Genomic DNA, 57,671 nt, shown 5'->3' on the forward strand with positions numbered 1-57,671 from the left:
CCAGAAAAACGCGTGGGTTTTGCCTGTGGCACCTTAACCGCCGGTTTAACCGCCGGGATTTTGCTCGGTTCGCTGGTGGCAACCATCATCAATACTTCGCTCTCTCCGACGGCAATTGCCGCGCATGGCTGGCGTATCCCGTTCTTTCTCGGTGGCGTGTTTGGTTTGCTGGCGATGTATTTGCGCCGCTGGCTGCATGAAACGCCAGTGTTTCAGCAAATGCAGCAGCGCAAGGCGCTGGCGGATAAGCTGCCATTGCAAACTATTCTGGCCCAACACAAACGCGGCATCGTGATTTCCATGCTGCTGACCTGGTTGCTCTCCGCCTGCATCGTAGTAGTGATTCTGATGGCTCCGACGCTGATGCAAAAACAACACGCGATTCCGGCGGCGCTGAGCTTACAGGCCAATAGCCTGGCTACGGTGATGTTGCTGTTTGGCTGCGTGATTGCGGGTTGGCTGGTGGACCGTATCGGAGCGGCGCGCACCTTGATGATCGGTTCGTTGCTGTTGGCGATCGGTAGCTGGAACTTCTTCCATCAATTAGGAAGTGCGCCGGAGATGTTGTTTGTCTGGTATGGTCTGGCGGGGTTGAGCGTTGGCGTGGTGGGGGTTGTACCGTTTGTGATGGTTCGGTCCTTCCCGGCAGCGGTGCGCTTCACCGGTATCTCCTTCTCCTATAACGTCGCCTACGCCATTTTTGGCGGCCTGACGCCGATTAGCGTGACCTTGATTATGCGTCTGACACCGATGGCACCGGCATGGTACGTGTTGGCGTTGGCGGTAATTGGATTTGCAGTAGGGGTGTGGCTGTTACGTGATAACCGGCAGGAAAGCGTGCAGTTTGAGACATCCATTCATTCTTCATAAATGATTACGCGGAGCCTCCAGGCTCCGCGTTGCGATTCAGCGTGGTTGACCAATCGGCAGCACGGTGCGGCCCCATTGTTCATTCAGCACTTCACCCATCGCCAGATAGATGGCGCTACCACCACAGATCAGACCAACCCAACCGGCAATGCGCACCAGCAGCGCGTTATCCAGCAGATGCCCAATCGCCAACAAGGCAAACAGCAACGTCAGGCTGGCAAACACAAATTGCAGCATAGTCGGGCCGGTGAGGGTGCCAAAGAATAAAAACAGCGTGAACACGCCCCATAGGCCAAGGTAAGCCCCGAGGAAATGACTGTCAGCGGCTTCCGACAGCCCCATTTTCGGCAGCAGCAGAATTGCGACCAGCGTCAGCCAGAAGCTGCCGTAAGAGGCAAATGCCGTCAGGCCGAAGGTGTTACCTTTCTTAAATTCCAGCAGGCCGGCAAAAATTTGCGCGAGGCCGCCATAAAAAATGCCCATCGCCAGGATGATGGTATCCATCGCGAAGAGTCCGGTGTTGTGCAGATTGAGCAGAATGGTGGTCATACCAAAGCCCATTAAGCCCAGTGGCGCAGGGTTCGCCAGAGTGATGTTACGCATAGTTCCTCAAAGGTAATTATTAATATCTGAATGTTGTCTTATCCCGTTAGTCAGACGGGGCGCAGCATAATAATCAGCCAGCTACCCGGCATCTTTGATCTGAGTGGGGAGAGATAATTAAAATTTTTTTAGTTTTAACCCTTGATGCGCTTCGAAGCGGCCCCATCTAGTTGTCATCGAGAGTTGTGGTGCAGGAAAAAAAGCCTGCTCAGGCAGTTGAAAGCGGCGAAACATGCCCGCATCTCTGCTTCACAACCCAATTTGGCAAAGAATTTAAGTGGGAGACGTTTAGATGGGTAAGATTATTGGTATTGACCTGGGTACAACCAACTCTTGTGTTGCGATTATGGACGGCACCAAAGCACGCGTGCTGGAAAATGCCGAAGGTGATCGTACCACGCCTTCAATTATTGCTTATACACAGGATGGCGAAACTCTGGTCGGTCAACCGGCTAAACGTCAGGCGGTGACTAACCCGCAGAACACCCTGTTCGCGATTAAGCGCCTGATCGGCCGTCGTTTCCAGGACGAAGAAGTGCAGCGTGATATCAAAATCATGCCGTACAAAATCGCCGCAGCAGACAACGGTGATGCCTGGCTGGAAGTGAAAGGCCAGAAAATGGCTCCGCCGCAGATCTCTGCTGAAGTGCTGAAAAAAATGAAGAAAACCGCGGAAGATTTCCTCGGTGAGCCAGTGACTGAAGCGGTTATCACCGTACCGGCGTACTTCAACGATGCACAGCGTCAGGCAACCAAAGATGCCGGCCGTATCGCGGGTCTGGAAGTGAAACGTATTATTAACGAACCGACTGCGGCGGCGCTGGCTTACGGCCTCGACAAAGGTCAGGGCAACCGCACCATCGCGGTATACGACCTGGGCGGCGGTACCTTCGATATCTCTATCATCGAAATCGATGAAGTTGATGGCGAGAAAACCTTTGAAGTTCTGGCAACCAATGGTGATACCCACCTGGGTGGTGAAGACTTCGACAGCCGTCTGATCAACTACCTCGTTGCGGAGTTCAAGAAAGATCAGGGCATCGATCTGCACAACGATCCGCTGGCGATGCAGCGTCTGAAAGAAGCGGCTGAGAAAGCGAAAATCGAGCTGTCTTCTGCTCAGCAGACTGACGTTAACCTGCCGTACATCACTGCTGATGCGACCGGTCCTAAGCACCTGAACATCAAAGTGACCCGTGCGAAGCTGGAATCGCTGGTCGAAGATCTGGTTGCGCGTTCTATCGAGCCGCTGAAAGTCGCTCTGCAAGATGCTGGCCTGTCGGTTTCTGACATCAACGACGTGATCCTCGTCGGTGGTCAGACCCGTATGCCGCTGGTTCAGGCTAAAGTGACAGAATTCTTTGGCAAAGAGCCGCGTAAAGACGTGAACCCGGATGAAGCCGTTGCCGTAGGTGCTGCGGTACAGGGTGGCGTGCTGGGTGGTGACGTGAAAGACGTCCTGCTGCTCGACGTAACCCCGCTGTCACTGGGTATCGAAACTATGGGTAGCGTGATGACTTCGCTGATCAGCAAGAACACCACCATCCCGACCAAACACAGCCAGGTGTTCTCAACTGCTGAAGATAACCAGTCTGCCGTGACCATTCATGTGTTGCAGGGTGAGCGTAAACGTGCCAGCGATAACAAATCACTGGGCCAGTTTAACCTCGACGGTATCCAGCCTGCACCGCGCGGTATGCCGCAGATTGAAGTGACTTTCGACATCGATGCGGACGGTATCCTGCACGTATCAGCGAAAGACAAAAACAGCGGTAAAGAGCAGAAGATCACCATCAAAGCGTCTTCTGGTCTGAACGAAGAAGAGATCGCGAAAATGGTACGTGACGCTGAAGCGAACGCCGAAGCCGACCGTAAATTTGAAGAGCTGGTGCAGACGCGTAACCAGGGCGACCAGATTGCGCACAGCACCCGTAAACAGCTGGATGAAGCGGGTGACAAACTGTCTGCCGATGACAAAGCCCCGATTGAATCTGCGCTGAACGATCTGAACACTGCGCTGAAAGGCGAAGACAAAGCTGACATCGAAGCGAAGATGCAGGCTCTGATGCAGGTTTCCAGCAAGCTGATGGAAATGGCACAGCAGCAGGCTCAGGCTGGCGCAGCAGACGCTGGCGACGCTTCCGCGAAGAAAGATGACGACGTTGTCGACGCTGAATTCGAAGAAGTTAAAGATAAAAAATAATTGCCCCTGACCGGGCGCGACGGCTGGCCTGACAGCCGTTGAAACCAGCACGGGCGTAGGAGATCTCTCCACGCCCGTGCGATCATGTTAAGGGCAGAAGATGGCGAAGAGTGATTTTTACGAGATCTTAGGCGTCTCTAAATCGGCAGATGAGCGCGAAATCAAAAAGGCGTATAAGCGCCTGGCGATGAAATATCACCCGGACCGTAACCCGGGCGATAAAGAAGCCGAAGCGAAATTCAAAGAGGTTAAAGAAGCCTACGAAATTCTGACCGACGCGCAGAAGCGTGCGGCCTACGATCAGTACGGTCATGCGGCCTTCGAACAGGGCGGCATGGGTGGCGGTGGATTTGGCGGCGGCGGCTTCGGTGGCGGTGCTGACTTCAGCGATATCTTTGGCGACGTATTTGGCGATATCTTTGGTGGTGGTCGCCGTCAGCGCGCTGCCCGTGGCGCCGATTTACGCTACAACATGGACCTGACGCTGGAAGAAGCGGTACGCGGCGTGACCAAAGAGATCCGCATTCCAACCCTGGAAGAGTGTGATGTTTGCCACGGCAGCGGGGCGAAAGCCGGGACTCAACCGCAAACCTGTCCAACCTGTCATGGTGCAGGCCAGGTGCAGATGCGTCAGGGCTTCTTTACCGTACAGCAGGCGTGTCCGACCTGTCATGGCCGTGGCTCGGTGATCAAAGATCCGTGCAACGCCTGTCATGGCCACGGTCGTGTTGAACGCTCGAAAACCTTGTCAGTGAAAATCCCGGCAGGTGTTGATACCGGCGATCGTATCCGTCTGAGCGGCGAAGGGGAAGCGGGCGAGCATGGCGCACCGGCGGGCGATCTGTACGTTCAGGTGTCAGTGAAAAAACACCCGATCTTCGAGCGTGAAGATAACAACCTGTACTGTGAAGTACCGATCAACTTTGCGATGGCTGCACTGGGTGGCGAGATTGAAGTGCCGACTCTGGATGGTCGTGTGAAGCTGAAAGTACCGTCAGAAACGCAAACCGGCAAGCTGTTCCGCATGCGTGGTAAAGGCGTGAAATCAGTGCGTGGTGGTGCCGTGGGCGATCTGCTGTGCCGCGTGGTGGTGGAAACCCCGGTTAGCCTGAACGACAAACAGAAAGCGCTGTTGCGTGAACTGGAAGAGAGTTTTGGCGGCCCGACCGGTGAGAAAAACAGCCCGCGTTCGAAGAGTTTCTTCGATGGCGTGAAGAAGTTTTTTGATGATTTAACCCGCTAAGTCTGCGCGACTTACCTGAAAGCCAGCGCTGCGTCGCTGGCTTTTTTATTTCCTGATCGCCACGATCATTCGGTTTTTTCGAACCCGACCTAATAAATAATCTGTTTTTTTCGATCTAATATTGTCGCTAAGCTAACCGCCTTTTCATTATTCGCTCTGCGACAAGGAACCTGGACGTGAATATCCGATTGAAAAAACTCCTGAATAGTGACGCCACCAGCGGGGTGGTGCTCATCATCGCCGCAGCCATTGCCATGTTGCTGGCCAACAGCGCCAGCACCCAGCAGGGCTATCTTGACCTGCTTGAAATCCCGGTGGAGTTTCGTTTTGGCTCACTGGATATCAGTAAAAACCTGTTGCTGTGGATCAACGATGCGCTGATGGCGGTGTTCTTCCTGATGGTCGGTCTGGAAGTGAAGCGCGAAATGGTCATGGGGGCACTGGCACGCCGCGACCAGGCGATTTTCCCGTTGATTGCTGCCGTTGGCGGCATGCTGGTACCGGGACTGCTGTTCCTGTTGTTTAACGCCGGGGATGCGGCCACGCGCAGCGGTTGGGCGATCCCGACGGCGACCGATATCGCTTTTGCCCTGGGTATTCTGGCGCTGCTGGGTAGCCGTGTGCCGCCAGCGTTGAAGATCTTCCTCATGGCGCTGGCGATCATTGACGATCTGGGCGCTATCGTGATTATTGCGCTGTTCTACACCAGCGATCTGTCGATGGTATCGTTGGGGGTAGCGGCTGGCGCGATTGCGGTGCTCGGCATCATGAATTTGCTGAACGTACGTAATACCGGCCTCTATCTGCTGGTTGGGCTGGTGTTGTGGACGGCGGTATTGAAATCCGGTGTGCATGCCACGCTGGCGGGCGTGGTGGTGGGCTTCCTGATCCCACTGGAGAAGAAAAATGGTCACTCCCCGGCAATCCACCTGGAACACGCGCTGCATCCGTGGGTACGCTGGCTGATTCTGCCGTTGTTTGCCTTTGCTAACGCAGGGGTATCGCTGGCCGGGGTGACACCAGGCAGCCTGTTCTCGTTGCTGCCGCTTGGCATCATGCTCGGCCTGTTTGTCGGTAAACCGCTCGGCATTACCTTATTCTGCTGGCTCAGCGTTAAAACCGGGTTGGCAAAATTGCCGGATAACACCTCGCTACGTGATATCGCGGCTGTCGGCGTGTTGTGTGGCATTGGCTTTACCATGTCGATCTTTATCGCCTCGCTGGCATACGGTGAAGCCGCGCCTGAGCTGATTACGCTGGCGAAGTTGGGCATTTTACTGGGTTCGATAATCTCGGCGGTGGTCGGTTACTTGCTGCTGTGGCGGCGTCTGCCGCGTCAGGCGGCGTAACCCAATACAAGGCGGTAGCCAGATGTCACATATCAACTACAACCATCTGTATTACTTCTGGCATGTGTGCCGTGAGGGATCGATTGTCGGAGCGGCAGAGGCACTGTTCCTCACGCCACAAACCATCACCGGGCAGATCAAGGCGCTGGAGGAGCGTCTGCAAGGCAAATTGTTTCGTCGGCAGGGCCGCGGTCTGGTGCCGACGGAGCTGGGGCAACTGGTGTTCCGCTATGCCGACCGAATGTTTATGCTCAGCCAGGAGATGCTCGATATCGTCAACTATCGCAAAGAGTCAAACCTGCTGTTTGATGTGGGTATTGCGGATGCGCTCTCCAAGCAACTGGTGAGTCAGGTGCTGGAGGCGGCAGTGGTCGCGGATGAGAAGATTCATCTGCGCTGCTTTGAATCGACACATGAGATGCTGCTGGAGCAATTAAGCCAGCATAAGCTGGATATGATTGTCTCGGACTGCCCGATTGATTCAACGCAGCAGGAGGGGTTGTTTTCGGTGAAGCTGGGGGAATGCCCGGTGAGCTTCTGGTGTTATGCCCCGTGGCCGGAACAGACTTTTCCCGCCAGCCTTGAACAGCGGCGTTTGCTGATCCCCGGTCGTCGTTCGATGTTGGGACGTAAGCTACTCAACTGGATTCACAGCCAGGGATTACAGGTCGAAATTCTGGGTGAATTTGATGATGCGGCGCTGATGAAAGCGTTTGGTGCGCAGCACAACGCGATTTTCGTGGCCCCCACGTTGTATGGTGAAGCGGTCTACCGCGATGAGGCTATTCAGGAAATTGGTCGTCTGGATGTGGTGATGGAGGAGTATCATGTGATTTTTGCCGAGCGCATGATCCAGCATCCGGCGGTACAACGCATCTGCCATCGCGACTTCAGCGCGTTGTTTAGCGGCAAATCGCAGGCATAAAAAAACCGGCTTAACGCCGGTTCTTTCACAAAGCGATTAACAGACAGGCGATTAAGCCAGTTTGTTGATCTGTGCAGTCAGGTTTGCTTTATGACGTGCAGCTTTGTTTTTGTGGATCAGACCTTTAGCAGCCTGACGGTCCACGATCGGTTGCATTTCGTTGAATGCGTTCTGCGCAGCAGCTTTGTCGCCTGTTGCGATAGCCGCGTATACTTTCTTGATGAAAGTACGCATCATAGAACGGTTGCTCGCGTTATGCTTGCGACGTTTCTCAGATGTTACGGCGCGTTTCTTAGCTGATTTGATATTAGCCAAGGTCCAACTCCCAAATGTGTTCTATATGGACAAATCAAAGGCCGAGGACTATGCCTTTTGTGCCTTCTTTTGTCAATGGATTTGTGCAAATAAGCGCCGTTTTACAAACGACACCCGGTTACGTAATTGATGGCGCAAGATTCTACCAGCAACACCGCGCTGAATACAGTATTTCACAACAAAATTCTTCAGATCGCCGCTAAGCTACTGCCTGCACGCGGAATAAGCGGCAACAGAAGCAGGAAAGGCACGCAGACGGGTTAACCTGAACGCTATTCGAGGGTATAATCCGCCGATTTCCACCGGTTTGAGTCAGCCATGAAGTTTATCCGCGGTATTTACAATCTCACTCAGCAGCATCGCGGCTGCGTCCTGACCATTGGTAATTTTGACGGTTTTCATCGTGGCCATCAGGCATTGATGGCGGAGCTGGTCGAAGAGGGACGTAAGCGTCAGCTGCCGGTGATCGTGATGCTGTTCGAACCGCAGCCGCTGGAGCTGTTTGCGGGCGATAAAGCCCCGGCTCGTCTGATGCGTCTGCGTGAAAAGCTGAGGTATCTTAAGCAGGCCGGCGTCGATGCGGTGTTATGTGTTCGTTTCGATCGTCGTTTTGCTGCCCATTCAGCACAGGTTTTCATCTCTGAACTGCTGGTGGAGAAACTGAACGTTAAATTTCTCGCTGTTGGTGATGATTTCCGCTTTGGTGCTGGTCGCCAGGGGGATTTCCTGTTATTACAGAAAGCCGGTGTGGAATATGACTTTGATGTCATCAGCACCCAGACATTTTGTGATGGCGGCAAACGCATCAGCAGTACTGCGGTGCGTCAGGCGCTGGCGCAGGATGATTTTGTCCAGGCGCAGGCGTTGTTAGGCCATCCCTTCAGCATTTCAGGCCGCGTGGTGCATGGTGATGCCCTGGGCCGTACCATTGGTTTTCCCACCGCCAATCTCCCTTTACGCCGCACAGTAACGCCGGTGAAAGGCGTATTTGCGGTTGAAGTACTGGGCCTGGGTGAACACCCGATCCCCGGCGTTGCCAACATTGGTACGCGTCCGACGGTAAAAGGTCTGCGTCAGCAGCTTGAAGTTCACCTGCTTGACACACATATGAATCTCTATGGACGCCACATTGATGTGGTACTGAAACAGAAGATTCGCGACGAACAGCGTTTCGCCTCGCTGGACGCGTTGAAAGAACAAATAGCGAAAGATGTGGTGACGGCCCGACAATTTTTTGGGCTAAAAACACCGGTTTAATGACCGAAATACGGAACCGAGAATCTGATGAGTGACTATAAATCTACCCTGAATTTGCCGGAAACGGGGTTCCCGATGCGTGGCGATCTGGCCAAACGCGAACCGGGAATGCTGCAACGTTGGTATGATGACAACCTGTACGGCATCATCCGCGAAGCCAAAAAAGGGAAAAAAACCTTTATTCTGCACGATGGCCCTCCCTACGCGAACGGCAGCATTCATATTGGTCACTCCGTTAACAAGATTCTGAAAGACATTATCGTTAAGTCGAAAGGCATGGCGGGCTTTGATTCGCCTTACGTTCCGGGCTGGGACTGCCACGGTCTGCCGATTGAACACAAAGTTGAGCAGATGATTGGTAAGCCGGGCGAGAAAGTCAGCGCGGCTGAATTCCGCGAAGCTTGCCGCAAGTACGCGGCGGAGCAGGTGGAAGGGCAGAAAAAAGACTTTATCCGTCTTGGCGTGCTGGGCGACTGGGATCGTCCCTACCTGACCATGAATTTCCAGACCGAAGCCAACATCATCCGTGCGCTGGGTAAAATCATCGGCAACGGCCACCTGCACAAGGGCGCGAAGCCGGTGCACTGGTGTCTGGACTGCCGCTCAGCACTGGCGGAAGCGGAAGTCGAATATTACGACAAAACCTCCCCCTCCATCGATGTGATGTTTAACGCGTTAGATGCCGATGCGGTGCGCGCCAAATTTGGCGTATCTGCTTCTGAAGGCCCGGTTTCTCTGGTGATCTGGACCACTACCCCGTGGACCATGCCCGCTAACCGTGCCATCTCGTTGCACCCGGAATTCGACTACCAACTGTTGCAGATCGAAGGCCGCAGCCTGATCCTCGCCAAAGATCTGGTGGAAAGCGTGATGAAACGCGCGGGTATCAGCGACTGGCGTGTGCTGGGCGAATGCAAAGGCGCGGCGCTTGAGCTGCAACTATTCCAGCATCCGTTCCTGGAGCAGATCCAGTCGAAAGTGGTGCTGGGCGAGCACGTCACCCTTGAAGCGGGTACGGGTGCAGTGCATACCGCGCCTGGCCACGGTCCGGACGACTACGTTATCGGTCAGAAATACGGTATCGAAACGGCTAACCCGGTTGGCCCGGATGGCACCTACCTGCCAGGTACCTATCCGACGCTGGATGGCGTTAACGTGTTTAAAGCCAACGATATGATCGTTGAGCTGCTGAAAGAGAAAGGCGCGCTGCTGCATGTGGAAAAACTGCTGCACAGCTACCCGCACTGCTGGCGTCATAAAACGCCGATCATCTTCCGTGCCACCCCACAGTGGTTTATCAGCATGGATCAGAAAGGTCTGCGTGCGCAGTCGCTGAAAGAGATCAAAGGCGTGCAGTGGATCCCGGATTGGGGCCAGGCGCGTATCGAAGCGATGGTCGCCAACCGCCCGGACTGGTGTATCTCCCGTCAGCGCACCTGGGGTGTGCCGATGGCGCTGTTCGTGCACAACGAAACCGAGCAGCTGCACCCGGATACGCTGGAGCTGATGGAAAAAGTGGCGCAGCGTGTCGAGCAGGACGGAATTCAGGCGTGGTGGGATCTGGACCCGCGCGATCTGATGGGCGATGACGCCGACAACTACACCAAAGTGCCGGATACGCTGGATGTCTGGTTCGATTCAGGGTCAACCAGCTATGCCGTCGTTGATGCGCGCCCGGAATTTGAAGGCCATAGCCCGGATATGTATCTGGAAGGCTCGGATCAGCATCGCGGCTGGTTTATGTCTTCACTGATGATCTCCACGGCGATGAAGGGCAAAGCACCGTACCGCCAGGTACTGACGCACGGTTTCACCGTGGATGGTCAGGGCCGCAAGATGTCGAAATCTATCGGCAACACCGTGGCACCGCAGGACGTGATGGATAAGCTGGGTGCTGACATTCTGCGTCTGTGGGTGGCATCAACCGACTACTCTGGCGAAATGGCGGTGTCCGATGAAATTCTGAAGCGTTCCGCAGATGCCTATCGTCGTATCCGTAACACTGCGCGCTTCCTGCTGGCGAACCTGAACGGCTTTAATCCGGCGACCGATAAAGTCAGCCCGGAAGAGATGGTAGTGTTGGATCGTTGGGCCGTTGGCCGTGCGCTGGACGCGCAGAAAGATATCGTCGCGTCATACGCCAATTACGATTTCCATGAAGTGATCCAGCGTCTGATGCAGTTCTGCTCAATTGAGATGGGGTCGTTCTATCTCGACATCATCAAAGACCGTCAGTACACCGCTAAAGGCGACAGCCTGGCGCGTCGCAGCTGCCAGACGGCACTGTGGCATATCGTGGAAGCGCTGGTGCGCTGGATGGCACCGATCATGTCTTTCACCGCTGACGAAATTTGGGGCTACCTGCCGGGCGATCGTGCGCAATACGTCTTCACCGAAGAGTGGTACGACGGTCTGTTTGGTCTGGCTGATGATGAAACCCTCAACGATGCCTACTGGGCTGAGCTGCTGAAAGTGCGCGGCGAAGTCAACAAGGTGATTGAGCAGGCGCGTAGCGACAAACGTATCGGTGGTGCGCTGGAAGCAACGGTGACGTTATACGCAGATGCAGAGCTGGCGGCGAAATTGCAGGCGCTGGGTAACGAACTGCGCTTTGTCCTGCTGACTTCCGGCGCGACCGTGGCAGATTACGCCACCGCGAGTGATGAAGCGCAGCAGAGCGAATTGCTGAAAGGTCTGAAAATCGCGCTGCATAAAGCAGAAGGCGAGAAATGTCCGCGCTGCTGGCATTACACTACCGACGTCGGTCAGAACCCGGAACATGCGGCGGTCTGCGGACGTTGTTATACCAACGTAGCCGGTAACGGCGAAGAGCGTAAGTTTGCCTGATGAGTAAAGCGATTTTCTCAACCGGATTGCGCTGGCTGTGGCTGGTGCTGGTGGTGATTGTGGTCGATTTCGCCAGTAAGCAGTGGGTCATGAACAACATGATGCTGCACGAAACGCGACCGCTGATGCCGTTCCTGAATCTGTTCTACGCGCACAACTATGGCGCGGCGTTCAGTTTCCTGGCGGATAAAGGCGGTTGGCAGCGCTGGTTCTTTGCCGGTATCGCCATCGCGATTGTGGTGTCGTTGCTGGTGATGATGTATCGCAACCCGGCTCGTAACAAATTAACCAACATTGCCTATGCGCTGATTATCGGCGGGGCATTAGGTAACCTGTTTGATCGCGCATATCACGGTTTTGTGGTCGATTTTATCGACTTCTATATCGGTGACTGGCATTTCGCGACCTTTAATATCGCTGACTGCGGCATCTGTATCGGTGCCGCGTTGGTGGTGCTGGAGGGCTTCTTAAGCCCAAAAGGCAAACAGGTTAAAGATTAAGGGTAAATGATGACAGACTCTGTACAGCGCGATAGCGCGTTGCTGGTGCATTTTACGCTGAAGCTGGAAGATGGTTCGACAGCGGAATCGACGCGCGCCAATGGCAAACCCGCGCTGTTTCGTCTCGGTGATGGCAGCCTGTCGGCGGCGCTGGAGCAGGAGTTGCTGGGACGTAAAGTGGGCGACAAGCACAGCTTTACCCTGGCACCGGAAGATGCCTTTGGTGGCATCAGTCCGGACCTGATCCAATACTTTTCGCGTCGTGATTTTATCGATGCAGGCGAGCCGGAAGTCGGTGCCATCATGCTGTTCAGCGGCATGGGCGGCAGCGAAATGCCGGGGGTGATCCGTGAAGTCTCCGGTGATTCCATCACCGTAGACTTCAATCACCCGCTGGCGGGTCAGCGCATTCAGTTTGAGATTGAAGTGCTGGAGATTGATCCGGTCCTGGAGGCAAGCGATGCAAATCCTGTTAGCTAACCCGCGTGGTTTCTGTGCGGGCGTGGATCGCGCCATTAGCATCGTTGAGCGCGCGCTGGAGATGTACGGCGCGCCAATCTATGTACGTCATGAAGTGGTACATAACCGCTATGTGGTAAGCAGCCTGCGCGAACGCGGTGCCATCTTTATCGAAGAGATCAGCGAAGTGCCGGATGACGCTATCCTGATCTTCTCCGCGCATGGGGTATCTCAGGCGGTACGTGCTGAGGCGAAGGCGCGTAATCTGACCATGCTGTTTGATGCCACCTGTCCGTTGGTGACCAAAGTGCATATGGAAGTGGCGCGCGCCAGCCGTAAAGGCGTCGAAGCCATTCTGATTGGACATGCAGGCCATCCGGAAGTGGAAGGCACGATGGGGCAATACAGCAACCCCAACGGCGGCATGTATCTGGTGGAATCGCCGGAAGACGTGTTCAAATTGCAGGTCAAAGATGAAAGCAACCTGTGCTTTATGACCCAGACGACGTTGTCCGTTGATGATACGTCGGACGTGATTGACGCGCTGCGTCAGCGCTTCCCGGCGATCATCGGGCCACGCAAAGATGATATCTGCTATGCCACCACTAACCGCCAGGAAGCGGTGCGTGTGCTGGCGCGTGATGCAGAAGTGGTGCTGGTGGTCGGTTCGAAAAACTCCTCCAACTCCAATCGTCTGGCGGAACTGGCACAGCGCGCCGGTAAGCTGGCGAAGCTGATCGACTCTGCCGATGATATTCAGGAAGAGTGGGTAAAGGGCGTGACCACCATAGGTGTGACCGCTGGGGCTTCCGCGCCGGATGTTCTGGTGCAGCAGGTGATTCAGCGCCTGCGCGATCTGGGTGGTGAAGCAGCGATTGAGCTGATTGGCCGCGAAGAAAACATCGTGTTTGAAGTACCGAAAGAATTGCGTGTAGAAGTGCGCAACGTGCAGTAACCCCTTCCCCGTAGCGGCGGCGATTTATCGCGCTTTTTTCGACCAGGCAAAAAGACGCGCGATAAATCGGGCCGCTACACCAACCCGCGCAAGCCGATTTCCACCTGGTGAGATTGCTTTTACTGATAATCTGACGCGGCTGGCATAAAATTCTTATTATCCCTTTTTTATTGTGGCGTGACTGTTATCTGACCGTTAACCTGTTTGCGCTTTGCATGCATAGATTTGTATCAGGAATGAATAAATATGAGTGAAATCCGCATTGCTATTGTTGGTGCGCCGGGTCGCATGGGACGCAATTTGATTCAGGCCGCGCAGCAGGCGGAAGGCGTCGTGCTAGGTGCTGCGCTGGCGCGTGCCGGTTCGTCATTGATCGGTAGTGACGCCGGTGAGTTGGCAGGTATTGGCAAGACCGGGGTGATCATCACTGCGGATTTGCAGCAGGTGGTCAACGACTTCGACGTGTTGATCGACTTCACTCGCCCGGAAGGTACGCTGGAATACCTGGCTTTTTGCCGCCAGCACCAAAAAGCGATGGTGATTGGTACCACCGGTTTTGATGAGGCAGGTAAAGCGGCGATTCGTGCCGCGGCAGAAGAGATTGGCATCGTGTTTGCGGCCAACTTCAGCGTTGGTGTGAACCTGGTGCTGGAACTGCTGAAACAAGCCGCAAAAGTGATGGGCGATTATGCCGATATTGAAATCGTAGAAGCGCATCACCGTCATAAAGTTGATGCACCATCAGGCACAGCGCTGGCGATGGGTGAAGCCATTGCTGAAGCAATGGACTGGAAACTGGACGAGCACGCCGTCTACGCGCGTGAAGGCCATACCGGTGAGCGTAAAGCGCAAACCATCGGTTTCGCTACCGTTCGCGCCGGTGATATCGTCGGTGAACATACCGCGATGTTTGCAGATATCGGGGAGCGCGTTGAGATTACCCACAAGGCTTCCAGCCGCATGACCTTTGCAAATGGAGCCGTAAAAGCCGCTTATTGGCTTAAAGACAAGAAATCTGGCCTTTATGACATGCGTGATGTGCTGGATTTATCGATGTTGTGAGTGTTGTGAACCATCGTGATGTGGTTATTTCAATCGGTAAGACATTGATTGAATAGGGCAATAATATTATTGCCCTTTATTTTGTCTGTAAAAAATGGTTTTCGTTATTTTTTAATGCTAAGTCTCCTGTTTTTCGTTGTTTATGATCGTTTTTCATCCTTAAAAACGTCATTTTTGACCATTTGGTCAAAATTATCATCCCGGTAGCACGACTTTCAGATTATTTCCGCCTCGCAACCGTTTATTTTTCCAGGTTGTCTCGCTCTTTTGTCGGTTTCTGTTGCTTTTAACATTCAGTTGCCCGAAAAAAACAAAAAAATAACGTCTCAGGGTAGACAAGGTGCGGGTCGATCATTAGAATGCGCGCAATTTGCCAAAAATCGACCGGTCAGGCGGTTTTTGCATTGATTCAGGACAGTATTTTGAATTAATATGCAAATATTGTGACTGTTTATTCCCTGGAGGATGTTTTGATTAAGTCAGCGCTCTTGGTTCTGGAAGACGGAACCCAATTCCACGGTCGGGCCATCGGGGCAACGGGATCGGCAGTGGGGGAGGTCGTTTTCAATACGTCAATGACCGGTTATCAAGAAATCCTCACTGATCCCTCCTATTCCCGCCAGATCGTCACCCTCACTTATCCCCATATCGGCAATGTTGGCGCTAATGCCGCCGACGCAGAGTCCAGCCAAATTCATGCTCAGGGCCTTGTTATCCGCGACCTGCCGCTGATTACCAGCAACTTCCGTAGTGAAGAGAGCTTGTCAGCCTATTTGCAGCGCAACAACATCGTCGCCATTGCCGATATCGATACCCGTAAGCTGACGCGTCTGCTGCGTGAAAAAGGGGCACAGAACGGCTGTATCATCGCCGGTGACAATCCAGACGCCGCTCTGGCGTTGCAGAAGGCACAAGCCTTCCCGGGCCTGAAAGGCATGGACCTGGCAAAAGAAGTGACGACGGCGGAAACCTATCCGTGGCAGCAAGGTAGCTGGACGCTGAAAGACGATCTGCCGGAGCAGAAGTCAGCGGCAGAGCTGCCATTCCATGTAGTTGCCTACGATTTTGGTGCCAAGCGCAATATCCTGCGCATGCTGGTAGACCGTGGCTGTCGCCTGACGGTGGTGCCGGCGCAGACGTCTGCTGAAGACGTTCTGAAGCTGAACCCGGATGGTATTTTCCTCTCCAACGGCCCTGGCGACCCGGAGCCGTGCGATTATGCCATCAGCGCGATTCAGTCTTTCCTTAATACCGATATCCCGGTATTCGGTATCTGCCTGGGTCATCAGCTGCTGGCGCTGGCAAGCGGTGCGAAAACCATCAAAATGAAGCTGGGCCATCATGGCGGCAACCATCCGGTAAAAGATCTCGACAACAACACCGTGATGATCACCGCACAGAACCACGGTTTCGCCGTTGATGACAGCAACTTACCGGCAAATTTACGCGTGACCCATGTTTCGCTGTTCGACCAGACCGTGCAGGGCATTCACCGTACCGATAAACCGGCTTTCAGCTTCCAGGGACATCCGGAAGCCAGCCCAGGCCCGCACGATGCGGCGCCGCTGTTCGATCACTTTATCGAACTGATTGAAGCCTACCGTTCTAACGCGAAGTAATCAGGAGCTAACGATGCCAAAACGTACAGACATAAAATCCATCCTGATCCTTGGCGCAGGTCCGATCGTTATCGGCCAGGCATGTGAATTTGACTACTCGGGTGCGCAGGCGTGTAAAGCGCTGCGTGAAGAGGGCTACCGCGTCATTCTGGTGAACTCGAACCCGGCCACCATCATGACTGACCCGGAGATGGCTGATGCAACCTACATCGAGCCAATCCACTGGGAAGTGGTGCGTAAAATCATTGAAAAAGAGCGCCCGGATGCCGTGCTGCCTACTATGGGCGGCCAGACGGCGCTGAACTGCGCACTGGAGCTGGAGCGTCAGGGCGTGCTGGAAGAATTCGGCGTGACCATGATTGGTGCGACTGCCGACGCGATCGATAAAGCTGAAGACCGTCGCCGTTTTGACGTGGCGATGAAAAGCATCGGTCTGGACACCGCACGTTCCGGTATCGCGCATACCATGGAAGAGGCGCTGGCGGTGGCTGAAGATGTTGGCTTCCCGTGCATCATCCGTCCTTCCTTTACCATGGGCGGCACCGGTGGCGGCATCGCCTATAACCGCGAAGAGTTTGAAGAGATTTGTGAACGCGGTCTGGACCTGTCGCCGACCAATGAGCTGCTGATTGACGAGTCGCTGATTGGCTGGAAAGAGTACGAGATGGAAGTGGTGCGTGATAAAAACGACAACTGCATCATCGTCTGCTCGATCGAAAACTTCGATGCGATGGGTATCCACACCGGTGACTCCATCACCGTGGCCCCGGCGCAAACCCTGACCGATAAAGAGTATCAAATCATGCGTAACGCCTCACTGGCGGTACTGCGTGAAATCGGGGTTGAGACGGGCGGTTCCAACGTGCAGTTCTCGGTGAATCCGAAAGATGGTCGTCTGATCGTTATCGAGATGAACCCGCGTGTATCACGTTCTTCAGCGTTGGCCTCTAAAGCCACCGGTTTCCCGATTGCTAAAGTGGCGGCGAAACTGGCGGTGGGCTTCACCCTCGACGAACTGATGAACGATATCACGGGTGGTCGTACCCCGGCATCGTTCGAGCCGTCTATCGACTACGTTGTGACCAAGATTCCACGTTTCAACTTCGAGAAATTCGCCGGTGCTAACGATCGCCTGACCACGCAGATGAAATCTGTCGGCGAAGTGATGGCGATTGGCCGTACTTTCCAGGAATCGATGCAGAAAGCGCTGCGCGGCCTGGAAGTGGGTGCCAATGGTTTTGACCCGAAAGTGAATCTGGACGACGCCGAAGCGCTGACCCGCATTCGCCGCGAACTGAAAGATGCTGGCTCTGACCGTATCTGGTACATCGCCGATGCTTTCCGTGCTGGCATGTCAGTTGATGGCGTGTTCAATCTGACCAACATCGACCGCTGGTTCCTGGTACAGATTGAAGAACTGGTGCGCCTGGAAGAACAAGTGGCGCGTGAAGGCGTGAAGGCGCTGGACTTTGCCTTCCTGCGTAACCTGAAGCGTAAAGGTTTTGCGGATGCGCGTCTGGCAACGCTGGCTGGCGTGGCTGAAGGTGAAATCCGCAAACTGCGTCAGCAGTTCAACCTGCATCCGGTCTACAAACGCGTTGATACCTGTGCGGCAGAGTTCGCGACCGACACCGCGTATATGTACTCAACCTATGAAGAAGAGTGCGAGGCTAATCCAAACCAGGACCGCGATAAGATCATGGTACTGGGTGGCGGTCCAAACCGTATCGGACAGGGTATCGAGTTTGACTACTGCTGCGTTCACGCCGCATTGGCGCTGCGCGAAGATGGTTTCGAGACCATCATGGTTAACTGTAACCCGGAAACCGTCTCTACCGACTACGACACCTCCGACCGTCTTTACTTCGAGCCAGTTACGCTGGAAGACGTGCTGGAAATCGTGCGTATTGAACAGCCAAAAGGCGTCATCGTGCAGTACGGCGGCCAGACTCCGCTGAAACTGGCGCGCGCGTTGGAAGCCGCCGGTGTACCGGTTATCGGTACCAGCCCGGATGCGATTGACCGTGCCGAAGACCGTGAGCGTTTCCAGCAGGCGGTTGAACGTCTGAACCTGAAACAACCGGCTAACGCCACCGTGACCACGCTGGAGCAGGCGGTGGAGAAAGCGGTAGGTATCGGTTATCCGCTGGTGGTGCGCCCGTCTTACGTATTGGGTGGTCGTGCGATGGAAATCGTTTACGACGAAATCGACCTGAAGCGCTACTTCCAGACGGCGGTATCCGTTTCCAACGATGCGCCTGTGTTGCTGGACCGTTTCCTGGATGACGCGGTTGAAGTGGACGTGGATGCGATTTGCGACGGCGAGCGCGTGCTGATTGGCGGCATCATGGAACATATCGAGCAGGCGGGTGTTCACTCCGGCGACTCGGCGTGTTCTCTGCCAGCCTACACCCTGAATGCAGAGATTCAGGATGTGATGCGTCAGCAGGTAGAAAAACTGGCATTCGAACTGAATGTCCGTGGTCTGATGAACGTGCAGTTCGCGGTGAAAGACAATGAAGTCTACCTGATTGAAGTGAACCCGCGTGCGGCACGTACCGTGCCATTCGTCTCCAAGGCGACCGGTGTACCGTTGGCGAAAGTGGCGGCGCGCGTGATGGCAGGCAAAACGCTGGCTGAGCAGGGCGTCACGAAAGAGGTGATTCCGCCGTACTACTCGGTGAAAGAAGTGGTGCTGCCGTTCAACAAGTTCCAGGGTGTTGACCCGATTCTCGGACCAGAAATGCGCTCTACCGGTGAGGTGATGGGCGTGGGTCGTACCTTCGCGGAAGCCTTCGCGAAAGCGATGTTGGGTGCGCAGAGCAACATGAAGAAATCAGGTCGTGCGTTGTTGTCAGTACGTGAAGGCGATAAGAAACGTATCGTTGACCTGGCGGCGAAGTTGCAGAAGTTTGGCTTTGAGCTGGATGCTACCCACGGCACCGCCGTGGTGTTGGGTGAAGCCGGTATCAATCCGCGTCTGGTGAACAAAGTGCATGAAGGTCGCCCGCACATTCAGGACCGCCTGAAGAACGGCGAATACACCTACATCGTCAACACCACCGCAGGACGTCAGGCGATTGAGGACTCCAAGCTGATTCGCCGCAGTGCGCTGCAATATAAAGTGCATTACGACACCACGCTGAACGGTGGTTTCGCTACGGCGATGGCACTGAATGCGGACCCAACCGAAAAAGTGATTTCTGTGCAGGAAATGCATCAGCAAATTACCGGTTAAATCTTCTGATTAAATAATAAACAACGGCTCCTCAGGGGGCCGTTTTTTTATTTATCTGTCTGGTTAATAAGTTAACTTATATGAAACATATTGATTTGACTTAGTTTTTAGCGCTTAGTGCGGATTTAATTTTTCACATCATTATTAGCACAATTTTATAAATATAAAGCGATGCTGCTCCCCTTAGTATGTTAATCGCTCATTTTTTCGAGCATAACTGGGATATTTATAAAAAATGAAAATGCGTGCTTTCACTCTCACCGCCATTGCTGCGCTGGTCGCAGCGGCACCCCTTGCCAGCCAGGCTGAAGTTACTCTTCTTAAAGCAGACCCACAGGCTAACGATCCGCTGAGCCGTCTCGACTTTAAAGTTGGCGGTAGTATCCGCCCGCAGTTCATGCATCAGAACGGCGTGAACGACAAGTCTTATAAGCGTAATGGCTATGACGGCGGTTCACGTTTCCGCTTCACCGCCAATTATTACCTGTTTGATGACGTAAGCTGGGTAGGTTACTACGAGCTGGGCGTTAACTTCCCGGCGTGGTGGGGTTGGGATAACCACTATGCCGATGGCGCGAACAACACCACGCGTCGTCAACTGTACACCGGCTTCAAAAGTGCGACCCTCGGTGAACTCTACTTCGGTCAGCAAAACAGCGTTTACTATGATGTGGTCGGTGCGAAGACCGATATCTGGGACTACGACATGCTGGCCCAGGCACCGGGTAACGGTATCAACGGCGACTACGATGGTTCCTACCGTTCACGTAAGCAGCTGAAATACAAAAACACCTTCGGTGACGTTGATGTCTATGCATCTTACCTGTTTGAAGATAACGACTATCTGCCAGGTAAAGGGATGCGTTACAAACGTAAAGGCGGCGGCTCTCTGGGTGTGAACTATCACATCACCAAAGATCTGGCGTGGGGTACCGCGTGGAACTACACCCGTGCTGATATCCACCAGCCGTCAACTGGCGATAGCAAAACCTATGACCAGAATATCTACGGTACAGCGCTGAGCTGGACGCCGGGTCACTGGACGCTCTCTGCCGGTGGCGGTTACTACCAGAATTTCCTGTCTACCAAAACATCTCAGGTACACAACTACTTTGCTGATGATGCCTGGGGCCTGGAATACTTTGCTGGCTACAAATTCCCGATTGGTCAATATGCGGTTAAATCCATCCAGCCGTACTTTATGGGTGACCGTCTGGAATACCTGAATGGTCGTAACTACAAACGTATCGACAACGGCCTGGGCGTGAGCTTCCAGCTCGACTACGGTTTCCGTGTTGATTACGAATACGTGATTACCTCCAGCACCGACAAATCACTGGGTAACGTTAACCTGGTGCGTCTGCGCTACGATTTCTAATCGCTATCCACGGCTCCTGCGGGAGCCGTTTTCATTTGTGTCAGTCAGTGCGCATTTCTTTACACGGCTGTACAGGCGACATCCCCTTTTCACGCTGCCTTGTGCCGTTTCCACGCGAAAATATGGCGCCTCTCTCGGATATTGCTGAGAAAGGCGGTGTAAAACTCTGTCCAATAACAAAAATGTGGTGGCAAAGGAGCTTTACGTAAATAGCGAGTCCCTCCTATCGACGAAAGTTTCGCCTTTACGTATGATGGCGCCAATTTTTTTCCTGTAGGTCATTAAACATGATTAGTCTGATCGCAGCTCTGGCAGCGGATCGCATCATCGGTATGGAAAACGCCATGCCCTGGAACCTGCCTGCCGACCTGGCATGGTTCAAACGTAATACCCTGAACAAGCCCGTGATTATGGGGCGTCTGACCTTTGAATCGATTGGCCGTCCGTTACCGGGCCGTCTGAATATTGTGGTCAGCAGCAAACCGGGTGACCATGACGGCGTGACCTGGGTGACATCGCTGGAAGATGCGGTGAATGCAGCGGGTGATGCGGAAGAAGTGATGGTGATTGGTGGTGGTCGTATTTACGAACAGATGCTGCCGCGTGCCGATCGTCTCTATCTGACCCATATCGATGCGGAAGTTGAGGGTGACACCCAATTCCCGGACTACGAGCCCGATGAGTGGCAATCCACCTTCAGTGAATTCCACGACGCCGATGCGCAGAATTCGCACAGCTACTGTTTCGAAATCCTCGAACGCCGCCGTTAATTAACGGATATATTGTACACCTCCTTCTCCCGCTTGCGGGAGAAGGTCGGGATGAGGGGGCTGGTCGCACGGGACTTTCCGTCGCTACGCGCCCTATCATTCCTGATGGCTGAGCGGTGGATGTGGGTGGGGTGCGCTCTGCGCCATCGCCTGCTCACGGTTGGAGTGCTGGACATAATATTGTTGTGTTTCCCAATGCAGCATCGTTAGTGTGCCACCCCAGCAGCAACCCGTATCCAGCCCGATGATGCCCTCCGGTGTTCCTTTCCCTTCCAGTGATGCCCAATGCCCGAAGATTAACGTGTAATCATGCGCTACCGGACTCGGGATCATAAACCAGGGTTTCAGCGGTGGTGGAGCGGATTCCGGGGTTTCTTTACAGATCATATCCAACTGACCATTCGGGAAACAGAACCGCATCCGCGTTAGCGCGTTAGTACTGAAGCGCAAACGCGCCAGACCGCTGAGTTCCGGCGTCCAGTTATTCGGCATATCGCCATACATCGCGTCGAGAAAGAGCGGATAGCTGTCACTGGACAGCACGGCTTCGACTTCACGCGCACAAAGTTTTGCCGTGTCGAGATCCCATTGCGGTGTGATGCCAGCATGAGCCATGACCAGTTTTTTTTCTTCATCCACCTGTAATAACGGCTGACGACGCAGCCAGTTAATCAGTTCATCCGCATCGGCAGCTTCCAGTAGCGGCGTCAGGCGATCTTTGGGTTTGTTGCGGCTGATACCGGCATATACCGCCAGCAAATGAAGATCGTGATTGCCCAACACCAATCGTACGCAGTCTCCCAGTGACTTCACGTAGCGCAACACGTCAAGCGAGCCGGGACCACGGGCCACCAGGTCGCCGGTCAGCCACAGGACATCCTGCTGCGGATCGAAGTTAACCTGTGCCAGGAGGGCACGCAGTTCATCATAACAGCCGTGAACATCGCCAATCAGATATGTACTCATTACATCAGTCCGGTTAAAACGCATCGCCCGGACAGGCCGGGCGAGGAAGGATTAGTGGATGTGGGTTTGCACCGCGAGTCGGAACACAGGAATGTCGACAAAAAACTCTTCTCCCTCTTCGTCGATCATCACGTAGTGGCCCTGCATGGTGCCCATCGGCGTTTCGAGGATCGCGCCGCTGGTGTATTGGAATTCGCTGCCGGGTGCGATATGGGGTTGTTCACCGACCACACCTTCGCCCTGAACTTCGGTTTCGCGACCGTTACCGTTGGTGATCAACCAGTAACGACCGCGCAGCTGGACGCTGCTGCGCCCCAAATTGCGGATGGTGATGGTGTAGGCAAACACGTAGCGCTCCTCGTCGGGCGACGATTGCGACTCCACATACAGGCTTTGTACCTGGATACAGACGCGGGCCATTTCACTCATGCACTCAGTTCTCCGGATTCTCTGCCTGATGGTTGCCAAGCCAGTTGGCCAGCTGACAATACTGAGCTACCGTGACGTTCTCTGCACGCAGGGTGGCATCAATATTCAGTTCATCCAGCGCGCCGGCAGCAAACAGATGACCGAGGCTATTACGCAGCGTTTTACGGCGCTGGCCGAACGCCTCGGTTGTGATGCGGCTTAACAGACGCACATCGCTGACCGGATGTTGCGGCTGGGCATAAGGCACCAGGCGTACCACCGCGGAGTCCACTTTAGGCGGTGGCGTGAATGATTGTGGCGGCACTTCCAGCACCGGAATCACCTGACAATAATATTGCGCCATCACGCTGAGTCGACCGTAGGCTTTACTGCCCGGTCCGGCCACCAAACGGTTGACCACCTCTTTTTGCAGCATGAAGTGCATGTCTTTAATCGAACCAGTATAGCTGAAAAGGTGGAACATCAGCGGGGTGGAGATATTGTACGGCAAGTTACCAAACACACGCAGCGGCTGGCCTTTCTCACGCGCCAATGCGGAGAAATCAAAGGTCATTGCATCCTGCTGGAAGATGGTCAGCTTGGGGCCAAGAAACGGGTGAGTTTGTAAACGCGCGGCAAGGTCGCGGTCCAGTTCTACCACGGTCAGCGCATCCAGACGCTCGCCCACTGGCTCCGTCAATGCGCCGAGGCCGGGACCGATCTCCACCACGGCTTCACCCTTCTGCGGATGAATAGCGGAGACGATGCTGTCGATAATATACTGATCGTTCAGGAAGTTCTGCCCGAAACGTTTACGGGCGTAATGCCCCTGATGGACGCGATTATTCATTACTGCTCTTGATCATAGTGATGGCGAGGTTAAGCGCCGTAATAAAGCTGCCCGGCTCCGCCTGACCCAGACCGGCCAGTTCCAGCGCGGTGCCGTGGTCAACCGAGGTACGGATAAAGGGCAGGCCCAGCGTGATATTCACCGCCCGGCCAAACCCCTGAAATTTTAGTACAGGTAAGCCCTGGTCGTGATACATCGCCAGCACCGCATCTGCATGTTGCAGGTATTTGGGCTGGAACAGGGTATCAGCGGGCAGGGGACCGGTCAGCTGAATGCCCTGCTGACGCAATTCGTCCAGGGCCGGAATGATAGTATCGATCTCTTCACGGCCCATATGGCCGCTTTCGCCAGCGTGCGGATTCAGGCCGCAGACGAAAATATGAGGGTTCGGCAGGCCGAACTTTTGCTGCATATCACGATGCAAAATGGTGATCACTTCATGCAGGCTGTCACGGGTGATTGCCGCCGACACATCTTTAAGTGGCAGATGGGTCGTAGCCAATGCTACCCGTAGCTCTTCGGTAGCCAGCATCATGACCACGCGGTCGCCGCCAGCGCGATCGGCGAAAAACTCAGTATGCCCGGTAAAGGGGATGCCGGCATCATTGATCACGCCTTTGTGAACCGGGCCGGTAATCAGCGCGGCAAATTCACCGTTAAGGCAGCCATCACAGGCGCGCGCCAGCGTTTCCAGCACGTAGTGGCTGTTAGCCACCGCCAGTTCACCCGGTATGACCGCTTGCGCAGTATCAATCTGGAGCAACGTCAGCGAGCCAGCCTGTTGCGGTTGCGCCGCAACACCGGGCTGGTAATCACGCAGCGTCAGCGGTAAACCAAGCTGAGCTGCGCGATGACGCAGCAGTTCACCATCAGCGCACACCACCAGCTCAACCGGCCAGTCACGCTGGGCCAGTTGAACGGTTAAGTCAGGACCAATCCCGGCGGGTTCGCCGGGAGTGATAACTACACGATAATTACTGACCATTGTTGTCCAGAATTTTCACGTAAGCACTGGCGCGTTGTTCCTGCATCCAGGTCTGTGCTTCTTCCGCGAATTTACGGTTAAACAGCAAGCGATAGGCACGTTCTTTCTGCGCCGCATCCGTCTTATCAACCTGACGGGTATCCAGCAACTGAATCAGATGCCAGCCGAAAGAGGAGTGAACCGGCTGGCTGGTCTGGCCTTTCTGCAAGCGCATCAGCGCATCACGGAAGGCAGGATCGAACACCTCCGGCGAGGTCCAACCCAGATCGCCGCCCTGATTCGCAGACCCCGGATCGTCTGAATACTGTTTAGCGGCGGCGGCAAAGGTAATTTTCCCGCTGCGAATATCCGCAGCAATCTCTTCCAGCTTAGCGCGTGCCTGATCGTCAGTGAGGATCGGCGACGGTTTCAGCAGGATATGACGTGCGTGCACTTCGGTGACGGAGATATTTTTGCTCTCACCACGCAGATCGTTCACTTTCAGGATATGGAAGCCCACGCCTGAACGGATCGGACCGACGACATCGCCTTTCTGCGCGGTGGCCAGCGCCTGGGAGAACAGGGTCGGCAGTTCTTCAATTTTGCTCCAACCCATGTTGCCGCCTTTCAGCGCCTGCGGATCAGCAGAATAGGTCACAGCCAGCTTGCCAAAATCGGCCCCTTTTTTCAGTTCACCCACTAACTGACGGGCCAGCGCTTCCTGATCGTCAACTTGCTGCTGGGTCGGGTTTTCCGGCAGTGGCAGCAGGATCTGACTGACGTTCAGCTCAGTACCCTGGGTGTTCTGTGAACCAATCTGCTTCGCCAGGGTATCCACTTCCTGCGGCAGAATGGTCACGCGGCGGCGCACTTCATTGTTACGCACTTCAGAGATCATCATCTCTTTGCGGATCTGCGCACGGTATTCGTTGTAGTTAATACCGTCGTAGGCAATGCGGCTGCGCAGTTGATCAAGGGTCATATGGTTCTGACCGGCGATATTCTGGATAGCTTCATCCAGCTGTTGATCGCTTATCTGCAAACCTGCTTTTTCACCCATCTGTAAAACAATGCTATCCATGATCTGGCGCTCAAGGATCTGATGACGCAGGGTATTGTCATCAGGCAGTTGCTGATGGGCCTGCTGTGCCTGTGCTTTCACCGTGCGCAGCATGCTATCAACGTCACTTTCCAGCACCACGCCGTTATTCACGACGGCGGCAACTTTATCTACCATTTGCGGGGCTGCGAACGCAGTGTTAGCGGCAATCGCCACACCAAGAATCAGCATTCTCCAGTTCTTCATACTTTATCCATTGTTGTTTCCGCACTGCGGGATAGCCTGTCAAACATCACAACATCAGAAAGCCTGCTGGTAAGGGATGATGCCCTGACGCAGCATGTCATGGGTGCCTAAGCCATAGTTGGAGCTCAGGCCACGCAGCTCAATGTTGAATGAGATTTGGTTGTCATACTTACTATTGTTGTTTTCCCAACCGTTGATTTTGCGCTCGTAACCGACACGGATTGCATAGCAGCAGGAGCTGTATTGCAGACCCACCAACTGGTCAGCCGGTTTGCTGTTGCGGGTGTCGTAGTAATACGCACCGACCAGCGACCAGGCGTCAGCAATCGGCCAACTGGCGGTTGCTCCGACCTGAGAGATCCCGTTTTTGTAGATCGGGTTAGTCAGCAGGCTGGAGTCATTCAGTGCTTGCGCGACGTATTCCGGGCTGCTGTAGCGATAACTCAGCTGCACCATACGATCGGCATCCTGACGATACTCGAGTACCGCATTGCCCTGAGCGATGTTATCGAGACGGGTATCATATTGCAGCCCGCCACGCACGGCCCAGCGATCGCTCACTTTCCAGTAAGTGTCACCGGCCCAGATCAGGCTACCGGTCTCATCTTCATCGTCGATCTGCTCAACGCCAGTCCGCGATGGGGTAAACGAGTAGATTTGACCAACAGAAACGTTAAAACGTTCAACCAGATCGTTATCATAAATTCGCGTGGTAACACCGGTTGCGACCTGATTGGCTGAGGCGATGCGATCGAGGCCGCTGTAAGTGCGGTCACGGAACAAGCCGGTATAGTCGGTTTGCAGTAATGTTGAATCGTACGGATAGATAGCGCTCTGGTCGCGGTACGGGATGTAGAGATACTGGACACGCGGTTCCAGCGTCTGGGTATAGCCCTCAGCCCAATCCATATCGCGGTCAAATACCAGACGACCATCGACCTTAAACTGCGGCAGCGTACGGTTAACGGAGTCTTTCAGCAGGCCGCTGGAGGTCCGGGTGTAGCTTGAGCTGTTGTAATAATCGAGGCTATCCTGCTGATAATGGGTAGCAAGGAACTTGGCTTCGGTATCCAGGCTGGCCCAGCCGTTTGACAGCGGCAGATCCAGCGTCGGTTCAATATGCAGACGCGTTGCTTCCGGCATTCGGCTATTTACGTTGGTAAACTTCACCGCCTGCGCGAAAATACGGCCATCAAACGGCCCGATATCGTTCTGATAGTAATTCAGATCGAGCTGCGGCATCGCGCGATAGACGTTGCTGTTGCTGGTGGTGCCAAATACCTGGAAATCTTTGGTTGAGAGTGTGGCATCCCAGTTGGTATCGGCATAGCCAACGCTGAATTTCTGCGTGGCGTAACCATCAGTCGAACTGTAATACTTTGACGTTAAGTCGTTGAAGTAATAGGGATCGCTGACTTTGGTATAGTCGGCATTGAAACGCCAGTGCTGATCGTACACCCCAGCGTGGCGCCAGTAGAACAACCAGCGATCGGAGCTGGCATCCTGCGCAATACCACGCACCGCTTTGTCTTTATCGTACTGATTATCGGATGGCAGATAATCCAGCTCCATCAAACCCGCACCAAACTGGGTCAGATAACGGAATTCATTCTGCAATTGCAGGCCACGATTGCTCATATAGTGCGGCGTAATGGTGGCATCGGCCTGCGGTGCGATGTTCCAGTAGTACGGCAGCATGAACTCGAAACCATTCGTGCTGCTGTATTTTGCATTCGGGATCAGGAAGCCAGAGCGGCGACGATCGCCAATCGGCAGTTGCAGGTAGGGGCTATAGAAAACCGGCACATTGCCAAGTTTAAAGCGCGCATTCCAGATCTCCGCCACTTCCTCCTGGCGGTCCTGAATGATTTCTGTACCCACCACACTCCAGCTGTTGCTACCGGGCAAACAGGAGGTAAAGCTGCCGTTTTCGAGGATGGTATAACGATTGTTGCCACGCAGTTTCATCTGATCGGCATCACCACGTCCCTGACGGCCTACCATCAGATAGTTACCGTTCCAGACGTTGGTATCTTTGGTATTCAGATTCGACCAGGCTTTCGGACCTTTCAGGATGACCTGATTGTCGTCATAGTGCACATTACCCAGCGCATCGACGGTACGAACCGGCGCGGTTTGCCCTTCCTGCTGACGCTGATGCAACTGCACTTCATCGGCAGTCAGGCGGCTGTTTCCCTGTTGCACATCGACGTTACCGGTGAATACCGCGTCGTTGGGATAGGTGCCTTTGGACGAGTCAGAATGAATCGTCACGGGCAGCGAATTCGTGTCGCCATTAACCAGCGGACGGTTAAAGCTCGGCACGCCCAGCATACACTGCGACATTAAGTCGTCGGCGAGGGAATGCTGACTGTATATCGCTGCACCAATCATGGTAGCCAGCAGGGTAGGTATACGTTTTTTCATACGCGGTTTCGATAATTCCATGAAAACTGGCATCATGCCGACAATCCGGTCAGAGACTAACTTACTGCCCGGCGATGCGCCAGTGTTAATCCTTTTCTGTCCGCGTTGCCGTTAGGCGCTGAGATAAATGACAGGTATGATAATGCAATTTTCAGCCGCAAGCATGGCGAATTGAGGAGTTTATGCGCTACTGGGGAAAAGTAATTGGTCTGGCTCTGGGCTTACTTTCCGGACTGGGCTTTTGGGGCATTGTACTGGGTCTGATCATTGGTCACATGTTTGATAAGGTGCGCAGCGTTCAGGGACAAGGCTATTTCGCTAACAACCAAACCCGCCAGACACTGTTTTTTAGTACCACTTTTCAGGTAATGGGCCATTTGACCAAGTCAAAAGGACGCGTGACCGAGGCGGATATCCAGATTGCATCTTTACTGATGGATCGTATGCAGCTGCATGGCGATGCGCGCACTGCGGCACAGCGAGCCTTCCGTGAAGGTAAGCAGGGCGACTATCCGTTACGCAATAAACTGCGTGAGCTGCGCAGCGCCTGCTTTGGTCGCTTTGATCTGATTCGGATGTTTCTGGAAATTCAGATCCAGGCCGCCTTCGCTGATGGTTCACTGCATCCCAACGAACGTCAGGTGTTGTATGTGATCGCCGAGGAGCTGGGCATCTCAAAAATGCAGTTTGACCAGTTCCTGCGCATGATGGAAGGCGGCCAGCAATTTGGTGGTGGCGGTTCATCGTATGGTGGCGGCGCGTATCAGCAGGCTAAACGTGGCCCGACGCTGGAAGATGCCTGTAGCGTGCTGGGGGTGAAAAGCAGCGATGACAGCACCACGATCAAGCGCGCCTACCGTAAGCTGATGGCGGAACATCATCCTGACAAGCTGGTGGCGAAAGGGCTACCGCCACAAATGATGGAGATGGCGAAGCAGAAAGCGCAGGAAATTCAGGCGGCTTACGATCTGATTCGTAAGGAAAAAGGATTTAAATAAATCCTTGCTCCGGCGTAGCGGCGCGATTTATCGCGCGGCCGTTTCCCAATGGCGGCACAAACCCACGCGATAAATCGCGCCGCTAAGGTTGTCAGAAATCTGCTGGCTGGCGAAACGTCATACTGTTGCCAAACGCCGGGTGGGTTATGGTCAGCGATTCCGCATGTAACAACAGGCGCGATGCCATCGCCAGCGCTTCTGGCGAAGCGTAAAAGCGATCACCAAGAATCGGATGCCCCAGCGCCAACAAATGCACACGTAACTGATGCGAACGTCCGGTAATTGGCTTCAGCTGCACCCTGGCGCTGTTGTCGTCATCATATGCCAGCACCTGATACTCGGTTTGCGCCGGTTTGCCGGTTTCAAAACACACCTTCTGCTTTGGCCGGTTTGGCCAGTCGCAAATCAGCGGCAAATCAATTAAGCCTTTTTCTTCAGCCGGATGGCCCCAGACGCGCGCCACGTATTGTTTGGCAGGCTCGCGTTCACGGAATTGCCGCTTCAGCTCACGCTCGGCCGCTTTATTCAACGCCACCACAATAACGCCGCTGGTGGCCATATCCAGACGATGCACTGATTCAGCCTGCGGGTAATCACGCTGGATCCGTGTCATCACACTGTCTTTGTGCTCATCGAGGCGACCCGGCACCGACAGCAAACCGCTCGGCTTATTGACCACCATGATGTGATCGTCCTGATAAAGGATATGCAGCCAGGGTTCAAGCGGCGGGTTATAAGGTTCCATCAGCCATTCCGTAAGGGGGCCTTGCGGCCCCGGTCAATTATTGATGCGTCACCACGATCAGGCGCAGCGCATCCAGACGCCAGCCCGCGTCACCGAGGCTTGCCAGCACCTGGTTACGGTTGCTTTCCAGCGCCTCAACCTCGTCATCACGGATGTTGGGGTTGACGGCGCGCAGTGCCTCAAGACGGGATAGCTCAGCGCTCAGCTTCTCATCGGCTTCGGCTTTTGCCGCCGCGATAATCGCTTGCGCTTCCGGCACCACTGCGCTCTCCGCCAGCGTCAGAATCTGATGCACATCCTGTTGAACGGCATTCACCAGCTTGCTGCCGGTATGGCGATTCACGGCGTTTAACTGACGGTTAAAGCTCTCAAATTCCACTTTTCCGGCCAGATTGTTGCCGGTGCGATCCATCAGCAAACGCACCGGTGTCGGCGGCAGGAAGCGGGTCAGTTGCAGATGCTTCGGTGCCTGGGCTTCCACCACATAGATCATCTCTACCAGCAGCGTGCCAACCGGTAACGCTTTGTTTTTCAACAGCGACAGCGCACAGCTGCCGGTATCGCCGGAGAGGATCAGGTCCAGACCGTTGCGGATCAGCGGGTGTTCCCAGGTAATGAACTGGGTATCTTCGCGTGACAGTGCCTGGTTGCGGTTAAAGGTCACGGTGCAGCCATCCTCCGGCAGACCGGGGAAATCCGGCACCAGCATATGATCGGACGGCGTCAGCACGATCAGGTTATCGCTACGATCCTCCTGGTTGATACCCACGATATCAAACAGGTTGAGGGCGAAATTCACCAGGCCGGTGTCGTTATCCTGCTCGGCAATCGCTTCTGCCAACGCCTGGGCTGCTTCACCGCCATTTGAGTTCTGCTCCAGCAGACGGTCGCGGCCCTGTTCCAGTTGGGCTTTCAACTGGTCATGCTGCTTGCGGCACTCAACGATGAACTCATCCAGCCCCTGCGGATTTTCCGGCGCGGCAAGGTATTCAATCAACTGGCTGTAGACGCTGTCGTAAATGGTGCGGCCAGTTGGACAGGTGTGCTCAAACGCGTCCAGACCCTCGTGATACCAGCGCAACAGCACCGCCTGCGCGGTTTTTTCCAGCCACGGCACCAGGATCTGAATATCGTGCATCTGGCCGATACGATCGAGACGACCAATTCGTTGCTCCAGCAGGTCCGGGTTGAACGGCAAATCAAACATCACCAGGCGGCTGGCGAACTGGAAGTTGCGGCCTTCAGAACCGATTTCCGAACACAGCAGCACCTGCGCGCCATCTTCTTCGGAGGCGAACCAGGCCGCAGCGCGGTCACGTTCGATGATTGACAGACCTTCGTGGAACACGGCGGCGCGGATACCTTCGCGCTCACGCAGCACCTGTTCCAGTTGCAGGGCGGTGGCGGCTTTGGCACAAATCACCAGCACTTTCTCTTTACGGTTGCTGGTGAGGTAGCCCATCAGCCACTCAACGCGCGGATCGAAGTTCCACCAGGTGCCGCTGTCACCTTCAAACTCCTGATAAATCTGCTCCGGGTACAGCATGTCACGGGCGCGTTCTTCCGCGCTTTTACGTGCGCCCATAATGCCGGAGACTTTAATTGCCGTTTGGTACTGCGCCGGCAGCGGCAGGCGGATCTGATGCAGTTCGCGTTTCGGGAAACCTTTCACGCCGTTACGGGTGTTGCGGAACAGCACGCGGCTGGTGCCGTGACGGTCCATCAACATAGAAATCAGTTCTTTGCGTGCATCTTCTTTGCCTTCGCGATCGCTGTTTGCCACCTGCAACAGCGGTTCGATGTCCTGCTCACCGACCAGATCGTTGATCAGGTTCATTTCATCTTTGGAGATCGCTTTGTCGGCCAGCAGGGTGCTTACCGCATCGGCTACCGGGCGATAGTGCTGCTGTTCAGCTACAAACTGGCTGAAATCGTGGAAGCGATTAGGATCGAGCAGGCGCAGACGGGCGAAATGGCTCTCCAAACCGAGCTGTTCCGGTGTCGCGGTCAGCAGCAGTACGCCAGGCGTCTGTTCCGCCAACTGCTCAATGACCTGATATTCACGGCTCGGTGCGTCTTCACTCCATGCCAGATGGTGTGCTTCATCAACCACCAGCAGATCCCACGCAGCATCGGCCAGCAGTTCCAGACGCTGCTTATTACGGCGGACAAAATCGAGCGAGCAGATGATCAGCTGCTCGGTATCAAATGGGTTATCGCTGTCGTGCTGCGCTTCGGTGTAGCGGTCATCATCAAACAGCGCAAAGCGCAGATTGAAGCGGCGCAGCATCTCCACCAGCCACTGATGTTGCAGGGTTTCCGGTACCACAATCAGCACGCGCTCCGCACGTCCAGCCAGCAACTGTTGCTGGATGATCATCCCGGCTTCGATGGTTTTACCCAGACCCACTTCGTCAGCCAGCAACACTCGCGGTGCATGGCGACGGCCAACATCGTGCGCAATGTGCAGCTGATGTGGGATCAGGTTGGTGCGCATACCACGTAAACCGCTGGTCGGCAGGTTGTACTGCTCGCTCTGATATTTACGGGCGCGGAAGCGCAACGCAAACCTGTCCATGCGATCCAACTGTCCGGCGAACAGGCGATCCTGGGGTTTGCTGAACACCAGTTTGCTGTCGAGCATCACTTCGCGCATCAGCACGTTGGATTCTTCGGTGTCGAGACGTGTGCCGATGTAGGTAATTAACTCATTTTCGTTACGGACGTCATCGACGCGCATCTGCCAGCCTTCATGGCTGGTGACGGTATCACCCGGATTGAAGATCACGCGGGTAACAGGAGAATCATTACGGGCATAGAGGCGGTTTTCGCCGGTTGCCGGGAACATCAGTGTGACCATGCGCGTATCCAGCGCAACTACCGTGCCCAGTCCCAGTTCACTTTCCGTATCACTAATCCAGCGTTGACCCAGTGTAAAAACCATATAATTCCTGTTCGATTCTCTGTCATGTCATGAAGATGTGCACCTGCTCTCAGGCAAAACCGTACCGCCAAACGAAAGGGTTTGGGCAGCGTGTGGATGCGGTGAGATTCAGGAAGGGCGCTATGGTACTGGATGGCAGGGCATTCGTCACCTGTCAAAAAAGCCCCAACTGCCCGGTAATCAGTGTAGCAAAATCATCGCCGACGAAGGGTAAAATGCCTTCCGCCACGGGCTGCAACTGCTTCGTCACATAGTGATCATAGTCGAGCGGCGTATGGCGCGCTTCCAGAGGCTCCGGGCCTGCGGTGGCGATGACATAGCGAATGGTGCCGCCGTTCTGATACTGCAACGGCCGCCTCAGTTTGCGGTTGACCTCATCCGCCAGGCGCGCGGCGCGAACATGCGGTGGCACGTTGCGCTCATAATCTTTGAGCGGGCGGCGCAGGCGCTTTTTATAGACCAGCTGATCATCAAGTTCGCCTGCCAGCAATTGCGCCACGGTATCCCGGATATAATCCTGCCAGGGTTCACCGCGAAAGATGCGACCATACAAGGTTTGCTGGAACTGTTGCGCCAGGGGGGTCCAGTCGGTGCGTACCGATTCAAGCCCTTTGAACACCAGCCGTTCACTGTCGTCGGTGCGAATCAGACCAGCATAGCGCTTTTTACTGCCCTGTTCCGCACCGCGAATGGTAGGCATTAAGAAACGACTGAAATGGTTTTCGTACTCCAGCTCCAGCGCACTGCTCAGGCCATAGGTTTGCTGCAAATGTTCCTGCCACCAGCCATTGACGTGTTCGGCCAACTGACGACCAATTACCGCCGCTTGTTCTTCGCTGTGCGCCCCCTTCAACCAGACAAACGTTGAATCGGTGTCGCCGTAAATCACGTCATAGCCTTTGGCTTCAATCAGTTCACGCGTTTGCTGCATGATAGCGTGCCCGCGTAGGGTGATGGAGGACGCGAGGCGGGGATCGAAAAAGCGACAGGCGCTGGTGCCGAGCACGCCGTAAAAAGCGTTCATGATAATTTTCAGTGCCTGCGACAGTGGTTTGTTGTGGTCGAGTTTTGCCCGCTCACGTCCCTGCCAGATCTGCTCAACGATCGCGGGCAGGCAGTGGGTGGCACGGGAAAAGCGTGCACCGCGAAAACCGGGTACTGAATCGGCATCAGCAGGATGTGCCAGCCCTTCCACCAGTCCCACCGGATCAATCAGGAAAGTACGGATAATCGATGGATAGAGGCTTTTGTAATCCAGCACCAACACCGAATCGTACAGGCCGGGACGCGAATCCATCACGTAACCACCGGGGCTGGCTTCCGGCGTCACTTCGCCGAGATTAGGCGCAACAAACCCGGCGCGATGCATACGTGGAATGTAGAGATGACCAAATGCCGCCACTGAACCGCCGTGGCGATCGACCGCCAGCCCATTCACCGTAGCGCGTTCCAGCAGGAACGGCATGATGGCGGTATGATGGAAAATGCGCGTCACCAGTTCGCAATCTTTCAGGTTATAGCGCGCCAGCGCCGGTTTATCGCTGGCGAAGCGCCAGTTGATCTCTTCCATGCGTTGCCACGGATTATCAATGGCTTTGCCTTCACCCAGTAACGCCTGCGAAACGGCTTCCAGACTGAAGGAGGGGAAATCCCAGAAGGCGGATTTTAACGCCTCGATGCCGTCAATAATCAGGCGCCCGGTGGCCTGCGCAAAAAAGACGCCGGGTTTAAAACCATGCTCGCGCCACTCCAGCGGCTGTTGCTGGCGTCCCAGACGCAGCGGAATGCCATAACGATCGGCGTGTTTTTGCAACACGCGCAGGTCGAATTGCACCAGGTTCCAGCCGATAATGACATCAGGTTCATGGCGGGCGAACCAGGCATTAAGTTGCTCCAGCAGTTGCGGGCGGCTATCAACGTAAATCAGTTCGAAATCAAGCGCGCTGGCATCGCCGTTGGGCGGGCCGAGCATATACACCTGACGCTGGCCACAACCTTCCAGCCCGATGCAGTAGAGTTCGCCATGTTCGGTGGTTTCGATGTCCAGCGACACCCATTTTAGTTCTGGGCGATAGTCGGTATGGGGTTTAAGGCGCGCATTAACTACGCTGTCACCGCGCGTGTCGCCACTGAACCACACCGGCGCGGTGATAAAGCGTTCCATCAGATAGCGCTCCGGCGGGCGGATATCCGCTTCATACACCGGGATGCCATTGTCCCGCAGGCGTTTTTCCAGATTTTGCAGTTGGCGATAGCTGCGACAATAAAGGCCGAACACCGGACGACGACGGAAATCTCTTAATTTCAGGGACTGAATGCGCGTGTGGCGCTCGTCGCGGATTAGCGTTTCGACCTGCGATTGAAATTCGGTGGGAATAAACGCCACCGACTCCTGAGCGGGCAACACTAAGCGCTGCGCGCCGCGGTCGGTAGCCAGCCACAGCACCACTTCGCTGCCAGTGGGGGTGTCTCGCCAGTGTCGGGTAAGCAGAAAACCTGCGCGTGGATCGGTCACGGGAACTCCGGGTGTGATAACCCGTTTAGTGTATCATGGATGTTTATACAGTGTCTTTGGTTTGCTTAAATTGTCAGCGCTTTGTCAACATTGGTGTACAAATCTTGCCTTGACGCTGCGCGGCTGGCTCTGGACAATCCAGCCTTCATATTCCGCAGAGGATATTTATGGAAGCCTGGGTACAACATCTTTTTACGCAATCTCTGGAATGGGCATTGTTTGCTGTCGCGCTGGTGACGTTTCTTGAGTCGCTGGCCTTCGTAGGATTGCTGCTGCCGGGCACGGTGTTGATGGCAAGTCTGGGCGCGCTGGTCGGCAGCGGCCAGATTGGTCTCTATCCGGCCTGGGCTGCCGGGCTGGTCGGTTGCCTGATTGGCGACTGGGTTTCCTATGGCATTGGCTGGAGATTCCAGGGGCCACTGCATCGCTGGAAATATTTACAGAAGTATCGTGGTTTGCTGGATAAGACCGAGCATGCGCTGCATCAGCACAGCATGTTTACCATTCTGGTTGGGCGCTTTGTCGGCCCGACGCGTCCCTTGATTCCGCTGGCGGCTGGGATGCTGGAGTTACCGGTGCGCAAATTCCTGCCACCGAACATTATTGGCTGCATCCTCTGGCCACCGCTGTATCTGATGCCCGGTATCCTCGCCGGGGTGGCGATTGATGTGCCGCAGGCCGCACAAGGCAGCCACTTTACCTGGCTGCTGGCGCTGGTGGCGTTGCTGGTATGGCTGGGGTTCTGGCTGTGCTGGCGTTGGTGGCGCAGTGGCAAAAATATCGACTGGGCAACGGCGTATCTACCGGCGGCGCGTTTACGCTGGCTGGCACCGTTGGCCGCAGTGGTCGGCGTGGCAGCGTTTATTGCTATCCAGTTCCACCCAATGATGCCGGTGTTCCGTCATCTGCTGTGGAAGGTGTTCTTCGCTTAACGTTGTGCCACGCCGAGAATGGCGGCGGCGGGGGTTCTGCCATTGAGCAGGTCTTCCGTGCTGCCATCCCAGTAAATCCGCCCATCAACCACCACCAGACTGCGCGACGCGATTTGCCGCGCATCTTCCAGACTATGCGACACCATCAGCAGCGTGATGTTACGCGCGACGCAGACGCTATGCACCAGTTGCAGCATCTCCTGACGCAACGCCGGATCGAGTGCAGAAAAAGGTTCATCCAACAATAGAATCGGCTGATTGCGCAGCAGACAGCGCGCCAGCGCTACGCGTTGGCGTTGGCCGCCGGAGAGCTGTCCCGGCAGGCGCTGTAGCATCTCCTGAAGCCCGGTCTGCCCGGCGATCTCAAGCACCTGCTGTTTCTGGTCAGCGGTGAGTTTTAAGCCCGGATGTAGCCCCAGTCCCAGATTCTGCTGCACCGTCAGGTGCGGAAACAGGTTGTTCTCCTGGAATAACATCGACACCGGGCGCGCGGCGGGGACGCTGGCGGTATGCTCTTCGCCGTTCAACCATAAACTGCCGCTGCTGACCGGCAAAAAGCCGCCAATCAGGCTAAGCAGGGTACTTTTCCCGGCTCCGCTCGGACCCAGGATCGCCAGCCGTTCGCCGGCTTGCGCACTAAACTGGAAGCGCATCGGCAGATGCTGGTACAGGTAGGTGAGGTTATTCAGTGTCAGCATGACGACCTGGCAATTTTTCCATCAGGGTAAACAGGAGCAGGCACAGCAGCAGCAACAGCAACGCGGTGACCGCGCCGTCCTCGCCGCGATAGGCGCCAATTTGCTGGAACAGATAGAATGGCAACGTGCGGAAATCCGCGCTGCCAAACAATGCCACCACGCCAAAATCGCCAATCGACAACACGCAGGCAAAGGCCAGCGCCTGGGCAATCGGACGTTTCAGTGCGCGCAGTTCAAGCAGGCGCAGGCGGTTCAACCCCTGCATACCCAGCGAGGCGCATAACTGATTGTAACGCGCGCTGAGATCGCGCATCGGGTTCTCCAGCACTTTCATGGCATAGGGGATGGCGATCAGTGCGTTCGTGAAGATCACCAGCCCGTCGGCGGATTGCGGCAGGCCAACGGTGGCGTTGAACAGCAGGAAAAAACCGCTCGCCAATACGATGCCTGGCATTGCCAGAATCAACATGCCACTCAGTTCCATTGCTTGCGCCGGGATAGTGTGATGACGCAGGCGCAGTTCACGGCTGCTCCATAACAGCATCAGGGTAAGAATGACACACAACACGCCTGCTCCGATGGCAATGCGTAATGAGGTAAAGGTGGCCTGCCACAAGGCCGGTTGTTGAATCGCCCCGGCGACGCCGCCACGCAGGCCATCAGTCACTACCGCCAGCAAAGGCGGGAGCAACAACAACAAGGCTAAACCGATCAATAAGCCATCGCTGAGGCGCGCGCGCCAGCTATCCTGGGGATCGCGCCAGCCGCGTATCTGCTGACTTCCGCTCGGAATAGCTTGGCTGAAGCGCTGGCTCAGCAACACCAGCAGCAGGCAGCAGCCCAGTTGCAGCAGCGCCAGCAGGGCCGCGCGACCGGGATCGTAGTCAAAACTCAGCGCCTGAAAAATTGCCAGCTCCAGCGTGGTGGCCTGCGGGCCACCGCCCAGTGCCAGCACGGTGGCAAAACTGGCAAAGCACAGCATAAAAATCAGCGCGGCGGTGGGCAAAATCTGCCGCCGCAGCCACGGCCATTCGAGTAAGCGGAACAGGTTCCAACTGCGCAGGCCGAGCTGCGCCGCCAGCTGACGTTGCTCGCCCGGGATGCTTTCCAGCGACTGCAACAGCATGCGCGTGGCCAGCGGCAGATTGAAGAACACATGTGCCAGCAGAATGCCCTGCAACCCATAGGGTGAGAAGTGATAATCGATACCTACCAGGCTGCACAGCTGGGCCAGCCAGCCGCTGCGACCATAGACGCTCAGCAGGCCGAATATTGCCACCAGCACCGGTAGCACCAGCGTCATGGCGCACAGGCGTAACAGCAGGTTACGTCCGGGAAAACGTCGACGGTACAGGGCGCGCGCCAGCGGGATCGCGGGGATGACTGAGAACAGCGCCGACAGTAACGCCTGCCAGAAGGAGAAAGCCAGTACGTGATGCAGATAGTCATCGGTGAGCAGGCCACGCCAGTCACCGATGGGGGCTGACATCAACAGCGCACCAAACGCCAGCAGCGCCACCGCGCATAACAAGAGCGCGGTGAAACTGCCGGGCAGCAGCCAGCCGGGAATTAACGGCTGACGGCGCGTTGCCATGCACTTATCCAGTCGGCGCGATGGTCGGCAACCTCAGTCGGGCTATATTGCAGCGCCGTTTGCGGTACGTTTAGCGTCTGATAACCGGCAGGCAACTCGCTTTTAATCACCGGATACATCCAGTTGCCGGTCGGGATGGTCTGCTGGAAGGCCGGGGATACCATAAACTGCATAAATTGCTGCGCCAGTTTTGGTTGTTTGCTGCTGGCGAGCTGTGCCGCCACTTCAACCTGCATGTAATGGCCTTCGCTGAACGGCGCTGCCGCGTAGTTTTCTTTCTTCTCTTCAATGATGTGATAAGCCGGGGAGGTGGTGTAACTCAGCACCAGATCGCCTTCACCTTTCAGGAACAGGCCATAAGCTTCACTCCAGCCTTTGGTGACGGTGACGGTTTTTTGCGCCAGTTTTTGCCAGGCTTCCGGCGCTTTGTCGCCATACACCTTTTGCATCCACAGCAGCAGGCCAAGTCCGGGGGTGCTGGTACGTGGATCTTCATAGATCACGCGCCATTTTTCAGGGCTTTCTACCAACTCTTTCAGACTTTTGGGCGGGTTCTTCAGTTTGTTTTTGTCATAGACAAAGGCGAAGTAGCCATAGTCGAACGGGATAAAGGTGTCGTTGTGCCAGCCATCTGGCAGTTGGAGTGCGCCGGTATCCACCTGGCTTTTGGCAAACAGGCCGGTTTTTTCTGCCGCCTGCACCAGATTGTTATCGAGGCCCAGCACGATATCCGCTTTGCTGTTTTTGCCTTCCATACGGACACGATTGAGCAGCGACACGCCATCTTCGAGCGCGACATATTTCAGCTCACAGCCGCACTGGGCTTCAAAGGCTTTTTTTACTGCCGGACCGGGTCCCCAATCGGCAGAGAATGAATCGTAGGTGTAGACGGTCAGTACCGGTTTGGCAGCCAGCGCTGGGGCAGAAATCAGCAGCAGCACGGGCAGAACTTTTTTAAACACTTTGCGCTCCTTGAGGAGAAGATAAGGTTGAGTCGCAAAGGATCTGAGCAGTGAGGCATCTCAAATCCCTACGCCGGTATTAACCGGATCAGGTTCGACGGGTCTCTCTCAGCCCCTGTAATGCAGGGCACCCCGTTGAGAACGGCTCATTCTAGTCATTTCCGGCTCAGGGCGAAAGGTTCACAGCTCCGGCGGGGCAAACCAGGCGGATTTAAAGTCAAACCAGCCAAGGGTATTCATGCGCACACCACGCATACTGCGCTGGCCTTCCAGCAGCAACCAGTGATGAAACAGCGGATGCAGGTAGTCACTGTCCACCAGTTGCTTGCTCCATTCCGCCAGCGGTAGCGTTTTTTCGCGCCAGCGTTCAGCCGCGCTTTGCCAGTCTATTGGGATGCATTGCTGCATCAGCGGCAGCTCATACAATTGAGCGAACAGCGAGTAATCCAGCGGCAGGGTGAAGTTGACACTGCCAAGCCAGATATCGCTTTCGCCTTCACCGTTAAACCATGCTTCGTAACTCAGTTCACGGGTGATTAACTCTACGCCCTGCTGCGCCAGCAGTGGGCGCAGCGCATTGGCGATCCCTTCATGCTCAACATGATGGCTGTACCAGCTGATGGTCAGTTGGGTGAGATGCTGTGGTTTGCTGACTGGGGTTAAGTCGCGGCGGTGGTGCCAGCGAGGAATCAAGCCATAGGCCGGGAACCAGTAGCGTTGATACCCTACCCCGGCGTTGTTCAGCAGGGCGATAGGGTTAAACAGATAGCTGACCCAGCGGCGGAAATGGGCATCGCGTCCCTGCTCTGAACGTTGGTCATACAGCAGAAAATAGCAACCCTCTTCCAGGCGGCTCTCCTCCGATTTTTCATCGGCGGTTTCGCCCTGCAACTTCACTCCGGCATACACCAGTTCGTCGCTGATTTCCGGTAATACCCAGATTGAGACATCATCAATCAACGCGCGGTAGCCGAAGTAGTCATCAAAAGCGGCAATTTTAAGTTGGCTTTGCTGGTTGCGCACCACGCTGTAGGGGCCGGTGCCAATCGGCTGACGGGCGAAATCGCGAACCGTTTGCCACTCGCGCGGCAAGATCATCGCGCTGACGCTGCCAAGCAACCACGGTAGCCAGTTATCGGGTTGAGTCAGTTGAATATCCAGCGTCCAGGGGGCAGGGGAGTGAAGTTTGGCAATATGGGAGAACAGCGGTTGGGTACGCAGACGATCCAACGAGCTGATGACATCCTCCATCTCCAGTTCACGACCGTGGTGAAAACGAATCGCGGGTCGCAGGAAAAAGCGCCAGTGCAGCAGCGATGTTTGTTGCCAGTGATGGGCAATATCGGGTTCAATTTCCCCCTTTTCCTCATTTATCCGTGTCAGACCACTGAAGATTTGCCGCGCTAAATGGGTTTCGGAGCGACGCAACGGGGAACCGGGTAGCAGGTTGGGAAGCGGGCGATAATAGAGGACGCGCAGAATATGCTTACCCTGGCGGAAGCTGCGGCCGAGGTGAGAAGCAATCATTTGGCGTACCTGATTTTTGTCGCCTACCAATTGCACCAGTTGTTCGATGCGATCCTGCTCCAGCAAATCTTCGGCGCGCTGCTGCTGCAATGCCAGCCCGGTATAACAAAAACTCAGCGTTGAACGTTTACCCCGTCCGGCTTCGGCCTGCCAGATTAACCAACCCGCATCCTGCATGGCATTCAACAGGTTGCGCATATGACGTCGCGAGCAGTGCAGCAATTCCGCCAGTTCGCTCAGGGTGGTTTCCTGATCCTGGCCCTGGCAGCTTTGCCACAGGCGGATAAATTGCTGTTGTAGACGTGAAGAGGACATAAAAGGGGAACTCCGCCGCGTAATCGCTCAGTTTTTCTTGCCCTATATTAGAGGCATAGTAGACCCCAATGGAAGAGCGGGAGGCATTCAGTCATGAATGGCGCTCTGCCAGCGGTTCTGCCGACGTAGAACCTTTTCTGAGTAGGGTGCAATTTCACCGCCAGCAGTGTGTTCTCTGCTGGCTTTTTTCGTCTTGCTGTGGAATCTTCTACCCTCATTTTTTTCCCCGATTGAATCCGCAAAGGGATTTCTGCATGAAATCGCTGTTAACGCGTAAGCCGTTCCTCAACCCGGTTTATCTGGCTTTTATGGCCGTCTCCTTTATGGTTGGCGTGGCCGGTGCTTTGCAGGCACCGACGCTGAGCCTGTTCCTGACGCGTGAAGTGCAGGTCAGGCCGTTCTGGGTTGGGTTGTTCTTTACCGTCAACGCGATTGCCGGGATTGTCATCAGCCTGCTGGTGGCGAAACGTTCCGACAACCATGGCGATCGCCGCCACCTGATTATGTTTTGTTGCCTGATGGCGGTGTGTAATTCGCTGTTGTTTGCCTTTACCCGTCATTATCTGACGTTGATTACGTTGGGCGTGCTGCTGTCGGCATTGGCCAGCGTGGCAGTGCCGCAAATTTTTGCGTTGGCGCGTGAGTATGCTGACCGTTCCGCCCGCGAAGTGGTGATGTTCAGTTCGGTCATGCGTGCGCAGTTGTCGCTGGCGTGGGTGATCGGCCCGCCGTTATCGTTCGCGCTGGCATTGAACTATGGCTTTGTGACGCTGTTTTGCGTGGCGGCGGTGATCTTTTTGTTAAGCCTGCTGCTGATCTGGCGCACCCTGCCGTCGGTGCCGCGTGTGATCGTGTCTCCCGAGCAGGTGTTGACACAACTGAGTCCGTGGAAAGACAGCCAGGTGCGTCTGCTGTTTATCGCCTCGGTGATAATGTGGACCTGCAACGTGATGTATATCATTGATATGCCGCTCTATATCAGCTCCACGCTCGGTTTGCCGGAAAAGCTGGCTGGCCTGTTGATGGGAACGGCGGCCGGGCTGGAGATCCCGATTATGTTGCTGGCCGGGCATTATGCACGTCGCTTCGGTAAACGTCGGCTGGTGCAGGTGGCGCTGGTGGCCGCAATGGTGTTTTATCTCGGGCTGGGTCTGTTCCAGTCACGTACCGCGCTGATGGTGTTGCAGCTGTTCAATGCTGCGTTTATCGGGATTGTTGCCGGAATCGGTATGTTGTGGTTCCAGGATCTGATGCCGGGACGTGCTGGCGCGGCTACCACCATGTTTACCACCTCGATCTCTACCGGAATGATTGTGGCGGGTTTGATTCAGGGGGCGCTGAGTGAACAGTTCGGCCATGAGTCGGTGTACTGGCTGGCGCTAGGGTTAGCAGTGCTGGCGTTGGGGCTGGCTTCGCGGGTGCGGGATGTGTAACTGCGCGCAATAAATCGCGCCGCTACGGCTGTAGCGGCACGATTAATCGCGCTATTTTAACGTAAAAACGCGGGCTGATTCGTCTCGTAGTCGGCGATGGACGCTTCGTGTTGCAGCGTCAGGCCAATGCTGTCGAGTCCGTTAATCATGCAGTGGCGACGGAAGCTGTCGATTTCGAAGTTATAGGTTTTGTCGCCAGCAGTCACGGTCTGGGCTTCCAGATCCACGATAAAGCTGATGCCTGGATGGCTTGCGACCAGCTTAAACATCTCATCAACTTCTTCATCGCTTAACTTCACCGGCAGCAACTGGTTGTTGAAGCTGTTACCGTAGAAGATATCCGCAAAGCTGGGTGCAATCACCACCTGGAAACCGAAATCGGTCAGTGCCCAGGGTGCGTGCTCACGCGAGGAGCCACAGCCAAAGTTTTCACGCGCCAGCAAAATGCTGGTGCCTTTGTATTCCGGCTTGTTCAGCACGAAGCTGGCGGTCGGTACGGTGCCTGCATCATCATCAAAACGCCAGTCGTGGAACAGGTGTGCACCAAAGCCGGTGCGAGTTACCTTTTGCAGGAACTGCTTAGGAATGATGGCATCGGTATCAACATTCGCGGCATCCAGCGGGGCTACGATTCCGCTGTGCTGAGTAAATTTCTTCGCCATGGCTTAAGCTCCCTGAGTCAGTTCACGAATATCGGCAAAACGGCCCGTCACCGCCGCCGCAGCGGCCATCGCCGGGCTGACCAGGTGGGTACGTCCACCACGGCCCTGACGACCTTCAAAGTTACGGTTACTGGTGGAAGCACAGCGCTCACCCGGATTCAGACGGTCATTGTTCATCGCCAGGCACATGGAACAACCTGGCAGACGCCATTCAAAACCGGCTTCGAGGAAAATCTTGTCCAGACCTTCCGCTTCCGCTTGCGCTTTTACCGGACCAGAACCCGGTACCACCATCGCAACCACACCAGGCGCTACATGGCGGCCTTTGGCGATCGCGGCAGCAGCACGCAGGTCTTCGATACGTGAGTTGGTGCAGGAACCGATAAACACTTTATCGATCGCCACGTCGGTCAGTTTGATACCCGGTTGCAGATCCATGTAGGCCAGCGCTTTTTCGGCAGAGGCGCGTTCAACCGGATCGGCGAACGAGGCCGGGTTCGGGATTGCCTGGTCAACTGCCATCACCTGGCCCGGGTTGGTGCCCCAGGTCACCTGCGGGGCGATATCGGCGGCGTTCAGCGTCACCACGGTATCGAATTTCGCATCGCTGTCGGATTTCAGGGTGCGCCAGTAGGCAACAGCCTGTTCCCACTGCTCGCCCTTCGGTGCGAATTGTTTGTCTTTCAGGTAATTAAAGGTGGTGTCATCCGGCGCGACCAGGCCCGCTTTGGCACCCATTTCAATTGCCATGTTGCACAGCGTCATACGGCCTTCCATGGTCAGCGCTTCAATCGCCGGGCCACAGAACTCCACCACATGACCGGTGCCGCCGGCGCTGCCGGTTTTACCGATGATCGCCAACACGATATCTTTCGCGGTGATGCCCGGTGCGGCTTCACCCAGCACTTCAATCTTCATGGTTTTGGCACGGCCCTGTTTCAGGGTCTGGGTGGCAAACACATGCTCCACTTCAGAGGTGCCGATACCGAACGCCAGTGAACCAAAAGCACCGTGAGTCGCGGTGTGGGAATCACCACAGACGATGGTCATACCCGGCAGGGTCATACCCTGTTCCGGACCGATGACGTGGACGATGCCCTGGAATGGGTGGTTCAGGTCATACAACTGGATACCGAATTCAGCGCAGTTCTTGATCAGTTCCTGCATCTGAATACGTGCCATCTCGCCCGACGCATTGATGTCTTTGGTCTGGGTGGAGACGTTATGGTCCATAGTAGCGAAGGTCTTCGACGGCTGACGGACTTTGCGACCGTGAGCGCGCAGGCCATCAAAGGCCTGCGGTGACGTGACTTCATGGATCAAATGACGATCGATGTACAGTAACGGGGTTTCGTTCGGTGCTTCGTGGACGACATGTGCATCAAATAACTTCTGGTATAAGCTTTTCATTTTTTTATTTTTCCTCGGTGATGAAGCGGGCAATGATGCTGCCCATTTCATCGGTGCTCACGGACTGACCGTCACCGGCCAAATCACGGGTGCGATGACCCGCTTCCAGCGCACGGTTGATCGCGCGCTCAATGCTGTCGGCAGCCTCAGTGGCGTTCAGGCTATAGCGCAGCAGCAGGGACAACGAGAGGATCTGAGCTACCGGGTTGGCAATATTCTGACCCGCGATATCCGGGGCTGAACCACCCGCTGGCTCGTACAGGCCGAAACCTTCTTCGTTCAGGCTGGCTGACGGCAGCATGCCCATTGAACCGGTAATCATCGCGCATTCATCAGAGAGAATGTCGCCAAACAGGTTTGAACACAGCAGCACGTCGAACTGTGATGGGTCTTTAATCAGCTGCATGGTGGCGTTGTCGATGTACATATGGCTCAGTTGCACATCCGGGTAATCTTTCGCCACTTCGTTGACGATCTCACGCCACATCACGGAGGTCTGCAACACGTTGGCTTTATCGATTGAGGTCACTTTGTTGCGGCGTTTGCGCGCAGATTCAAACGCAATGCGGGCAATACGTTCGATCTCAAAACGGTGATACACCTCGGTGTCGAATGCGCGTTCGTGTGGGCCGCTGCCTTCACGGCCTTTCGGCTGACCAAAGTAGATACCGCCAGTCAGCTCACGTACGCACAGGATATCGAAGCCACGCGCGGCGATGTCGCTGCGCAACGGGCAGAAGGCTTCCAGACCTTTATACAGCGCTGCCGGACGCAGGTTGCTGAACAGTTTAAAGTGTTTACGCAGTGGCAGCAGTGCGCCACGCTCCGGTTGCTGTGCGGGCGGCAGGTGTTCCCACTTCGGACCACCCACGGAACCAAACAGAATGGCATCGGCCTGCTCGGCACCGGCAACAGAGGCAGGTGGCAGCGGTTCGCCGTGACGATCGATGGCGATACCGCCAACATCATATTCGCTGGTGGTGATACGCATGTCGAAACGCGCACGAATCGCGTCCAGAACTTTCATGGCCTGCGCCATCACTTCCGGGCCGATTCCGTCGCCCGGCATTACCGCGATATGAAAAGACTTAGTCATAGTTACACCGTTTCCTTTTGCTCTTTAAATTTGCGCTGCAATTCTTTTTCCACCTGTTTGGCACGCCAGATATTGTTCAGGGCGTTGACCATCGCTTTGGCGGAGGATTCGACGATATCGGTCGCCAGGCCCACGCCGTGGAATTTGCGACCGTTGTAGTTGACCACGATATCAACCTGACCCAGGGCGTTCTCGCCGTGGCCTTTGGCGGTCAGTTTGTAGTTCACCAGCTCCGCTTCAAAGCCGGTGATACGGTTAATCGCCTGATAGACGGCGTCGACCGGACCGTTACCGGTGGCGGCGTCAGATTTGATCTCTTCACCACAGCCCAGCTGAACAGATGCAGTGGCGGTCACGCTGGAGCCGGTCTGCACGTTGAATTCTTTCAGCTGGAAATGTTCCGGTTCTTCATTCTGTTTGTTGATGAAGGCCAGCGCTTCCAGATCGTAATCGAACACCTGACCTTTCTTATCCGCCAGCTTCAGGAAGGCGTCGTACAGGGTATCCAGGTTGTAGTCGGTCTCTTTGTAGCCCATCTCTTCCATACGGTGTTTCACCGCGGCACGGCCTGAACGTGAGGTCAGGTTGAGCTGGATTTTATGCAGACCGATCGATTCCGGCGTCAGGATTTCGTAGTTTTCGCGGTTTTTCAGCACGCCATCCTGGTGGATGCCGGACGAGTGGGCGAAGGCATTCGAACCGACCACCGCTTTGTTGGCCGGGATCGGCATGTTGCAGATCTGGCTGACGGTCTGGCTGGTGCGGTAGATTTCCTGATGTTTGATATTGGTGTGCACGTTCATGATCTGCTGGCGGGTTTTGATCGCCATGATCACCTCTTCCAGTGCACAGTTACCGGCACGTTCGCCCAGGCCGTTCAGCGTTCCCTCAACCTGACGTGCACCGGCCATCACCGCTGCAATTGCGTTGCCGGTGGCCATGCCCAGGTCATCGTGGGTATGCACAGACAGAATCGCTTTATCAATATTCGGCACGCGATTGATCAGCTGGCTGATGATGTTGGCGTATTCGTGCGGCAGGGTGTAACCCACGGTGTCCGGGATGTTAATGGTGGTGGCGCCAGCATTAATCGCGGCTTCCACCATGCGGCACAGGTCATCAATCGGTGTACGGCCACCGTCTTCGCAGGAGAATTCCACGTCGTTGGTGTAGTTACGCGCACGCTTAATCATATGCACCGCACGCTCAATCACCTCAGGCAGCGTACTGCGCAACTTAGTGGCGATATGCATCGGCGAGGTGGCGATAAAGGTATGGATACGGAACGCTTCTGCAACGCGCAGAGATTCGTAAGCGGCGTCGATATCTTTCTCAACGCAACGTGCCAGGCCACAGACGCGGCTGTTCTTGATGGTGCGTGCAATGGTCTGAACGGATTCAAAGTCGCCCGGAGAAGAGACTGGGAAACCGACTTCCATTACGTCTACGCCCATACGTTCCAGCGCCAGGGCAATCTGCAATTTTTCTTTAACACTCAGGCTGGCCTGTAACGCCTGCTCGCCATCGCGCAGAGTGGTATCGAAAATAATAACTTGCTGGCTCATCGTAATCTTCCTTATGCATTAACTTCGCCGGTGCTACGAGCATAAAAAAACCCGCGCATTGGCGCGGGTTTTCTTAAACTTTCTGCAGGTTCGAATCAGTTGTTGATTCCGCCCACGAGTCTACCGCGCAATGGGGATGCGATTAGTAGTAGACCAAGTAGACGGAAAGAACGGGACATGGATCAAACCTCGTAAATTGAGTGCTGCACATATTGATACTGAGAAAGGCCGCTGATGTCAACCATAAGTGAAAGGTTATTTCTCAAGGTGCTCAAGGTGGATCTGCTGGGATTATTCGCTTGTTCAGAGGAAAAACAAATATTAACGCGTCGCTGGCGATTTTGATCACTTGCAAAAATGTTTTAAAAATGAGTATTTATTTTAAGTTGTTGATTTTGATTTATTTTATCGGGTTTGTTTGCCTGGTGGCAAAACAATGGCGCAGCGGTTGTTTAGACGAATCTCACGTCAGATAAGGATTTTAAAGATAATCACGCCAGGAATTAATTGCCGGGTAAGATTGTGGGCTGGAATGTTGCAAAATATGCATCGTGTATTTCTTATAACTCGCTGTAAATAATTACCGAACCAGCATTATCATCTGCTGTTCTGTGCTGGGATTAGTTTAATCCTCGCGGGCAATTATCACGCCTTAGTGCCTTTGAGGTGGAAAGAAGCGGGGCTGAGAGGGATGGACGTTTGCCTGCCGGGTTTTCTGCGGTTATGGTAATCGACCTACTCTCAAAAGAATGAACTCAAGTAGATTCCCTGTACCTGGAAGGCGGAAATGAATTTCGTCTTCTGAGCATAAACATAAGGTTTTGATCTTAATTGGCGAATCCGGGGCAGGATGTCACTGACGCGGCTGGAAAGCGAACGTCCGTGGATTCCGTCCCTCAAGCCTGGAGGCAGAAAATGGAGATGTTGTCAGGAGCCGAAATGGTCGTCCGTTCGTTAATCGATCAGGGCGTTAAGCAGGTATTCGGTTATCCGGGTGGAGCGGTGCTCGATATTTACGACGCTCTGCAAACGGTCGGCGGTATCGACCACGTATTAGTTCGCCACGAACAAGGCGCGGTGCACATGGCTGACGGCCTGGCGCGTGCTACCGGCGAAGTGGGTGTCGTGCTGGTGACTTCCGGTCCTGGCGCCACCAATGCCATTACCGGCATCGCCACTGCTTATATGGACTCGATTCCGATGGTGGTTCTGTCGGGTCAGGTGCCGTCGTCACTGATCGGCTATGACGCCTTCCAGGAGTGCGACATGGTGGGGATTTCCCGCCCGGTGGTGAAGCACAGCTTCCTGGTCAAAAGCACCGAAGAGATCCCAACCGTCATCAAAAAAGCGTTCTGGCTGGCAAAAAGTGGCCGCCCGGGCCCGGTGGTGATTGACCTGCCGAAAGATATCCTGAACCCGGCGAATAAGCTGCCTTATGTCTGGCCAGAGTCGGTCAGCATGCGTTCTTATAACCCAACTATTCAGGGTCATAAGGGGCAGATTAAGCGCGCGCTGCAAACCCTGCTGGCGGCCCATAAGCCAGTGATGTATGTCGGTGGCGGTGCTATTACCTCGGGTTGCGAAGCCGAATTGCTGCAACTGGCGGAAAAGCTCAACATCCCGGTGACGACCTCACTGATGGGGCTGGGTGCTTTCCCTGGAACGCATCGTCAGTGCGTGGGTATGCTGGGTATGCACGGTACTTATGAAGCCAACATGACCATGCATAACGCTGACCTGATTTTCGGTATCGGCGTGCGTTTTGATGACCGTACCACCAACAATCTGGCGAAGTATTGCCCGAATGCCACGGTGATGCATATCGACGTTGACCCAACCTCGATTTCCAAGACCGTTGCCGCAGACATTCCGATCGTCGGTGATGCGAAACAGACGCTGACCCAGATGCTGGAACTGCTGGCGCAGACCGAGGTGAAGCAGGAGCTCGACAGCCTGCGCGACTGGTGGCAGACCATTGATGGCTGGCGTGGTCGCAAATGCCTCGAATTTGATCGCACCAGCGATAAAATCAAACCGCAGGCAGTGATCGAAACCATCTGGCGTTTGACCAAAGGCGATGCTTACGTCACCTCGGACGTGGGCCAGCACCAGATGTTCGCAGCGCTGTATTATCAGTTCGACAAACCCCGTCGCTGGATCAACTCCGGTGGTTTGGGCACCATGGGCTTTGGCCTGCCTGCGGCGTTGGGTGTGAAGATGGCGCTGCCGGAAGAAACCGTAATCTGTGTCACCGGTGACGGCAGTATCCAGATGAACATTCAGGAACTGTCGACCGCGCTGCAATATGATTTGCCGGTGCTGGTACTGAACCTCAACAACCGCTTCCTCGGCATGGTGAAGCAGTGGCAGGACATGATCTACTCTGGCCGCCATTCACAATCTTACATGGAGTCCTTGCCGGACTTCGTACGCCTGGCGGAAGCCTATGGTCACGTTGGTATCGCGATTCAGCATCCGGCCGAGTTGGAAGAGAAGCTGACCCAGGCACTGGAAACCCTGGCGAAAGGGCGACTGGTGTTTGTAGATGTGACGGTTGATGGCAGCGAGCACGTTTACCCGATGCAGATTCGTGGTGGCGGTATGGACGAGATGTGGTTGAGCAAAACGGAGAGGACATAATTATGCGTCGTATTTTATCGGTACTGCTGGAGAACGAATCCGGCGCATTGTCCCGCGTGGTTGGCCTGTTTTCGCAACGCGGCTACAACATTGAAAGCCTGACGGTAGCGCCAACTGACGATCCCACCCTGTCACGTATGACGATTCAAACCGTCGGCGATGAAAAGGTGCTGGAGCAGATTGAGAAACAACTGCACAAGTTAGTTGACGTGTTACGTGTCAGCGAGCTGGGGCAGGGTGCCTACGTTGAACGTGAAATCATGCTGGTGAAAATCCAGGCGACCGGCTATGGCCGCGAAGAAGTGAAACGCAGCGCGGAAATTTTCCGTGGGCAGATCATCGACGTGACGCCAACGCTGTACACGGTTCAGCTGGCAGGCACCAGCGACAAGCTGGATGCGTTTCTTAACACTGTCCGTGACGTAGCGGAAATTGTTGAAGTGGCGCGTTCCGGTATCGTTGGTGTATCGCGCGGCGATCGCATCATGCGTTAATCACCTTCAGTAACAGACAGTCACGATGCTAACCCGGCGTAATGCCGGGTTTTTTTATTTTATGCGCTTGAACAAGCTGACGGATAAAAGCGGTTGCTCAGCGTAGTTTTCTGCGGTTAGATGTTACAAATGTTTTACCCTTAGCTACTCTGCGGGCATTTTCGCCACAGGGCTTATCAGGAATTAAGGTGTCATCGTGAAACTGGATGAAATCGCGCGCCTGGCTGGCGTGTCGCGCACTACGGCCAGCTATGTGATCAATGGCAAAGCGCGGCAATATCGTGTCAGCGACAAAACCGTCGAGAAAGTGATGGCGGTGGTGCGTGAGTACAATTATCACCCGAATGCCGTCGCGGCGGGCCTGCGCGCCGGGCGTACCCGTTCCATTGGGCTGGTGATCCCCGATCTGGAAAACACCAGCTATACGCGCATTGCCAATTACCTTGAACGCCAGGCGCGGCAGCGTGGATATCAGCTGCTGATCGCCTGTTCTGAAGATCAGCCTGATAACGAGATGCGCTGCATTGAACATCTTTTGCAGCGTCAGGTTGATGCGATCATTGTTTCTACTTCACTACCGCCGGAACACCCGTTTTATCAGCGCTGGATCAACGATCCGCTGCCGATCATTGCGCTGGACCGTGCGCTGGATCGTGAACATTTTACCAGTGTGGTCGGTGCCGATCAGGATGATGCCCAGCAACTGGCCGCTGAATTGCGTCAGCTGCCGGTGAAAAACGTCCTGTTCCTTGGCGCGCTGCCGGAGCTGTCGGTGAGCTTCCTGCGCGAAATGGGTTTCCGTGAGGCGTGGAAAGGCGACGAGCGCCCAATCGATTATATCTACTGCAATAGCTTTGAACGCACGGCTGCCGCGGCGTTGTTTGAGAAATATCTGGAAGATCATCCTATGCCAGAGGCGTTGTTCACCACCTCATTTGGTCTGTTACAGGGGGTGATGGATGTGACGCTGAAACGTGACGGGCGTCTGCCAACCGACCTGGCGATTGCCACCTTTGGCGACCACGAATTGCTGGATTTCCTTGAGTGTCCGGTACTGGCCGTAGGGCAGCGTCATCGAGATGTTGCGGAACGCGTGCTTGAACTTGTTTTGGCGTCACTGGATGAACCCCGAAAACCGAAGCCGGGTTTAACCCGAATTCGACGTAATTTATTTCGCCGTGGTCAATTAAGCCGTCGGACAAAATGAATCGGTGGGGTGGCGTGATGCCCCACTTTATTAACCAGCCGGTTAATTTTCCCTGCCATCATTCAGGTAAAAAAGCGTAAATTTTCACCTGATTTGCTAACAAATTAAACTGCCTGGCTTTTCTTATTTGTTTACATCTTCGGCAGCAGCGGGTAGCAGAGCTGTCGCGATGGTGCTGGGCTTCTTTTCGGAAATCCCCTAAAATGCAGCCGCTGTCGCATAACGCGGGATATTTATCTTAACGGGGCAACGCGCTTTATTTTTCGCCATTTTTCATGACGCGAAAATTTTTATTCCATTATTCATCAGGTTAATTTTTATTTTGCCATTCATCGTCTTCTTCCACTCTTCTTTGAATTATTTCACCCGCTGTAAAGAGTGATATTCACTCGCCGTTGCGGCTTGACAAGGATTTCATCGGCTCCGTAAACTCTTTTCGTGGTAAAATGTGGGGTAAAGTGGTGAAAAAGGGTATCTGAGGGGTGAGGCTGGCATGTTCCGTGGGGCAACGTTAGTCAATCTCGACAGCAAAGGGCGGCTGGCCGTACCAACACGCTATCGTGAATTGCTGATCGCAGAGTCTCAGGGTCAAATGGTTTGCACCATCGACCTCCATCAGCCCTGCCTGCTGCTTTATACCCTGCCCGAATGGGAAATCATTGAGAAAAAGCTGTCTCGCTTATCCAGCATGAACCCCGCCGAGCGTCGCGTGCAGCGTCTGCTGTTGGGGCATGCCAGTGAGTGTCAGATGGATAATGCAGGCCGCTTGTTGTTGGCAAATACCCTTCGCCAACATGCGAGCCTGACGAAAGAAGTGATGCTGGTCGGCCAGTTCAACAAGTTTGAACTGTGGGATGAACAGACCTGGTATCAACAAGTTAAGGATGATATTGACGCAGAACAGTCAGCTCAGGAACCTTTATCTGAGCGGTTGCAGGACTTGTCGCTATAGCTATGCAGGAAAATTTCAAACACACCACAGTGCTGCTGGATGAGGCGGTAAACGCTCTCAATATCAGGGAAGACGGCATATACATTGACGGCACTTTTGGTCGCGGTGGTCACTCCAGATTGATCCTTTCGCAACTTGGCGCGAACGGGCAGCTACTGGCGATTGATCGCGATCCGCAAGCCATAGCCGCAGCCGCTGAGATAAAAGATCCGCGCTTCTCGATCGTGCATGGGCCGTTTTCGGCACTGGCGGAATACGTAACCGAGCGCGGGCTGACCGGCAAGATCGACGGCGTTTTACTCGATTTAGGCGTGTCATCGCCGCAGTTGGATGACGCAGAACGTGGTTTCTCTTTCATGCGTGATGGGCCGTTGGACATGCGCATGGACCCGACGCGTGGCCAGTCAGCGTCGGAATGGTTACTCAGCGCTGAAGAAGCCGATATCGCTTTTGTGCTGAAGACCTACGGTGAGGAACGTTTTGCCAAGCGCATTGCCCGGGCGATTGTCGAGCGCAACCGCGAGCAGCCGATGACGCGCACCAAAGAGTTGGCTGAAGTGATCGCTGCGGCAACACCGGTAAAAGATAAATTCAAGCATCCGGCGACCCGCAGTTTTCAGGCGATTCGTATCTGGATCAACAGTGAGCTGGAAGAGATCGACACCGCGCTGAAAGGGGCGTTGTCAGTACTGGCACCTGGCGGCAGATTGTCCGTGATCAGCTTCCACTCACTGGAGGATCGCCTGGTGAAACGCTTTATGCGCGATCAGAGTCGTGGTCCGCAAGTACCGGCAGGTATCCCAATGACCGAAACGCAGTTGAAGGCGTTGGGTGGTCGGGAACTGAAAACGCTTGGCAAGCTGGTGCCGGGCGATGCCGAAGTCGCTGATAACCCACGCGCACGCAGTTCGGTGCTGCGTATTGCTGAAAGGACAGCGTCATGATCGGAAACGAGCGTCATAGCCTGCCCGGTGTCATTGGTGGCGATCTGCTGCGTTTTGGCAAGATTCCGGTGCTGTTGCTGGTGGCGGTCCTGATTTCCGCGATGCTGGTGGTCACGACCACGCATAAGACGCGTCGTCTGACGGCAGAACGTGAACAGTTGGTGCTGGAGCGTGATGCCTTGGATATCGAGTGGCGCAACCTGATTCTGGAAGAGAACGCACTCGGCGATCACAGCCGGGTAGAACGAATCGCAACCGAGAAATTGCAAATGCAGCATGTCGATCCTTCACAGGAAAACATTGTGGTGCAGCAATAAGGAATCTCAGAACCTGATGAGCGGCGCAAGCAAAACGCTGAAGTTAAAAAAACCGGAAGATAAGGCCAGCTTTGTAAGCTGGCGTTTTGCGTTGCTGTGCGGCTGTATTTTACTGGCGCTGGGTGGCCTGTTATCGCGTGTTGCCTGGTTGCAGGTGATTAATCCTGACAAACTGGTGAAAGAAGGGGATTTGCGTTCACTGCGTGTGCAGGCAGTCCCTACCGCGCGTGGCATGATCAGCGATCGCGCCGGGCGTCCGTTGGCGGTCAGCGTGCCGGTGAACGCCATCTGGGCCGATCCGAAAGAACTGAATGAACACGGCGGCGTTTCTGTCGATAGCCGCTGGAAAGCGCTGTCGGATGCGCTGTCGATCCCGCTCGATCAACTCGCCTCACGCATCAACGCCAACCCGAAAGGGCGTTTTGTTTATCTGGCACGTCAGGTGAACCCGGCGATCGGCGAATATGTCAAAAAACTCAAGCTTCCCGGTATCTATCTGCGTGAAGAGTCTCGCCGCTACTATCCGGCTGGTCAGGTTACTGCCCACCTGATTGGCTTTACCAATATCGACGGTCAGGGCATTGAAGGCACAGAAAAAAGCTTCGACAAATGGCTGACCGGTGAACCTGGCGAACGTACGGTGCGTAAAGATCGTTACGGTCGCGTGATTGAAGATATCTCCTCGGTGGATAGCCGTGCTGCCCATAACCTGACGCTGAGCATTGATGAACGTTTGCAGGCGCTGGTGTATCGCGAACTGAATAACGCGGTGGCCTTTAACAAAGCCGAATCGGGTTCTGCGGTGTTGGTGGACGTTAACACCGGTGAAGTGCTGGCGATGGCTAACAGCCCGGCCTATAACCCGAACAACCTTGCCAACACGCCAAAAGATGTGATGCGTAACCGCGCTATTACCGACATCTTCGAGCCTGGCTCCACCGTTAAGCCGATGGTGGTGATGACTGCCCTGCAACGCGGCGTGGTGAAAGAAAACAGCGTACTGAATACCGTGCCTTATCGTATCAATGGTCATGAGATCAAAGATGTGGCGCGCTACAACGAATTGACCCTGACCGGGGTCCTACAGAAGTCGAGTAACGTCGGGGTTTCACGTCTGGCGTTAGCGATGCCGTCCTCAGCACTCGTAGACACTTACGCGCGCTTTGGGCTGGGTAAGGCGACCAATTTGGGGTTGGTCGGAGAAAGCAGTGGCTTATATCCTCAAAAACAACGGTGGTCTGACATAGAGAGGGCCACCTTCTCTTTCGGCTACGGGCTAATGGTAACGCCGTTACAGTTAGCGCGAGTCTACGCAACCATTGGCAGCTATGGCGTCTATCGTCCGCTGTCGATTACCAAGGTTGATCCACCGGTTGCCGGTGAACGTGTTTTCCCGGAAGACCTGGTGAAAACCGTGGTGCATATGATGGAAAGCGTTGCTCTGCCGGGTGGCGGTGGCGTTAAGGCCGCCATCAAGGGCTATCGCATTGCGATCAAAACCGGTACTGCGAAGAAAGTCGGTCCCGATGGACGCTACGTCAATAAATACATTGCTTACACCGCAGGCGTAGCGCCTGCCAGTCATCCTCGTTTTGCTTTGGTGGTGGTGATCAACGATCCCCAGGCCGGTAAATATTATGGTGGTGCGGTCTCCGCACCGGTGTTTGGTGCCATCATGGGCGGCGTACTGCGTACCATGAACATCGAACCCGATGCGCTACCGGTAAATGATAAGAACGATTTGGTGAAGAGCCAGAGTGAGGAATCAAGTGACAGATCGTAACCTGCGCGACTTACTGGCCCCTTGGGTGCCGGGCGCGCCGGCGCGTCCACTCCGTGACATGACACTGGATAGCCGCTCTGCGGCTTCTGGCGATCTGTTTATCGCCGTGGCGGGCCATCATGCTGATGGACGTCGATTTATTCCGCAGGCTATTGCCCAGGGCGTGGCGGCAGTGATTGCCGAAGCCGAAGGTGAAGCCAGCGATGGAGATATCCGCGAGATACATGGTGTCCCGGTTATCTATCTGGCGCAGTTGCCGCAGCGTCTCTCGGCACTGGCTGGACGCTTTTATCAGCAACCTGCTGAAAAACTGAAATTAATTGGTGTCACCGGCACCAACGGCAAAACCACCACCACCCAATTGATCGCGCAGTGGGCCAATCTGCTGGGCGAGACGGGCGCGGTGATGGGGACGGTGGGTAATGGTCTGTATGGCCAACTGGCACCGACGGAAAATACCACCGGTTCCGCCGTGGATGTTCAGCATGTCCTGCACGACCTGGTAGGCCAGGGCGCAACGCTGGCGGCGATGGAAGTGTCGTCGCATGGCCTGGTACAGCATCGTGTTGCTGCTCTGCCGTTTGCTGCTGCGGTGTTTACCAATCTGAGTCGCGATCACCTCGATTATCACGGTGATATGCAAAGCTACGAAGCGGCCAAATGGTTGTTGTTCTCTGAACACCATGTTGGTGCGGCGATTATCAACGCGGATGACGAGGTTGGACGTCGTTGGCTGGCAAACCTGCCGGATGCCGTTGCCGTCACCATGGCGGATAACCTGCAACCCGGTTGTCATGGCCGCTGGCTGAAAGCCACCGCCGTAAACTATCACGATGGCGGGGCGCATATCCGCTTCAGCTCCAGTTGGGGTGATGGCGAGTTTGACAGCCGCCTGATGGGGGCTTTTAACGTTAGCAACCTGTTGCTGGCTTTGGCAACGCTGCTGTCGCTGGAATACCCACTGGATGCCCTGGTCAGCAGCGCATCGCAGTTACTGCCGGTCACAGGTCGCATGGAAGTGTTTAGTGCGCCGGAAAAACCTACGGTAGTGGTTGATTACGCCCATACGCCAGATGCGCTGGAGAAAGCGCTGGAAGCAGCGCGCCTGCACTGTAAAGGTCAGTTATGGTGCCTGTTTGGTTGTGGTGGCGATCGCGATAAAGGCAAGCGCCCGCTGATGGGGGCGATTGCTGAACAGTTTGCTGACGTGGTGGTGATCACCGATGACAACCCACGTAGTGAAGATCCGCAGGCAATCGTGAATGACATCTTGACCGGATTGCTCGACCCTGGCCGCGCGCGCGTGGTAGCGGGGCGGGCGCAGGCGGTCACCAACGCCATTATGCAAGCCAAAGCCGAGGATATCGTGCTGGTGGCAGGTAAAGGGCACGAAGATTATCAGATCGTCGGCAATCGCCGCCTGG

The 57,671-nt window shown here is 55.0% G+C and carries 45 protein-coding genes and 1 riboswitch (2 of these 46 running past the window's edge); of the genes, 26 read left to right on the forward strand and 19 right to left on the reverse strand.

Features of this window, described 5'->3' with window-relative positions; translation table 11 throughout:
- Nucleotides 1-870, forward strand: partial view of an MFS transporter gene (locus AC6I8T_RS03330; RefSeq protein ID WP_497830052.1) — the 3' portion only. 441 nt of this gene lie to the left of the window's left edge; the window shows 870 of its 1,311 coding nt (coding positions 442-1,311); its start codon lies beyond the left edge, outside the window; the stop codon is at nt 868-870.
- A gap of 36 nt (nt 871-906) precedes the next feature.
- On the opposite strand, the gene satP is transcribed toward AC6I8T_RS03330, so the two are convergent.
- Entirely contained in the window at nt 907-1,473 is a 567-nt protein-coding gene (satP, locus tag AC6I8T_RS03335) for an acetate uptake transporter (RefSeq protein WP_497833503.1), read from the reverse strand.
- 292 nt (nt 1,474-1,765) lie between these two features.
- Here satP and dnaK point away from each other — a divergent pair, with 292 nt between their 5' ends.
- The 4 genes from dnaK (at nt 1,766) to nhaR (ending at nt 7,193) form a co-directional block, all read left to right on the forward strand.
- A complete protein-coding gene (dnaK, locus tag AC6I8T_RS03340) occupies nt 1,766-3,676 on the forward strand; it encodes a molecular chaperone DnaK (protein ID WP_013507809.1) in 1,911 nt (636 codons plus the stop codon).
- A gap of 100 nt (nt 3,677-3,776) precedes the next feature.
- Nucleotides 3,777-4,919, forward strand: coding sequence for a molecular chaperone DnaJ (dnaJ, locus tag AC6I8T_RS03345; protein WP_013507810.1), 1,143 nt, complete (start codon nt 3,777-3,779; stop codon nt 4,917-4,919).
- A 176-nt stretch (nt 4,920-5,095) separates the two neighbouring features.
- The gene (gene nhaA, locus AC6I8T_RS03350; protein WP_208724763.1) at nt 5,096-6,268 is read left to right on the forward strand and encodes a Na+/H+ antiporter NhaA; all 1,173 of its coding nucleotides are present in this window, start codon (nt 5,096-5,098) and stop codon (nt 6,266-6,268) included.
- A 22-nt stretch (nt 6,269-6,290) separates the two neighbouring features.
- Nucleotides 6,291-7,193, forward strand: coding sequence for a transcriptional activator NhaR (gene nhaR / locus AC6I8T_RS03355; RefSeq protein ID WP_208724764.1), 903 nt, complete (start codon nt 6,291-6,293; stop codon nt 7,191-7,193).
- A 51-nt stretch (nt 7,194-7,244) separates the two neighbouring features.
- Here the strand turns inward: nhaR and rpsT are convergent, their stop codons facing one another.
- The gene (gene rpsT, locus AC6I8T_RS03360; RefSeq protein ID WP_013507813.1) at nt 7,245-7,508 is read right to left on the reverse strand and encodes a 30S ribosomal protein S20; all 264 of its coding nucleotides are present in this window, start codon (nt 7,506-7,508) and stop codon (nt 7,245-7,247) included.
- Nucleotides 7,509-7,826: 318 nt separating this feature from the next.
- Here rpsT and ribF point away from each other — a divergent pair, with 318 nt between their 5' ends.
- The 10 genes from ribF to folA all read left to right on the forward strand — a co-directional run bounded on the left by ribF (nt 7,827) and on the right by folA (nt 21,593).
- A complete protein-coding gene (gene ribF, locus AC6I8T_RS03365) occupies nt 7,827-8,765 on the forward strand; it encodes a bifunctional riboflavin kinase/FAD synthetase (protein WP_497833504.1) in 939 nt (312 codons plus the stop codon).
- 27 nt (nt 8,766-8,792) lie between these two features.
- Nucleotides 8,793-11,612 carry an isoleucine--tRNA ligase gene (gene ileS, locus AC6I8T_RS03370; protein ID WP_208724766.1) on the forward strand — a complete coding sequence of 940 codons (2,820 nt, stop codon included), beginning with the start codon at nt 8,793-8,795 and terminating at the stop codon, nt 11,610-11,612.
- Nucleotides 11,612-12,112, forward strand: a complete 501-nt coding sequence (gene lspA, locus AC6I8T_RS03375) for a signal peptidase II (protein WP_036626641.1) — start codon at nt 11,612-11,614, stop codon at nt 12,110-12,112. Before ileS ends, lspA begins: the two co-directional genes overlap by 1 nt.
- A 9-nt stretch (nt 12,113-12,121) precedes the next feature.
- Complete coding sequence (gene fkpB, locus AC6I8T_RS03380; RefSeq protein ID WP_021184777.1) at nt 12,122-12,592, forward strand: FKBP-type peptidyl-prolyl cis-trans isomerase; 471 nt, start codon at nt 12,122-12,124, stop codon at nt 12,590-12,592.
- Nucleotides 12,573-13,526 (forward strand): 4-hydroxy-3-methylbut-2-enyl diphosphate reductase, encoded by a 954-nt coding sequence (gene ispH, locus AC6I8T_RS03385; RefSeq protein WP_013507818.1) that lies wholly within the window; start codon nt 12,573-12,575, stop codon nt 13,524-13,526. The genes fkpB and ispH overlap by 20 nt, the downstream gene beginning before the upstream one ends.
- 246 nt (nt 13,527-13,772) lie before the next feature.
- Nucleotides 13,773-14,588 carry a 4-hydroxy-tetrahydrodipicolinate reductase gene (dapB, locus tag AC6I8T_RS03390; RefSeq protein WP_021184776.1) on the forward strand — a complete coding sequence of 272 codons (816 nt, stop codon included), beginning with the start codon at nt 13,773-13,775 and terminating at the stop codon, nt 14,586-14,588.
- A 470-nt stretch (nt 14,589-15,058) separates the two neighbouring features.
- Nucleotides 15,059-16,207 carry a glutamine-hydrolyzing carbamoyl-phosphate synthase small subunit gene (carA, locus tag AC6I8T_RS03395; RefSeq protein ID WP_036626638.1) on the forward strand — a complete coding sequence of 383 codons (1,149 nt, stop codon included), beginning with the start codon at nt 15,059-15,061 and terminating at the stop codon, nt 16,205-16,207.
- A gap of 13 nt (nt 16,208-16,220) precedes the next feature.
- Entirely contained in the window at nt 16,221-19,445 is a 3,225-nt protein-coding gene (gene carB / locus AC6I8T_RS03400; protein ID WP_021184774.1) for a carbamoyl-phosphate synthase large subunit, read from the forward strand.
- A 235-nt stretch (nt 19,446-19,680) separates the two neighbouring features.
- A complete protein-coding gene (locus AC6I8T_RS03405; protein ID WP_021184773.1) occupies nt 19,681-20,823 on the forward strand; it encodes a porin in 1,143 nt (380 codons plus the stop codon).
- A gap of 287 nt (nt 20,824-21,110) precedes the next feature.
- A complete protein-coding gene (gene folA / locus AC6I8T_RS03410) occupies nt 21,111-21,593 on the forward strand; it encodes a type 3 dihydrofolate reductase (protein WP_021184772.1) in 483 nt (160 codons plus the stop codon).
- A 96-nt stretch (nt 21,594-21,689) separates the two neighbouring features.
- On the opposite strand, the gene apaH is transcribed toward folA, so the two are convergent.
- Genes apaH through lptD form a run of 6 tightly spaced genes read right to left on the reverse strand, consistent with a single transcriptional unit; the run spans nt 21,690 to nt 28,514 of the window.
- The gene (gene apaH, locus AC6I8T_RS03415; protein WP_021184771.1) at nt 21,690-22,559 is read right to left on the reverse strand and encodes a bis(5'-nucleosyl)-tetraphosphatase (symmetrical) ApaH; all 870 of its coding nucleotides are present in this window, start codon (nt 22,557-22,559) and stop codon (nt 21,690-21,692) included.
- Nucleotides 22,560-22,610: 51 nt separating this feature from the next.
- A complete protein-coding gene (gene apaG, locus AC6I8T_RS03420) occupies nt 22,611-22,988 on the reverse strand; it encodes a Co2+/Mg2+ efflux facilitator ApaG/CorD (protein ID WP_021184770.1) in 378 nt (125 codons plus the stop codon).
- A gap of 4 nt (nt 22,989-22,992) precedes the next feature.
- The gene (gene rsmA, locus AC6I8T_RS03425) at nt 22,993-23,817 is read right to left on the reverse strand and encodes a 16S rRNA (adenine(1518)-N(6)/adenine(1519)-N(6))-dimethyltransferase RsmA (RefSeq protein WP_021184769.1); all 825 of its coding nucleotides are present in this window, start codon (nt 23,815-23,817) and stop codon (nt 22,993-22,995) included.
- Nucleotides 23,810-24,802 carry a 4-hydroxythreonine-4-phosphate dehydrogenase PdxA gene (gene pdxA, locus AC6I8T_RS03430; protein ID WP_208724767.1) on the reverse strand — a complete coding sequence of 331 codons (993 nt, stop codon included), beginning with the start codon at nt 24,800-24,802 and terminating at the stop codon, nt 23,810-23,812. Before pdxA ends, rsmA begins: the two co-directional genes overlap by 8 nt.
- Nucleotides 24,792-26,087 carry a peptidylprolyl isomerase SurA gene (surA, locus tag AC6I8T_RS03435; protein WP_021184767.1) on the reverse strand — a complete coding sequence of 432 codons (1,296 nt, stop codon included), beginning with the start codon at nt 26,085-26,087 and terminating at the stop codon, nt 24,792-24,794. The genes pdxA and surA overlap by 11 nt, the downstream gene beginning before the upstream one ends.
- Nucleotides 26,088-26,141: 54 nt before the next feature.
- Nucleotides 26,142-28,514 (reverse strand): LPS assembly protein LptD, encoded by a 2,373-nt coding sequence (gene lptD, locus AC6I8T_RS03440; RefSeq protein WP_497833505.1) that lies wholly within the window; start codon nt 28,512-28,514, stop codon nt 26,142-26,144.
- A 182-nt stretch (nt 28,515-28,696) separates the two neighbouring features.
- Here lptD and djlA point away from each other — a divergent pair, with 182 nt between their 5' ends.
- Nucleotides 28,697-29,512, forward strand: a complete 816-nt coding sequence (djlA, locus tag AC6I8T_RS03445) for a co-chaperone DjlA (protein ID WP_208724769.1) — start codon at nt 28,697-28,699, stop codon at nt 29,510-29,512.
- Nucleotides 29,513-29,603: 91 nt separating this feature from the next.
- Here djlA and rluA read toward each other — a convergent pair whose 3' ends face one another.
- The 3 genes from rluA to polB all read right to left on the reverse strand — a co-directional run bounded on the left by rluA (nt 29,604) and on the right by polB (nt 35,716).
- Nucleotides 29,604-30,257, reverse strand: coding sequence for a bifunctional tRNA pseudouridine(32) synthase/23S rRNA pseudouridine(746) synthase RluA (gene rluA / locus AC6I8T_RS03450; RefSeq protein ID WP_021184764.1), 654 nt, complete (start codon nt 30,255-30,257; stop codon nt 29,604-29,606).
- Between the two features lie 37 nt (nt 30,258-30,294).
- Nucleotides 30,295-33,201, reverse strand: coding sequence for an RNA polymerase-associated protein RapA (rapA, locus tag AC6I8T_RS03455; RefSeq protein ID WP_208724770.1), 2,907 nt, complete (start codon nt 33,199-33,201; stop codon nt 30,295-30,297).
- Between the two features lie 154 nt (nt 33,202-33,355).
- Nucleotides 33,356-35,716: a DNA polymerase II gene (polB, locus tag AC6I8T_RS03460; RefSeq protein ID WP_497833506.1), complete on the reverse strand. Its 2,361-nt coding sequence runs from the start codon at nt 35,714-35,716 to the stop codon at nt 33,356-33,358.
- Nucleotides 35,717-35,883: 167 nt separating this feature from the next.
- Here polB and AC6I8T_RS03465 point away from each other — a divergent pair, with 167 nt between their 5' ends.
- Nucleotides 35,884-36,648: a DedA family protein gene (locus AC6I8T_RS03465; RefSeq protein WP_021184761.1), complete on the forward strand. Its 765-nt coding sequence runs from the start codon at nt 35,884-35,886 to the stop codon at nt 36,646-36,648.
- Here the strand turns inward: AC6I8T_RS03465 and thiQ are convergent.
- The 4 genes from thiQ to sgrR form a co-directional block, all read right to left on the reverse strand.
- Nucleotides 36,645-37,346: a thiamine ABC transporter ATP-binding protein ThiQ gene (gene thiQ, locus AC6I8T_RS03470; protein WP_208724772.1), complete on the reverse strand. Its 702-nt coding sequence runs from the start codon at nt 37,344-37,346 to the stop codon at nt 36,645-36,647. The two genes, AC6I8T_RS03465 and thiQ, sit on opposite strands and share 4 nt — an antisense overlap.
- The gene (thiP, locus tag AC6I8T_RS03475; RefSeq protein WP_208724773.1) at nt 37,330-38,940 is read right to left on the reverse strand and encodes a thiamine/thiamine pyrophosphate ABC transporter permease ThiP; all 1,611 of its coding nucleotides are present in this window, start codon (nt 38,938-38,940) and stop codon (nt 37,330-37,332) included. The genes thiQ and thiP overlap by 17 nt, the downstream gene beginning before the upstream one ends.
- The gene (gene thiB / locus AC6I8T_RS03480) at nt 38,916-39,902 is read right to left on the reverse strand and encodes a thiamine ABC transporter substrate binding subunit (protein WP_208724774.1); all 987 of its coding nucleotides are present in this window, start codon (nt 39,900-39,902) and stop codon (nt 38,916-38,918) included. Before thiB ends, thiP begins: the two co-directional genes overlap by 25 nt.
- 47 nt (nt 39,903-39,949) lie before the next feature.
- Nucleotides 39,950-40,047: riboswitch (TPP riboswitch) on the reverse strand.
- Between the two features lie 35 nt (nt 40,048-40,082).
- The gene (sgrR, locus tag AC6I8T_RS03485; RefSeq protein ID WP_208724775.1) at nt 40,083-41,744 is read right to left on the reverse strand and encodes an HTH-type transcriptional regulator SgrR; all 1,662 of its coding nucleotides are present in this window, start codon (nt 41,742-41,744) and stop codon (nt 40,083-40,085) included.
- 254 nt (nt 41,745-41,998) lie between these two features.
- Between sgrR and AC6I8T_RS03490 the strand changes: the two genes are divergently transcribed.
- Nucleotides 41,999-43,177 carry an MFS transporter gene (locus tag AC6I8T_RS03490; protein ID WP_208724776.1) on the forward strand — a complete coding sequence of 393 codons (1,179 nt, stop codon included), beginning with the start codon at nt 41,999-42,001 and terminating at the stop codon, nt 43,175-43,177.
- A 56-nt stretch (nt 43,178-43,233) separates the two neighbouring features.
- Here AC6I8T_RS03490 and leuD read toward each other — a convergent pair whose 3' ends face one another.
- From leuD to leuA, 4 genes are read right to left on the reverse strand one after another with little or no spacing between them, the layout of a single operon-like run.
- Nucleotides 43,234-43,839 carry a 3-isopropylmalate dehydratase small subunit gene (gene leuD, locus AC6I8T_RS03495; protein WP_497833507.1) on the reverse strand — a complete coding sequence of 202 codons (606 nt, stop codon included), beginning with the start codon at nt 43,837-43,839 and terminating at the stop codon, nt 43,234-43,236.
- Between the two features lie 3 nt (nt 43,840-43,842).
- Nucleotides 43,843-45,249, reverse strand: a complete 1,407-nt coding sequence (gene leuC, locus AC6I8T_RS03500; protein WP_021184754.1) for a 3-isopropylmalate dehydratase large subunit — start codon at nt 45,247-45,249, stop codon at nt 43,843-43,845.
- Nucleotides 45,250-45,253: 4 nt separating this feature from the next.
- A complete protein-coding gene (gene leuB, locus AC6I8T_RS03505) occupies nt 45,254-46,345 on the reverse strand; it encodes a 3-isopropylmalate dehydrogenase (protein ID WP_021184753.1) in 1,092 nt (363 codons plus the stop codon).
- Between the two features lie 2 nt (nt 46,346-46,347).
- Nucleotides 46,348-47,910, reverse strand: coding sequence for a 2-isopropylmalate synthase (leuA, locus tag AC6I8T_RS03510; RefSeq protein WP_021184752.1), 1,563 nt, complete (start codon nt 47,908-47,910; stop codon nt 46,348-46,350).
- A 915-nt stretch (nt 47,911-48,825) separates the two neighbouring features.
- Between leuA and ilvI the strand changes: the two genes are divergently transcribed.
- The 8 genes from ilvI to murE all read left to right on the forward strand — a co-directional run.
- The gene (gene ilvI / locus AC6I8T_RS03515) at nt 48,826-50,550 is read left to right on the forward strand and encodes an acetolactate synthase 3 large subunit (RefSeq protein ID WP_021184750.1); all 1,725 of its coding nucleotides are present in this window, start codon (nt 48,826-48,828) and stop codon (nt 50,548-50,550) included.
- 2 nt (nt 50,551-50,552) lie between these two features.
- On the forward strand, nt 50,553-51,044 hold the full coding sequence (gene ilvN / locus AC6I8T_RS03520) for an acetolactate synthase small subunit (RefSeq protein WP_021184749.1): 492 nt from the start codon (nt 50,553-50,555) through the stop codon (nt 51,042-51,044).
- Nucleotides 51,045-51,240: 196 nt separating this feature from the next.
- Nucleotides 51,241-52,251: a catabolite repressor/activator gene (cra, locus tag AC6I8T_RS03525; protein ID WP_021184748.1), complete on the forward strand. Its 1,011-nt coding sequence runs from the start codon at nt 51,241-51,243 to the stop codon at nt 52,249-52,251.
- A 493-nt stretch (nt 52,252-52,744) separates the two neighbouring features.
- Nucleotides 52,745-53,203: a division/cell wall cluster transcriptional repressor MraZ gene (gene mraZ, locus AC6I8T_RS03530; protein ID WP_021184747.1), complete on the forward strand. Its 459-nt coding sequence runs from the start codon at nt 52,745-52,747 to the stop codon at nt 53,201-53,203.
- Nucleotides 53,204-53,205: 2 nt separating this feature from the next.
- Nucleotides 53,206-54,147 carry a 16S rRNA (cytosine(1402)-N(4))-methyltransferase RsmH gene (gene rsmH / locus AC6I8T_RS03535; protein ID WP_208724777.1) on the forward strand — a complete coding sequence of 314 codons (942 nt, stop codon included), beginning with the start codon at nt 53,206-53,208 and terminating at the stop codon, nt 54,145-54,147.
- Nucleotides 54,144-54,464: a cell division protein FtsL gene (gene ftsL / locus AC6I8T_RS03540; RefSeq protein WP_021184744.1), complete on the forward strand. Its 321-nt coding sequence runs from the start codon at nt 54,144-54,146 to the stop codon at nt 54,462-54,464. The genes rsmH and ftsL overlap by 4 nt, the downstream gene beginning before the upstream one ends.
- Before the next feature lie 16 nt (nt 54,465-54,480).
- Nucleotides 54,481-56,247, forward strand: coding sequence for a peptidoglycan glycosyltransferase FtsI (locus tag AC6I8T_RS03545; RefSeq protein ID WP_208724778.1), 1,767 nt, complete (start codon nt 54,481-54,483; stop codon nt 56,245-56,247).
- A protein-coding gene (gene murE / locus AC6I8T_RS03550; RefSeq protein WP_021184742.1) for a UDP-N-acetylmuramoyl-L-alanyl-D-glutamate--2,6-diaminopimelate ligase crosses the window boundary here: on the forward strand, nt 56,234-57,671 show its 5' portion. 50 nt of this gene lie beyond the right edge of the window; the window shows 1,438 of its 1,488 coding nt (coding positions 1-1,438); its start codon is at nt 56,234-56,236; the stop codon falls past the right edge of the window. The genes AC6I8T_RS03545 and murE overlap by 14 nt, the downstream gene beginning before the upstream one ends.

This window comes from Pantoea sp. X-Soil-OKNW-556 (assembly GCF_059730695.1).

Excerpts from the sequence above, each read along its gene's own strand:
- leuB (WP_021184753.1), bottom strand. The coding sequence starts at position 46,345 with ATGACTAAGTCTTTTCATATCGCGGTAATGCCGGGCGACGGAATCGGC.
- apaH (WP_021184771.1), bottom strand. The coding sequence starts at position 22,559 with ATGAGTACATATCTGATTGGCGATGTTCACGGCTGTTATGATGAACTG.
- thiQ (WP_208724772.1), bottom strand. The coding sequence starts at position 37,346 with ATGCTGACACTGAATAACCTCACCTACCTGTACCAGCATCTGCCGATG.
- AC6I8T_RS03545 (WP_208724778.1), top strand. The coding sequence starts at position 54,481 with ATGAGCGGCGCAAGCAAAACGCTGAAGTTAAAAAAACCGGAAGATAAG.
- AC6I8T_RS03465 (WP_021184761.1), top strand. The coding sequence starts at position 35,884 with ATGGAAGCCTGGGTACAACATCTTTTTACGCAATCTCTGGAATGGGCA.
- rsmA (WP_021184769.1), bottom strand. The coding sequence starts at position 23,817 with ATGAATAATCGCGTCCATCAGGGGCATTACGCCCGTAAACGTTTCGGG.
- rsmH (WP_208724777.1), top strand. The coding sequence starts at position 53,206 with ATGCAGGAAAATTTCAAACACACCACAGTGCTGCTGGATGAGGCGGTA.
- leuC (WP_021184754.1), bottom strand. The coding sequence starts at position 45,249 with ATGAAAAGCTTATACCAGAAGTTATTTGATGCACATGTCGTCCACGAA.
- ileS (WP_208724766.1), top strand. The coding sequence starts at position 8,793 with ATGAGTGACTATAAATCTACCCTGAATTTGCCGGAAACGGGGTTCCCG.
- AC6I8T_RS03405 (WP_021184773.1), top strand. The coding sequence starts at position 19,681 with ATGAAAATGCGTGCTTTCACTCTCACCGCCATTGCTGCGCTGGTCGCA.
- satP (WP_497833503.1), bottom strand. The coding sequence starts at position 1,473 with ATGCGTAACATCACTCTGGCGAACCCTGCGCCACTGGGCTTAATGGGC.
- carB (WP_021184774.1), top strand. The coding sequence starts at position 16,221 with ATGCCAAAACGTACAGACATAAAATCCATCCTGATCCTTGGCGCAGGT.
- rapA (WP_208724770.1), bottom strand. The coding sequence starts at position 33,201 with ATGGTTTTTACACTGGGTCAACGCTGGATTAGTGATACGGAAAGTGAA.
- dapB (WP_021184776.1), top strand. The coding sequence starts at position 13,773 with ATGAGTGAAATCCGCATTGCTATTGTTGGTGCGCCGGGTCGCATGGGA.
- lptD (WP_497833505.1), bottom strand. The coding sequence starts at position 28,514 with ATGAAAAAACGTATACCTACCCTGCTGGCTACCATGATTGGTGCAGCG.
- ilvN (WP_021184749.1), top strand. The coding sequence starts at position 50,553 with ATGCGTCGTATTTTATCGGTACTGCTGGAGAACGAATCCGGCGCATTG.
- dnaK (WP_013507809.1), top strand. The coding sequence starts at position 1,766 with ATGGGTAAGATTATTGGTATTGACCTGGGTACAACCAACTCTTGTGTT.
- folA (WP_021184772.1), top strand. The coding sequence starts at position 21,111 with ATGATTAGTCTGATCGCAGCTCTGGCAGCGGATCGCATCATCGGTATG.
- djlA (WP_208724769.1), top strand. The coding sequence starts at position 28,697 with ATGCGCTACTGGGGAAAAGTAATTGGTCTGGCTCTGGGCTTACTTTCC.
- nhaR (WP_208724764.1), top strand. The coding sequence starts at position 6,291 with ATGTCACATATCAACTACAACCATCTGTATTACTTCTGGCATGTGTGC.
- rluA (WP_021184764.1), bottom strand. The coding sequence starts at position 30,257 with ATGGAACCTTATAACCCGCCGCTTGAACCCTGGCTGCATATCCTTTAT.
- leuD (WP_497833507.1), bottom strand. The coding sequence starts at position 43,839 with ATGGCGAAGAAATTTACTCAGCACAGCGGAATCGTAGCCCCGCTGGAT.
- ftsL (WP_021184744.1), top strand. The coding sequence starts at position 54,144 with ATGATCGGAAACGAGCGTCATAGCCTGCCCGGTGTCATTGGTGGCGAT.
- sgrR (WP_208724775.1), bottom strand. The coding sequence starts at position 41,744 with ATGTCCTCTTCACGTCTACAACAGCAATTTATCCGCCTGTGGCAAAGC.
- fkpB (WP_021184777.1), top strand. The coding sequence starts at position 12,122 with ATGACAGACTCTGTACAGCGCGATAGCGCGTTGCTGGTGCATTTTACG.
- ilvI (WP_021184750.1), top strand. The coding sequence starts at position 48,826 with ATGGAGATGTTGTCAGGAGCCGAAATGGTCGTCCGTTCGTTAATCGAT.
- ribF (WP_497833504.1), top strand. The coding sequence starts at position 7,827 with ATGAAGTTTATCCGCGGTATTTACAATCTCACTCAGCAGCATCGCGGC.
- leuA (WP_021184752.1), bottom strand. The coding sequence starts at position 47,910 with ATGAGCCAGCAAGTTATTATTTTCGATACCACTCTGCGCGATGGCGAG.
- thiP (WP_208724773.1), bottom strand. The coding sequence starts at position 38,940 with ATGGCAACGCGCCGTCAGCCGTTAATTCCCGGCTGGCTGCTGCCCGGC.
- lspA (WP_036626641.1), top strand. The coding sequence starts at position 11,612 with ATGAGTAAAGCGATTTTCTCAACCGGATTGCGCTGGCTGTGGCTGGTG.
- apaG (WP_021184770.1), bottom strand. The coding sequence starts at position 22,988 with ATGAGTGAAATGGCCCGCGTCTGTATCCAGGTACAAAGCCTGTATGTG.
- ispH (WP_013507818.1), top strand. The coding sequence starts at position 12,573 with ATGCAAATCCTGTTAGCTAACCCGCGTGGTTTCTGTGCGGGCGTGGAT.
- AC6I8T_RS03490 (WP_208724776.1), top strand. The coding sequence starts at position 41,999 with ATGAAATCGCTGTTAACGCGTAAGCCGTTCCTCAACCCGGTTTATCTG.
- pdxA (WP_208724767.1), bottom strand. The coding sequence starts at position 24,802 with ATGGTCAGTAATTATCGTGTAGTTATCACTCCCGGCGAACCCGCCGGG.
- mraZ (WP_021184747.1), top strand. The coding sequence starts at position 52,745 with ATGTTCCGTGGGGCAACGTTAGTCAATCTCGACAGCAAAGGGCGGCTG.
- dnaJ (WP_013507810.1), top strand. The coding sequence starts at position 3,777 with ATGGCGAAGAGTGATTTTTACGAGATCTTAGGCGTCTCTAAATCGGCA.
- surA (WP_021184767.1), bottom strand. The coding sequence starts at position 26,087 with ATGAAGAACTGGAGAATGCTGATTCTTGGTGTGGCGATTGCCGCTAAC.